Genomic DNA, 57,671 nt, shown 5'->3' with positions numbered 1-57,671 from the left:
CGCACGGCCACGTCGGACGCGCTCGGCTGCGGGGTCGTCACGACGACCAGTTCCGCGTTGGGCAGCGCCTGCGCGACCGAGATCGCCATGTCGCCGGTGCCGGGAGCCAGGTCGAGCAGCAGCACGTCGGGCTCACCCCACCACACGTCGGACAGGAACTGTTCGAGCGAACGCTGCAGTCGGGGTCCGCGCCACAGGATCGCGCGGTCGGCGCCGGCGAACATGCCGATCGAGATGAGCTTGACGCCCCACGCCGTGACGGGCATGAGCATGCCGTTCAGGTTCGTGGGCTGCGTGTGCACGCCGAACAGGCGCGGCAGGGAGAAGCCGTAGATGTCCGCGTCGATGGCGGCGGTGTCGTAGCCGAGCGCCGCGAACGTGGCGGCGAGGTTGGCGGTGACGGACGATTTGCCGACGCCGCCCTTGCCGGAGGCGATCGCGAAGATGCGCGTCCTGATGCCCGGCTTGTTGAACGGGTTCTGTTTGCGTTCGGCCTTGAGGTCGGCGACGAGGTCGTCGAGTTTGTCGCGGCTCATCGAACCGACCTCGATGTGCGGGGTGAGCGTCGCGTCCGGGTAGGAGGCGACCGCGCCATTGATCTGGTTGGTGATCGTCTCCGAAAGCGGGCAGCCGGGGACGGTGAGCTCGACGTGCACGGTCACGTCGTAGGCGTCGCGGTTCCCGTCCCCGCCGTCGGGCGCCGGGGTCGCGTCGATCGCCGCGATCATGCCCAGGTCGGTGACCGAGCGTCCGAGCTCCGGGTCGATGACGCGGCTCAGCCTCTCGTAGATGGCGGCTTCGATGTCACGGGTATCAGTCATGCGTCCTCCTCGTCTGTTGCCGTCGTATTGCCGCGTACCACAGTAGCGTGAGAACGTCCGCCATGCCAGAGTCAGGCCTCGCCGGTCTCGAGCAGCGTCGCGAACCGGGCCTCGTCGAGCATCGGGATGCCGAGCTCCTCGGCCTTCGAGGCCTTGGACCCGGCGTTCGCGCCGACGATCACGTAGTCGGTCTTCTTGCTCACCGATCCGGCCGCCTTGCCGCCGCGCGCGATGATCGCCTCCTTGGCGGAGTCGCGCGAATAGCCTTCGAGCGAACCGGTGACGACGACGGTCTTGCCGGCGAGGGTCTGCGGCAGACTGCTCGTCTCGGCCTCGCCCACGCCCACGCCGGCCTCACGCCAGGCGCGCAACGTCTCGCCGCGCCAGTCGCCCGGCTCGCGCGCGGCGGCGAACCAGTGCACCACCGATTCGGCGATCTCCGGTCCGACGCCGTCGATCTCGGTCAACTGCTCGACGCTCGCCGAGGCGATCGCGTCGAGCGAGCCCAGCGACGTGGCGATCAGGCGCGCGGTCGGCGGACCGAGCCGGCGGATCGACAGCGCGACCAGCACGCGCCACAGGTCGGCGTGACGCGCCTTGTCCATCTCGTCGAACATCTTGCGCGTGTTCTCGCCGGGGCGGACGTAGACGGGCACGTCGGTCTCGCCGTTGCGCGTGCGCTTGTGGTCGACGCGCACGATGACCGCGTCCGCCGGCACGTCGTAGTCCGGGTAGTTCGCCGGGTCGAGCGACGCGGTCAGTCCGGTCGATGTCGACGTCATGGATGCGCCGCCCGGCGCCGCGTCGGTCTCGCCGGACCGCACTCCCGCAACGTCCGCGCGCGCCGCCAGCTGACGGGCGGTGAGCTTTTTCGCCGCGGCGGGCGCCGTCCAGAACGCGGGCACCTGATGCCACAGGCCGGATCCGCCGACGCGCTTGCGCACCTTCTTCTTCCGGCCGTTCGCGCCGACGGTCTCATGCACCTCGATGATCGGCGCCTCGCGCCACACGCGCACGTCGCGTAGGTCGGCGGCGGTCAGGGCGAACAGTCCCGCCTCGCTGGACAGGACCGGCGTCTGCGGTTCGGGCAGCGTCAAACCCGTGACCGGCTCGTACGGTTCCGGCTCCTCGCCCGGCTTGACGAGAATCTCGGTGATGTCCGGCGCGTAGGTCGCGACCGACCCGGGACGGTTCTCTTCCGGGTTCGTCAGGGCGATCGCCGATTGGTCGCCCAGATGCTCGATGTCGAACGCCTTGCGCGAGGCGAGCGAGATGACGCGTTCGGTCAGCTGCGCCGGGCAGCTTTCGACGTTCGGGCAGCGGATGTCCTTGTCGCCCTCCTTGGCGGGGGCGAGCTTCGCGCCGCAGGAGGGGCAGTATTCGGGCATCACGAACTCGCGCAGTTCGCCTTCGCGTCCCTTGCGGCGCTCCAACACGGGCCCGACGAGCTCGGGGATCACGTCGCCCGCCTTGCGCACGACGACCGTGTCGCCGATGAGGATGCCCTTGCGCTTGACCTCCGAGGGATTGTGCAGCGTGGTGCGCGCGACCGTCGAACCGGCCACATAGACGGGCTTCAGCACCGCGACCGGCGTGACGCGACCGGTGCGGCCGACCTGCACGGTGATGTCAAGCAGTTCGGTGTTGACCTCCTCGGGCGGGTACTTGTACGCGATGGCCCACCGCGGCGCGCGCGAGGTCGCGCCGAGGGAGCGCTGCAGCGCCAGGTCGTCGACCTTGACGACGATGCCGTCGAGCGCGTGCTCGATGTCGCCGCGGTGCTCGCCGTAGTAGTCGATCATCGCGAGGATTTCGTCGAACGACGTGACGGTGCGGTTGTGCGGCGAGACCGGCACGCCCCATTTGGTGTACAGCGCGTACGCCTCGGACTGGTCATTGACGATATCATGCTTTCCGGTGCGGCCCGCGCCCCAGCGCAGCGTGCCGATGCCGTGCGCGTAGAAGCTCAGACGCCTCGTGGCGGTGATGCGCGGATCCTTCTGGCGCAGCGAACCGGCGGCGGCGTTGCGCGGGTTGGCGAACGGGGCACGGCCCGCGTTCTCCTGCTCGTCGTTGAGCTTGTGGAAGTCGTCCCAGCGCATGAACACCTCGCCGCGGATCTCGACGAACTCGGGGATGTCGTCCTTGTCGCCGCCGAGATTGGCCGGAATGGAGCCGATGGTGCGCACGTTCAGGGTGATGTCCTCGCCGGTGACGCCGTCGCCGCGCGTGAGCCCCTGCTCGAGCACACCATTCCTATAGATAAGATTCAGCGCGAGACCGTCGATCTTGACCTCACAGCTCATCGGCAAGGGCTTGCCCTCCGGCCAGTCGAGGTCGCGCAGGACCGAGTCGTACCAGTCCCTCAGTTCCTCGATGGAGAACACGTCGTCGAGGCTCATCATGCGCGAGGGGTGGCGTACGGACGCGAAGTCGTTGGAGAACGTGCCTCCGACGCGGTGCGTGGGGCTCTGCGGGTTGTCGAGCGCGGGGAACGCGGCTTCGAGACGCTGCAGGCACCTGAGGCGCGCGTCGTACGCGGCGTCGGAGGAGACAGGCGCGTCGTCGATGTAGTAGGCGATCTGGTCGGATTCGACCCACGCGGCGACGCGCGCCCACAGGCGGGCGGCGTTCTCCGCGTTGAGCGTGTTCACGTCGAGACGGTCGAGGCGCACGGCGTCCGCGTCGGTGGGCGTCAACGCCGCGATCCAGCGTTCGCCGCCGGGCGTAAGGCCGGCGATGCCGTCGTCGGCGACGGGCGTCGGCGCGGACGCGCCGCGGCCGGACCCGGCGCCGTCCGTCATCGCGTCGAAATCCCATGCAAGCTGTTCGTCCGTCATATCCCTGCCTTTCGTGCGTTCCGCGCGCGTACCGCAACGATTGTACCCGGCGGACCGAGCAGAGAACGGTTCCCTGTGTACGGTCCTACTTCCCGGCGCGCCAGATGTCGGGCTCGACGTAGATCTCCCACTCGTACCAGGGCAGGGCGGTGCGGATGCTCGTCTCGATCTTGTCGACGGTCTGCACGTCGTAGTCGCGGTCGAACTTGTCGGTCTCGACCTTGAGGCACAGCAGCACCGCGTCCTCGTCCATGTGGATGGCCTGCATGTTGATGAGCCGGTTCACGCCCTGCGTGCCTTCGACCGCGGCGACGAGCATCTCGCGCGTGCGCGGGTCGATGTCCTCGCCGATGAGCAGCGAACCGGACTTGAACGCGAGGGCCGCCGAACCGCACACCAGCACGAGGCCGACCAGAAGACCGCCGATCGCATCGTACAGCTCGTCGCCGGTGGCGATGGACAGGCCGATGCCGAGGCCTGCGAACGCGAGGCCGATGAGCGCGAGCGTGTCCTCCATCATCACGGAGGCGAGTTCGGCGGACTTCGTGCGCCGCCAGAACTTGACGAGCGAATCGCTTTCCACCTTGACGCGCTTCATGCGGTCGCGCGCCTCATGCACGGACGTGTGCAGGCCGTAGCCCTCCAGGCATGCGGAGACGGCGACGACGACGAGCGCGGCGACGAGCTCCAGCGAATCGGCGTCGCGCGGCACCGTGCCCTCGACCAGTCCCGTCAGTTTGCCGACGGCCTGCGAGACGGCGAACACACCGCCGACGAAGAACAGCAGCGTCGCCACGATGAAGCTCGCCAGATACTTGATGCGGTGCAGGCCGAACGGGTGGTCGCCGTCGGTCTTGTGGTCGGACGCCTTGTCTCCCACCATGAGCACGAGCTCGTTGGCGCAGTCGGCCACCGAATGCACGGATTCGGAGAACATGGACGACGATCCGGTGAACGCGGCGGCCGCGAATTTCGCGAGCGCGACGCCGATGTTGGCGGCCAGCGCGGCCTTGACCGCGGCGCCCGTCTTGGCGTCGGCCTTCCCGTTGGCGGCGTTGGTGATATTGGCGGCATTGGCGTTGGAGTTGGATGACGATGACGACATATTGATCCCTCTGTTTCCTCGTTCCCGGAACGTCATTGTATGACGGGAGGCCGCGCCGGAGCATGCCGATGGCCCATATACGGGAAGGCCCCGCCGGCGTGAACCGTGCGGGGCCTTCGACGTGCATCCGATGCGGATCGGCCCGAACGAGGCCGAAGCGAACGATCAGATGTGGTAGTACAGCTCGTACTCGAGCGGGGTCGGGGCCAGACGAGCCTGGTCGATCTCGTCGCGCTTGAGCTCGATCCAGGTCTCGATGAGATCCGGGGTGAACACGTCGCCGGCGGTGAGGAAGTCGTTGTCCTCCTCGAGGGCGTTGAGCGCCTCGCCGAGGGAGCTCGGCACCTGCTTGATGTTGGCGTGCTCTTCCGGCGGCAGCTCGTAGAGGTCCTTGTCCACCGGAGCCGGCGGCTCGATGTGGTTCAGGATGCCGTCGAGGCCGGCCATCATCTGGGCGGAGAAGGCCAGGAACGGGTTGCAGGACGGATCCGGGGCGCGGAACTCGATGCGCTTGGAGGCGGGGGAGGTGCCGGCCAGCGGGATGCGGATGGCGGCGGAGCGGTTGCGGGCCGAGTAGACCAGCGAGACCGGGGCCTCGAAGCCCGGGACCAGACGGTGGAAGGAGTTCAGGGACGGGTTGGTGAACGCCACGACCGCGGAGGAGTGCTTGATGAGGCCGCCGATGTACCAGCGGGCGATGTCGGACAGGCCGCCGTAGCCCTGCTCATCGTAGAACAGCGGCTTGCCGTCCTTCCACAGGGACTGGTGGCAGTGCATGCCGGTGCCGTTGTCGCCGGCGATCGGCTTCGGCATGAAGGTCACGGACTTGCCGGCGAGGGCGGCGGTCTCGTGGACGACGTACTTGTACTTCATCAGGTCATCGCCCGCGTGCTGCAGCGTGTTGAAGCGGTAGTTGATCTCCTGCTGGCCGGCGCCCGCCACCTCGTGGTGGGAACGCTCGAGCTGCAGACCGACCTTCTGCAGGTTGGCGACCATGTCGTCGCGCAGGTCCTGGTTGTGGTCGATTGGCGGCACCGGGAAGTAGCCGCGCTTGACGCGGTTCTTGAAACCGATGTTCGGGGTGCCGTCCTCTTCGGTGTCGACGCCGGAGTTCCACGGGGCCTCGATGGAGTCCACCTCGTAGAAGGAGCGCTGGGCGGAGTTCTCGTAGCGGACCTTGTCGAAGATGAAGAACTCGGCCTCCGGGGCGAAGGACGCGGTGTCGGCGACGCCGGTGGACTTCAGGTAGGCCTCGGCCTTGCCGGCGACCTGACGCGGGTCACGGGAGTACGGCTCGTCGGTCAGCGGGTCGACGATGGAGAAGGCCACGTCGAGGGTCTTGTGCTTGCGGAACGGATCGATGAAGGCGGTGGTCACGTCCGGGACCAGCTTCATATCGGACTCGTTGATGGCCTGGAAGCCCTGCACGGAGGAACCATCGAACGGCATGCCGTCGGTGAACGCGTTGTCCAGGAACTCGCTGACCGGAACGGTGAAGTGCTGCTGCACGCCGATCAGATCGGTGAAACGGACGGAGACGTACTCGACGCCTTCCTTGTTGATGAGGGCCTCGGCCTCTTCCGGCGTATGGGCGAAGATCTTGTTCTCAGCCACGATCGCTCCTTTTATCGAGATGACTTACAGGGTAAAAGCATAGGTGCGCGCGTTTCGCCCGCTCGAAACTTCGGTTACGAGAATGTTTCGTGGCCGGTAACGCAGGTTGTCAATCGTTGCGATGGCGCGTTTCGGCGGGGTGCGCCGGGCGATGGACGCCGCCGGCGTCCGTCCAGAAAGCGGACGCGTGTGGCCGGATACGCGAAGGACCCCGGCCATCCGCGGATGACCGGGGTCCTGTCTTCGCTTTGTGCGCCGGGAACGGCGTCAGCGTCCGCGCATGGCGCGGCGGCTGACCTTCTGCATGCGGTTCGGGTCGATGCCCTTGGGGATGCCGTAGCCGGACTTCTGCTGGAGGGTGCGCAGGCGGTCGTTGAGCACGCCGAGCTCCTCCTTGGTGAGCATGAAGCGGCGGCGCGGGTGCAGCTTCCTCATGAGCGCGTTGGAGTGGTTGGTGGGCACGTAGCTCTTCTGGCGGGTGATGGTCTTGCGCAGGTCCTTGAGACGGGTCTCGTTCTCGCCGGTGCCCACGATGATGCGGTACACGGGGATGGAGGAGCCGGCGGTCACGCCCTTGATGGCGTGCTCCTGACGCTCCATGTTGCGCTTGACGTTCGTGTAGTTGCCTTCGCCGAGCAGGTAGATGCCGTTGTAGCCGGTGCCGCGCCAGATGGCGTCCTTGGTGCGCGCGTCGATCCACACGGGCTGTTCGGGGAAGGTGAAGCCGGCCTTGTTCATGTTGCTGAGCACGCTGATGGCGGCGCCGGGACGGCCTTCGAGCTGACGGTAGCCGACCTTGTCCGCGCGGTTGGTGAGCGTCATCGTGCCGAACAGGAGGCCGAGCATGATGAAGGCGGCCATGATGAAGATCCAGTTGAGCCAGTTCCACTGGAAGATCAGGCCGAGCACCACGCCCACGACCACCGGGGCGAGGATCACGCCGGCGAGCAGCCACGGCAGCTGCTTGTCCTCCTTGTACGTGTACTTGAAGATCTGGATGATCTGCTTGATCGTCCCCGGCTTCTTGTCCTTCTTCTCGTCCTTGTCAGCCATTCTTCCTCGCTTGGATGTCGAATTTGCGCATACTGGCCACAGATTCTATCAGCATGCGTGCCCGCAGGCCGTTCAACGCGTGTGCAACGGGCGCCCGTCGGCCTTGAGCAGGGCTTCGCCGAGGGTCTCGCTGAACGTGGGATGCGGGTGGATGAGCCGTGCCGCCTCACTCAACGGCACGCGGTTGCCGACGAGCTGTTCGGCTTCGGCGATGAGGTCGGAGGCGACGGGGGCGACGATGTGCACGCCGAGCACCACGGGCGTGTCCGGGCGGTCGGCGCGTGCGCCGCTGACGATGGTCATGGATCCGCCGACGCCGCTCATGAGCATGCGCGCGTTGCCGAGCATCGGATACGAGGTCTCGGTGACGTCGTTGAGGTCCGGGTCCGCCGTGGCCTCCTGCCCGGTGAGGCCCACGCAGGCGGCCTCCGGATGGGAGAACACGACCTTGGGGACGGTGGTCTCGTCCACCGGCTTCGGGTCGAGTCCGGCGATGGCCTCGGCCACGGTGACGCCCTGTTCGAACGCGCGGTGTGCGAGCGCGTGTCCGGCGACGATGTCGCCCACGGCCCACACGTTCGGCACGTGCGTGCGTCCGAGTGGGTCGGTGACCACGTAGCCGTGTCCGTCGAGCGTGACGCCGGCGCGGACGAGCCAGTCGAACCCGGTGTTCGGGTCGCGGCCGATGGCGGCGAGCACGATCTCGCTGTACGCCTGGTGTTCCGCGGGATCGTCGCCGATGGTGTAGTGGACGGTGGCGCCGAGGTTTGCTCCGGTGTCCACGCGCGTGACGGCCGTGCCCTTCACGACATGGACGCCCTGGCGGACGAGTTCGCGCGTGAGGGTGACGGCGGTGCGCCGGTTCCAGCCGGACAGGACGCGGTCCTTGCGGATGAGGAGGGTGACGTCCACGCCGGCGGCGTTCCACATGGAGGCGAATTCGATGGCGACGGCGCCGGCGCCGACGATGACGGCGGAGGAGGGAAATTCGTCGAGTTCGAGTGCCTGCGTGGAGTCGATGAGCGCACCGTGGAACGGATCGCCGGGCAGCGGCCGCGGGTGCGCGCCGGTGGCGAGCACGACGTCGCCGGCGGTCACGGTGATGGTTTCGGTCAGCGGTTCGGCCTTGCCGGCCCTGCGGTAGCGTTCGACGGCCGTGCCGTCCGTGGCGCGGATGGTGACGGCGAGATTGGCGGCGGGACCGTCTTCGGATGCTCCGGCCGCTTCGGCCGCCGGCGTTCCGGCGATGACGGCGAGGTCGACGGCTTCGCCGCGCAGCACGGTGACGCCGCGGTGCGCGAGGAGCGCGGCCAGTCCGCCGGTCATCGTGTCGACCACGTGGAGACGGTAGTCGCGCAGGGTGCCGTAGTCGATGCCGTCCACGCGCGCCTGCACGCCGAGTTCGGCGGCCCGATGGACGGTGTCGATGGTGTGGGTGGCGGTGATGAGCGCCTTGGAGGGGATGCACCCGCGGTTGAGACAGGTGCCGCCGAGGGTGGCGTCGCGTTCGATGAGCGCCACCTTCCTGCCGAGTTCGGCGGCGCGCAGCGCGGCGGAGTAGCCCCCCGGGCCGGCGCCGATGATGACGATGTCGAATGCTTCGTTCGTGTGCTCTTCGGTCATATCGTCCATGGTAGCCGGCGCGGGCGGGTTCGCCGCCGGACGAACAAGGCTCCCGCAGCCGGCGGATGGCCGGCTGCGGGAGCCTTGCATGGGTGGGGTGCGTCCGATGGCGCCGGAATCACTCCGGCCAGTGGCCGCGCTTGTCGTAGCGGGGCTTCGGGAGCCTCCAGCGGCGGATCTGGATGGCGCGGCTCCACGCGTACGAGGCGGAGCGGGTGCCCTTGGCCACGGACTTCTCGCCGTACTTGGCGATGAGCTTCTTCTTGAGTCCGCGCCACATGATCCACACGTCGATGACGACGCCGAGCAGGTACGCGTACATGAGGATCATCATGACCATCGAGGCCATGGCGCTCTGGGCCACGGTGGTGATGACCATCGAGCCGATGAGGATGGCGAACGCCACCGGGATGAAGAACTCGCCGATGTTGAAGCGGGCGTCCACGTAGTCGCGGATGTAGATGCGCCAGGGGAGGCGCTCCGACTTGGGCATGTGGTTGAGGTCGCCCTTCTGCATCGCCTCGTATTCGACGTTCTCACGCTCGCGCAGACGGGCCTTCGCGGCCTTCGCGCTGGCCTTGCGGTCGGCCGGCACCAGCGGGCGGATGCCGGCGGCCTGCGCGTCCTTCATCTTCGGGGTGGGGGCGTTCTTCGTGCGGTCCTTCTTCACCGGCTTCGACGCCGCGGCGTCGACGGGCTCCTGGGCCGTCTCCTTCTTCTTGAACGGGTTCCATGTCATGCTTGCAGGTTACGGTGGCGTCTGGACGCGCCATGGCCGCGGAACGGCGTCATACGGGGGCTACGGAGCCCCGCGTGCGACGGCCGGGCGGCGTCGGCGCAGCACTGTCACCTATATAAAGGAGGGTCATCGATGGCACAACCGACCGTGGATGGGATCCGCGCGCGCGTGGAGGCGGACTGGAACCGCATCGTCGACGTGCTCAACCGCAAGATCGCGCTCGGCTCGGTGTCCGCCAAGGGCATCACCGGCGAGCATATGAGGAGGTCGGCCGAATTCGTCGCCGAACAGATGCGCGAGGTCGGCGTCGACGCGAAGGTCGTCCAGTCCACCAACCCGGACGGCACCCCGGGCGCGTGGGAGGTCATCGGCTCGCGCATCGTCGACCCGGACGCCCCCACCGTGCTCCTGTACGCGCACCACGACGTGCAGCCCGTGCCGGACTCGTCCGCGTGGGACACCGACCCGTTCGTCGGCACCGAGGTCGACGGCCGCCTCTACGGCCGCGGCTCCGCGGACGATGGCGGTGGCATCGCCATCCACTCCGGAGCCCTGAAGGCCTTGGGCGACGACCTCAAGGTCAACGTGAAGATCTTCATCGAAGGCGAGGAGGAGATGGGCTCGCCCAGCTTCATCCCGTTCATCGAGGCGCACAAGGACGAATTCGCCTCCGACGTCATCATCGTGGCCGACTCCGGCAACTGGTCCGCCGACATCCCGTCCCTCACCACCTCGCTCAGGGGCAACACGTGCGTCGACGTCACCGTGCGCGCCCTCAAGCACCCTGTCCACTCCGGCCAGTACGGCGGTCCGATCCTCGATTCCAACACGCTCGCCGCGATGCTCATCGCCTCCCTGTACGACGGCAACGGCGACCTCGCCGTGCCGGGCGTCGCCGCCGAGGAGCCGATCGGCGGCCTCCAGCGCGACCTCGACGAGGCGACCGTGCGCGAGGACGCCGGCATCGTCGACTCCTACACGCTCGCCGGCTCCGGCTCGCTCGCCTCCCGCCTGTGGACCAAGCCGAGCCTCACCGTCATCGGCTTCGACGCGCACCCGGTCGAGGGCTCGTTCAACGTGATCAGCCCCGAGACCCGCTTCCGTCTGTCCCTGAGGACCGCCCCGAACCAGCGGCCCGAAGAGGCGCAGGACGCGCTCGCCGACTTCCTCGTCTCCAACCCGCCGTTCGGCGCCGAGGTCGAGGTCACGAAGCTCGAGAACGGCATGGGCTGGGCGATGGATCCGGACGCCGTCGCCACCAAGGACGCGCTCGAGGCGATGGAGGAGGCGTTCGGTGTCGCCCCCATCAACAAGGGCGAGGGCGGCTCCATCCCGTTCATCCCCGAACTGCAGCGCCTCTTCCCCTCCGCGCAGGTGCTCGTCACCGGACCGGAGGATCCGAAGGCCAACGCGCACAGCCCCAACGAGTCCATCTCGCTGTCGGGACTCAAGAACAACGTCATCACCGAGGCGCTCCTGCTCGCCAAGCTCGGCGAGTGACGCGGCCCCGCGGACGATTCATGTGACGTAGCCGACGGAGTCTTGATTTCGTCGGCTACGTCATTTATGGTGAGGAGCTGACACGGGAGCTGCCACAAGGCGGCTGAGAGGAGACCTGAACGGGTTTCGACCGATGGGACGCCGCCGGGCAATGCCGGCCGCGGAATTGTCGCTCTTACCTTCACCCGTGCCTTGTTGAGAGAGGAAAGGCACAACCATGGCTGAAGTGGCCAAGGCCAACTACAAGTGGCGCGTCGTCGACATCGTCGTCACCGCCGTCATCGCCGTCGCATCCGGCGTCATCTTCTGGGGCTGGGACGTCGTCTGCGCCGTCCCGCTGGAGATCTTCGGCGCCGTCACCCCGGGCTTCGAAGGCCTGCTCAACGGCTTCTGGCTGTTTGCCGGCCCGCTCGCCGCGATCATCGTGCGCAAGCCGGGCGCCGCCCTGTTCGCCGAGACGCTCGCCGCGTTCCTCGAGCTCACGCTCGGCAACCAGTGGGGCGTCGGCGGCTCGCTCATCGTCGGCATCCTGCAGGGCCTCGGCGCCGAGATCGCCTTCGCGATCTTCATGTGGAAGAAGTGGAACATCGGCACCATCATGCTGTCCGGCGCGCTCGCCGCCGTGGGCTGCTGGGCCTACTACTGGGCCACCCACCCGGCCTGGAGCGCCGGCTACGTGGCCGTCTACCTCGTCACCTCCATCCTTTCCGGCATCATCATCGGCGTCGTCATGCTCGGCGTGCAGCGTGCGCTCGCCGCCACCGGCGCGCTCGATCGTTTCGCCTCCGGCCGTGCCGAGGCGCGCGTCTGATGCGCATCACCCCCGCCGGCGTCGAAGTGAAGGGATGGGGTTGGCGCCACACCACGCGCAAGGACTTCGCGCTGCGTGACATCAATCTGACCATCCAGCCCGGGGAGCACGTGCTGCTCCTCGGGGCCTCCGGTGCCGGCAAGAGCACGTTCATGGCCGGACTGGCCGGCGTGCTCGGCGGATCCGACGAAGGCGAACAGGAAGGCTCGCTCACCATCGACGGCGTCGAAGCCGGCGTCGCACGAGGCAAGGCGGGCCTCGTCCTGCAGGACCCGGATTCGCAGATCATCCTCGAACGCGTGGGCGACGACGCGGCCTTCGGCTGCGAGAACCTCGACGTCCCACGCGACGAGACCTGGCGGCGCGTGCGCGAATCGCTCGACCTGGTCGGCCTCAAGGACATCGACCTCGACCGGTCCACGCGCCACCTGTCCGGTGGACAGCGGCAGCGTCTCGCGCTCGCCGGCGTGCTCGCCATGCAGCCGGGCCTCCTGCTGCTCGACGAACCCACCGCGAACCTCGACCCGGAAGGCGTCGCCGAAGTGCATGACGCCGTCCGCCATGTGCTCGACGCGACCGGCCAGACCATGGTCGTCGTCGAACACCACATCGACGTATGGATGGACCTCATCGACCGTGTCGTCGTCATCGGACATCCCGACCCGGACTCCCACGTGGGCGGCGTCATCGCCGACGGCACCCCCGAACAGGTGTTCGGCGAATACGGCGACCTGCTCGCGCAAGGCGGGGCGTGGGTGCCCGGACGGCCCATCCCGGACCGCGGCCCCGGACGGCACGGCGACGTCCGGCTCGCTTCATTCGACGAGACGGGCGACGCACCCGTCCCCGGCGGAGGACGATCCGCAGCTGCGGACGCGGACGGCCCCAAGACGGACGACGCACCCGTGCTCGTCACCGAGGACCTGAGCTTCGGACGCGGCTCCGCGCTCGGCTCGCATATCAATCTCGAATTCTTCGCCGGCGAGGTCACGGCCCTCATGGGGCCGAACGGCGCCGGCAAATCCACGCTCGCCCTGACGCTTGCCGGCCTGCTCAAGCCGCTCACTGGCCATGTGCGCATCCGCGGCGACATCGCCGCAGGCGCCCGCGGCGACGAACCGTACGCATGGAGGAGCCGCGAACTGCTCGGCCGTATCGGCATGGTCTTCCAGGAGCCCGAACACCAGTTCGCCGCGCCGATCGTGCGCGACGAGGTCGCCATCGGACCGAAATCACGCGGTGCGAGCCAAGAGGAGGCGTACGCCATCGCCGACCGCATGCTCGAACGCATGAACCTGAGCCGGTTCGCGCCCGCCAACCCGTACACGCTGTCCGGCGGCGAGAAGCGCCGCCTGTCCGTCGCCTCGATGCTCGCCGGCGCGCCGAGGATCCTCGTCATGGACGAACCGACCTTCGGCCAGGACTACGCCACATGGCGTGAGATGGTCGACCTCATCGCCGCCGTGCGCGACCAGGGTTCCGCCGTCATCGTCGTCACGCACGACGAACCGCTCGTCAGGGCGCTGCACGCCCGGCGCATCATGTTCGATTTCGCGAAGGGGGAGACGTCGCGATGAGCGATTCCATCAGGCTTACGGTCCGTCCGGCCGATGCCGATACGTCTGTGTCCGTCGGAGTCGCCGGCCACCCTGGCGAGACGGACGGTTCCCCCACGGCGCTAAGCCGGGCGGTGCATCCGGACGGCACGGTGCTCGTCACTCCGCCGGAGGCGCGCCGCGAACCGGCCCGTCCCGCATCCCCCTCATGGTTCATCGCGAAGGTGAACCCGGTGGCGCGCATCATCGGCGCACTGCTCATGTGCATCCCCATGTTCGTCAGCCTCGACGTGGTTTCCGCCTCCGTGGCATTGGGGCTCGAGGTGCTGCTGCTGTGGATCGGCGGCGTGAACCCGCTGCGTGTATGCCGCAGCACCTGGCCCGTGTGGATCGCCGCCGTGGGCGGCTTCGTCTCCGTGTTCCTGTACGGCCGCACCTCCGGCGACATCTGGTTCTCCGCAGGATGGATCGTGGTGTCCGAAGGCTCCACGTATCTGGCGCTCGCCACGTTCCTGCGCGTGCTCGCCATCGCCGTGCCTGGCGTGGTGCTCGCGCTCGGCCTCGACCCCACCGATCTGGCCGATGGTCTCGTGCAGATTCTGCACTTCTCGCCCCGGTTCGTGTACGGCGGGCTCGCCGGCATGCGTATGTTCACGCTGCTGCAGGACGATTGGCGGGCGCTCGGATTGTCCCGCCGCTCACGCGGTCTCGGCGACGGCAACGCCGTGCGGCGCGGGCTTTCGCAGGCGTTCGGCCTGCTGGTCCTGTCCATCCGCCGCGCCACGAAGCTCGCCACCGCCATGGAGGCGCGCGGTTTCGGCGGCACGGGCCCGCGTTCGGCGGCGCGCGTGAGCCGGCTGCATCCGATCGACGCGGTGTTCTGCGCGATCTCGCTGGCGATTCCGCTCACCGCGCTCGGTGCGGCCGTGTACACCGGCTACTGGCATTTCTCCTTCCAAGGCGCGTGATCGCGGGCGTGAGTCGGACATAAGGGATTGAATCGGCGGACACTGTACTACTGCGTGCAGTTCTACCGTGCGTTCCCGGAGATTGTGAACGCACTGCGTGCACAATCCGGTCTGCTGACATGGACGCATTATCGCAGCCTGCTTCGCGTCACCGACGCCAAAGCCCGTAATTGGTACGAACATGAGGCGCTGGCGCAGAACTGGAGCTCACGCACGCTGAACCGGAACATCGACACGCAATACTATGAGCGGATGCTGATGTCCCAGCATCCCGATCGCGTGCGGCGCGAGATGGAATCCAAGACCGAGCCGTACCAGCAGGACAAACTGGAATTCATCAAGAATCCTGTGGTGGCCGAATACCTGGGTCTCGACCCCAAAACGGATTTCACTGAATCCAAGCTGGAATCCAGCATTCTCGCGAACCTGCAGAAGTTCCTGTTGGAACTGGGCAAGGGATATGCGTTCGTGGCACGGCAACAGCGCATCCACACGGACGAGAACGACTACTACATCGATCTGGTGTTCTACAACTACATACTGAAATGCTTCGTACTGATCGATCTGAAGACCACTCGAATCACCCATCAGGATGTAGGCCAGATGGACATGTACGTGCGCATGTACGACGAACGGATGCGCGGACTGGGGGACAATCCGACGCTCGGCATCGTATTGTGTTCCGAAACCAGCGAAGACATCGCCCGATATTCGGTCCTGCATGACAGCGACCAGCTCTTCGCGGCGAAATACAAGCTCTACCTGCCGACGGAAGAGCAGCTGCGCGCCGAAATCGAAACACAGAAGCACATCTTCGCCATGCAGCAGCGGGACGCCGAGAATCAGAAGAACCTGGATAAAGGAACAGGATTATGACGGCGGATTTCGGCTTTGGCGGCGAAGACTCGCGTTCGGTGGCGCACGAGCCATCCGGGCGTGTGTACCGGTCCGCAATGCGGTTCGTCGTATTACGACACGCCGGGGAAGCCGGAACCGGAAGATATGTTCCGGTCGCCGGGCCGATTCGTAGACTCGTTCGTAATCGATGGACGGCCGCCTTTCGATGGGCACGAAATGATTGGAGCGAACGATGACAAGCAGGGACATCGAACTCTACCGGTCCGATGATGGTTCGGTGCAGCTTGAGGTCAACGTGCAAGGTGATACCGTGTGGCTGACCCAGGCGCAGATGGCGGAATTATTCGGCACGAAAAGTCAGGCCATAGGAAAACATGTGTCCAATATTCTTTCCGATGGCGAGCTTGATGGGTCAACTTGTTCCAAAATGGAACAAGTTCGTGTCGAAGGCGCCCGTCGGGTCAGGCGCACAGTGAATGTGTACAACCTGGACATGGTTATTTCGGTGGGGTACAGGGTTAACTCAAGGCGTGCCACTAGCTTCCGCCGATGGGCCACCAGCGTGTTGCGGCAGTATCTCATGGCGGGTTACGCCGTCAACGAGCGCCGTCTGAACCAGCTGGAGAGGGTCGTCAAGGTGCTGGCCCGCAGCGATGACCGGCTCGCCTCCGGCATCGCCGATGTGGTGTCGAGCTACCTGCCCGGGTTGGATATGCTTCGTGACTATGATGCGCATGCTCTCGCGCCGAATCCTCGGATGAAACCGGTCTGGAAGTTCACGGCCGCGGAGGCGCGGGCATTGGTGGTCCGTCTGCGGGAGGAATATCCTGATGATTCCCTGCTTGGGCAGGAGCGTGGGGATGCGCTTGAGCGCATCATCGGTGCCGTGTATCAGAGCTTCGCCGGACAGGACTTGTATCCGACCGTAGAGGAGAAGGCTGCCCATCTGCTGTATTTCATGGTGAAGGACCATCCGTTCGCCGATGGCAATAAACGTATGGCGGCGGCGTCGTTCGTGGGGTTCCTTGATGGGAACGCCGACGCCTTCGACGATGGCGGCAAGCCGGTCGTCACCAACAACGACCTCGCCGCTATCACGTTGCTGATCGCGGTGAGCGACCCCGGCGAAAAGGATCTCATGATCGACTTGGTGGAACGTATGCTGACCGTAAAGGCGGATGACGAGTGAGGGAATAGTCCAGCCTGATGCGAGGCGAGAAGTGTATGCATCCGATGCCGCCCGATGATTGATGCGCATGGTGCTGTGAAAGTAGGGTCCGGCGTGATTGCGCTCCGTATGCGCGGAGGTCTAGCGTCTCATTCCACGACACGCCGGATTGGCTTCACCGAACGATTGGCGTTATATTTGGAGCGTTCCAATGGAGCGCTCCAAAAAGGAGGTGATTGCGATGACGCAACAACGGACGACAACAGAGGGAAGGCTCCCCGACATTCGGCGGGTCACCGTCGAACATCATGCCGGCGACGTGCTGGGCATCGGCACCGGCGCGCCGCGCATCAGCTGGACGTACGACGAGGACGTCCCGCTGCCGGACGGCGCCGAAGCCGTCATCCGCGCCACCCGCGCAATGCCGGGCGAGAAGCCGGTCGTCGAAGAGACCCGCGTGCCCGCCGGCGATAACATCCTGCACGCATGGCCGTTCACGGAAGCGAAGACGCACGAACAGGTGACGGTGACCGTGATTCCCATGTCGGACGACGCGGACGAAACGGGCCCCGGCACAGCCGCCGGCGATGCCGTCGGCACCGGCGCAAGCGTGCGCTTCGAACCGGGCATCCTGCACCACTGGCAGTGGCGAGGCGCCATGGTCGGACCGGCATGGCCCGAACCGTGGACCGACGGACGCCACGCCCCGCTGATCCGCGGCGACGCACGCATCGAACGCAAGCCGGTCGCGGCGCGCATGTACGTCAGCGCCTACGGCCTGTTCGAACCGTGGGTCAACGGCGAACGCGTCGGCGACGACGTGCTCGCCCCCGGCTGGGTCGACTACGACGACCGCCTGCCGTACCTCACCTACGACGTCACGCCATACCTGCGCCAAGGCGACAACACGTTCGGCTTCAAGCTCGCGGACGGATGGTACCGCGGCCGGTACGGCTACGCGGGCGGCGTCGTGGACTACTACGGCGACCGGCTCGGCGTCTACGCGCAGATCGACGTCATGTACGCCGACGGCTCCCTCCAGCAGATCGTCTCCAACGCCTACGACGGCACGTGGAAGGCGAGGAAAGGACCCATCGTCCGCAGCGGACTGTACGAAGGCGAACGATTCGACGCCCGCTTGGACGACCCGCACTGGTGCGACCCGTCGCACCCCGTGGACGATACCTGGAGCCGTGTCACCGAACTGCCATTGGACCAGCTCAAGCTCACCGCGCTGGAACAGAACCCGATCCGTCTCGTCGGACGCCACCGGCCGGTCGACATCCGCAAGCGGGACGACGGCACGTTCATCGTGGACTTCGGTGTCAACTGCAGCCAGCGCATCCGCCTGTCCATACCGCAGGCGGAACCCGGAACGGTCATCACCATCCGGCATGCGGAAGTGCTCGACGAACACGGCGGACTCGCCCTGCGCCCCCTGCGCCGCGAGGACATCCAGACCGACGAATACGTGTCCGCCGGACCCGCCGCCCAATGGGAGCCGACGTTCACCATGCACGGCTTCCGCTACGCCGCGATCAGCGGATGGCCCGCCGACGAACTCTCCCCGGACGACCTCACCGCATGCGCGTACACCACCGACATGGAACGCCGAGGCTGGTTCTCCTGCTCCGACGAGGACCTCGACCGCCTGCACGACAACATCGTGCGCTCGATGCGCTCCAACTTCCTCTCGTTCCCCATGGACTGCCCGCAGCGCGACGAACGGCTCGGCTGGACCGGCGACATCGCGATGTTCTCGCCCACGGCCCTGCGTCTCGCCGCCGCCGGAGACTTCCTCTCCGACTGGCTCGGCAACCTCGACGGCGAGATCGCACGATACGGCACCGTGCCGCCGTTCATCCCCTTCATCACCATACCCGACTGGCGCAAGGTCGACGCGATCGCCATCTGGGGTGACAGCGCCGTACTGGTCCCATGGGCGGTCTACCAGGAGGAGGGCGACGCCCTCCGATTGGCCCGGCACTATCCCGCGGCCCGGGCATGGATGGACGACGTGGCGAGCCGGCTCGACCCCGACGGCGTATGGCGCCGGGAACCCGACCAGGTCTGCGGACAATTCGGCGACTGGCTCGACCCCACCGCCCCGCCCGACCATCCCGAACAGGCGATGACCGAGAAACCCCTGGTCGCCACCGCGTTCGCCATGCACTCGGCCGAACTGGTCGCGCGCATGGCCGGCATCCTCGGCCATGACGACGACGCCGCGACATACGCGTCGCTCGCGGACCGGATTCGCGCAGGCTTCGCCGAGGCGTTCACCCGAGCCGACGGCGCCATGACCTCCGACACGGAATGTGCCTACACGCTGGCCATCGTCTTCGGACTGCGCCGCGACGACCCCGCATGGACATCCCAGGCGGGCGAACGCCTCGCACGGCTCGTGGAACAAGGCGGCCACCACGTCGGCACCGGATTCGCCGGCACCCCATACCTGCTGCGGGCGCTCGCCCAAAGCGGCCACCGGGACACCGCGTTCCGCGTGCTCACCTGCCGCACCTGCCCCTCCTGGCTCTACCAGGTGACGATGGGCGCCACCACCACATGGGAACGATGGGACTCCATCCGCCCCGACGGCAGCATCAACCCCGGCGGCATGACCTCGTTCAACCACTACTGGCTGGGCGTCGTCGCCGAATGGATGCACGACGAGCTCGGCGGCCTGAAACCGCTCGAACCCGGATGGGACGCGTTCGCCGTGGACCCGCATCCCGGTGGGGGAGTCACCGAGGCGCACGTCGCGCACGAAGGCCCCCGCGGGCGGATCGATCTCCGATGGCGACTACGGGAAGGGAGGCTGCACGTGTCCTTCAACGTCCCCACGGGCTCCAAGGCCCTGGTGAACGCGGGCGGACGCAACGACTGGGTCGGACCCGGACGATACGACATCACCGTCTGAGCCCCTCACATACGCCGGGCGAGGCCGCCCCATCGGGCGGGCCGGCACGGCGGACCACATACGGCGCATGCACGCGGCACACGGATGCCGATGCATACGACAATGAAAAAGAGATACCAGAGATACAAAGGAGTATTCCGATGAACATCACACGACGAGGAATCCGCCTCGTGGCCGCCGCCGCGGCCACGGTGATGGCGGTGGCGCCGATCGCCGCCTGCGGCGAGGCGCAGTCCGCCGCCGGATCCGACGACCAGGGCGAGATCCTGGTGTGGTCCTGGGAGTCCGCGGTCAAGAAGATGGCCGAAGGCTTCGAAAAGGAGAATCCGGGCGTCAAGGTCAAGGTCGTCAACGCCGGCTCGTCCGACGAGGAGTATTCGGCATTGAACAACGCGCTGTCCGCGGGATCGGGCGCACCGGACATCGTGCAGCTCAACTATGACGCCATCACCCAGTTCGTGCTCTCCGACGCCCTCGAGGACCTCGACCAGTACGGCGCCGGCTCGATCATGAACAAGTTCACGGACAGCGCCAAGGCCGGCGTGACGGTCAACGGCAAGGTCTACTCGATGCCCGGCGGCATGGGCCCGCTGGCCATGTTCTACAACAAGGAGATCTTCGACAAGGCCGGCGTGACCGAACCGCCGAAGACCTGGGACGAGTTCTACGAGGCCGCCAAGAAGATTCACGCCCTCGGCGACGACTACTACATCACCGCCGACAGCGGCTCCGAGGCCGGCAACGCGATGAGCATGATGTGGTCCGCCGGAGCCCAGCCCTTCGGCGTCGGCGAATCCGACGTGAAGATCGACCTGACCGGCGACAAGGGCACGCAACGCTACATCGACTTCTGGCAGAAGATGATCGACGAGCATCTCATCGACACCAAGACCTCCTGGTGGACCGACGACTGGTACCGTGCGCTCGCCGACGGCAAGAACGCCGTGGTGCTCGCCGGCGGCTGGATGCCGATCACACTCAAGAGCAGCGTGGGCTCCGCATCCGGCAAGTTCCGCGTCGCGCTCGCGCCCAAGGGCGACGGCTCCTCCACGAACTCCGAGTCCGGCGGCGGCGGATACTCGATCGTCAAGGGCTCGCGCAACGCGAAGCTGGCCTACAAGTTCCTCCAGTACATCGGCTACGGCGGCGGCCACAAGATCCAGGTCGACATGGGCGCCTTCCCCGCCGTGCTCGACACCCTCGACGACCCCGAATGGCTCGGCAAGACCGACGACTACTTCGGCGGCCAGAAGATCAACGAGGTGCTCGCCGAGGCCGAGAAGTCCGTGACCGCAGGATTCCCGTTCCTGCCGTACCAGGCGTACGCCAACAAGGTCTACTCCGACACCGTGGGCAAGGCCTACGCGGAAGGCAGCGGCACGACGCTCGAACAGGGCTTCGCCCAATGGCAGGAGAAGCTCGTCGCCTACGGCAAGGAGCAGGGCTTCACCGTGAAGTAGCCCGCTCCCGCCTGACGCGGCCGGACGATGATGCCCGGCCGGAACCGATAATCGTGCGCGGCGCGTCCACTCTCCTCCGGGCGCGCCGCGCGCCACCAACACGAGGGCCCTTTCCCTGCATGGAAAGAGCCCTCAATTATCGTTCTTGAGTATAGTGGTGTGGCGTCAGCGGACGAGGACGTCGATGTCGCGGCGTCGATGTCCGCGGCGAACAAGAGAGGCGGATGGCATGGGACGTGTGACCATCATGGACGTCGCCCACCGGGCGGGCGTGTCACGGGGCACGGTATCGAACTATCTCAACCACCCGGAAAAGCTGTCTGCGTCGAAACGCGAGGCCATCGCCGGCGCCATCGCGCAACTGGGCTTCGTCCCCAACCGCAACGCCAGCATCCTGGCCGGCGGCGCGAACCCCGCCATCGGACTCGTCGTGACCGGCTACAGCCATGCGAGCACCGCCGGCATCGCGACGGGCGCGCAGCGTGTGGCGCGCGCGAACGACCTCGACCTGTTCGTGGCCGGCACGGACAACGACGGCGTGCTCACCGACCGCTACCTCGACTACTTCCAAGGCAGCCAGATGGTCGGCATGCTCATCGTGCCGTATCCGAGCTCCACATGGACACCGCACTATCGGCTGTCCATCCCCACGGTCGTCGTCGACTATCTGGGCGACGGCTCGAAGCTGTGCAGCGTGGCGGCGGACAACCGGAAGACCGGACGGCTCGCGGCCCGGCATCTCATCGAACTGGGCCGCCGGCGCATCATGGTGGTCGCCCCCGCCGAGGACATCCAATCCGCGCACGAGCGGTGCCTCGGCATCGGGGAGGTCGTTGCGGAGCATCCGGGAATCGGCGTGGAGTGGACGACAGTCGAGGACTGCAACGGCGAGGCCGACGGCATGGCCGTGGGCGACGCGCTGGCCAAACGGAATCCGGCGGACCGTCCGGACGCGGTGATCGCGATCACCGACGCCACCGCCACAGGCGTCATCAAAGGGCTGATGGCCGCGGACGTGGACGTGCCGGGACAGGTGGCGGTCATGGGCTGCGAAGGCAACACGATGACCTGGGACGGTCCGATGCCGTTGACCACCATCGCCCCGCAGTGGGACGACATGGGAACGGCCGCGGCCGAACTGCTCGTCGGCGAGATCCGAGGGGACGGCGCCGCGCATCGGCACCGGGCGCGGGTCGTCGACTCGCGTCTGCTCGTGCGGGAAAGCACCGTGGGCCATGCCGCAGGGCTCGCGGCCATGGGGCTCGGCGCGGATGCGGGCGCGGCCTCGCCGCGGTAGGCGTGACGGTAGGGTGGAGGGCATGCCCATCAACCATGCAGTGATCGACAACCCGAAATCCGACCGCATCAAGCGCGTCGCCGGCCTCGCGCGCCCGGCCGGCCGCGAACGCTCCGGCCGCTTCCTCATCGAAGGGCCGCAGTCCGTGCGTGAGGCCGTCACGTGGCGTCCCGACGTGGTGAGCGACCTGTACGTCGCGGTCGACGTCACGCCCGAAGGCGAGCCGTACGTACCCGACACGCTCGCCGCGATCGTCGACAAGTCGCAGGAATCCCGCAAGTCGCCGATCTACGTGCATCACGTCACCCGCGAGGTGATGGCCAAAATCAGCAAGGACGCACAGGGCGTCGTCGCCGTGGGCGACATCGAAACGCTCCGCACGGAGATTACCGCCGTCCGTCTCGCCGAACGCCCGCTCCTCGCCGCGTTCTGGCAGGTGCGCGACCCCGGCAACGCCGGCACCGTGATCCGTGCGGCCGACGCCGCCGGATGCGACGCCGTCGTGTTCGTCGACGAATGCGTGGACCCGCTGAACCCGAAGGTCATCCGCTCCACCGCCGGTTCCCTGTTCCACATCCCCGTGCTGCGCATGGATACTGGCACCTACCTCAAGTGGATGGAACGCGCCGGCCTCCGCACCGTCGCCGCCGACGTGTACGGCACGCCCGAACGCAAGCTAGAATCGCTGCCCGACCTGCTCGCCGAACGCGCCGCGGACAAGACGGGCGGCCCGGACAAGACGGGCGGCAAGGCCGGCGCGAAGGACGTGCGCGGCGACGCCGTGCTGTTCGGCAACGAGGCGAGGGGACTGCCCTCCGCCATCCTGGAACGCATGGACCGCATCGTGTCCATCCCGATCTACGGCAAGGCCGAATCGCTCAACCTCGGCACCTCCGCCGCCGTCATGCTCATGAGCATCGCCATGAGCGGGCGGTGAGACCGCCGCGGACGGGTCGGTCGCATGCCGGTCACGTGCCGGCCATGCGCCGGACGCACCGCGACCACGTGATGGAACCGGGCGGCCATGTCGAGTCGTACCGTGACAATGTGAAGTTGGACAACGCTTGGGAAATGCGTGTTTTCGCGCATTGCCCCACGTGCTATGCACGTCAGTGAAGCAGATATAAAGGAAAGGGTGCTCGTGGCAGAAGCGCTATTCGATGCGCAAGCGGTGACCGATGCGGTTACCGAAGGCATCGCGAAAATCCAGAACGCCTCCACGCTGGAGGAATTGAAGGCCATCAAGACCGCATACGCCGGCGCCGATTCGGCGATGACGCAGGCCAGCAAGGCCATCGGGGCACTGCCCAAGGACCAGAAGAAGGAAGCCGGCAAGCTCATGGGCAAGCTGCGCGCCGACTTCGGCCGCGCCTACGGCCCCAAGGAGAAGGAGCTCAAGGAGGCCGCCGAGGCCGCCGCACTCGCCGCCGAGACCGTCGATATGACGCTGCCCGTCAACCGCAAGCCCCTGGGCGCGCGTCATCCGCTCGCCAAGCTCATGGAGGACGTCGAGGACTTCTTCATCTCCATGGGATGGCAGATCTCCGCCGGCCCCGAAGTGGAGGCCGAATGGTACAACTTCGACGCCCTCAACTTCGGCCCGGACCATCCGGCCCGCCAGATGCAGGACACCTTCTACGTCAAGGGCAACCAGGCCAAGGACGCGGCCGGCTTCGTCGGCTCCAACATGGTGGTGCGCACGCAGACCTCCTCCGACCAGGTCCGCGCCCTCCTCACCCGCGGCGTGCCGCTGTACATCGCCAGCCCGGGCCGCGTGTTCCGCACCGACGAGCTCGACGCAACCCACACCCCGGTGTTCCACCAGTGCGAGGCGCTCGCCGTCGACAAGCACCTGACCATGGCCGACCTCAAGGGCGTGCTCGACAAGCTCGCCGTCGCCATGTTCGGCCCGGAGGCCAAGACCCGCCTGCGCCCGAGCTACTTCCCGTTCACCGAGCCCTCCGCCGAACTCGACCTGTGGTTCCCGGACAAGAAGGGCGGACCGGGCTGGCTCGAATGGGGCGGCTGCGGAATGGTCAACCCGAACGTGCTCAAGTCCGCCGGGCTCGACCCGAACGAGTACACCGGCTTCGCGTTCGGCGTGGGCATGGAGCGCACGCTGCTGCTGCGGAGCGACATCAACGACATGCACGACCTCGTCGAGGGCGACGTGCGTTTCGCCGAACAGTTTGTGATGGGGGAGTGATTACCCATGCCTATGGTTGACATCGATTGGCTCAAGGAACACGTCGAGGTCCCCGCCGACCTCACCTACGAGCAGCTCGCCAAGGATCTGGTGAAGGTCGGTCTCGAGGAGGAGGAGATCCACTCCTCCCAGGTGACCGGCCCGATCGTCGTCGGCTACGTGGTGGACGCCACCCCGGAGCCGCAGAAGAACGGCAAGATCATCAACTGGTGCCACGTGGACGTCGGCCCCGAATACAACGAGACCGACGAGAACGGCAACAAGGTGCCGCGCGGCATCATCTGCGGCGCGCCCAACATGGCCGCCGGCGAGAAGGTCGTCGTCACGCTTCCGGGCGCCGTCCTGCCCGGCGACTTCCGCATCGAGCCACGCAAGACCTACGGCCACATCTCCAACGGCATGTGCGCCTCCGAGCGCGAGCTGGGTCTCGGCGACGACCACAACGGCATCATCCTGCTGCGCCACTACGGCTTCACCGAGGAGGAATACGAGGCCCTCAAGCCCGGCGACGACGCGATGCACCTGCTGCACCTCGACCAGCCGCTGCTCGAGATCAACATCACCCCGGACCGTGGCTACACGCTGTCCTACCGTGGTGTGGCCCGCGAATACCACCACTCCACCGGCGCCGCGTTCACCGATCCGGTGGTCGAGCTCAATGAGAAGACCCCCGAACCGGCCGGCGAGGCCTCCGGCACTGTCCCGGAGGTCCAGGTGGACATCGAGGACAACAATCCGATCCACGGCGTGCCCGGCTGCGACCGCTACTACGCGCGCGTCATCCGCGGGTTCGACCCGAACGCGCACACGCCGAACTGGATGCGCCGCCGCCTCATCCGCGCCGGCATGCGCTCCATCTCCCTGGCCGTGGACGTCACCAACTACGTGATGCTCGACCTGGGCCAGCCCATGCATGCCTACGACCTCAACAAGCTCGAACCGCCGATCGTGGTGCGCCGCGCGAACGCCGGCGAGAAGCTCACCACCCTGGACGGCAAGGAGCATGAGCTCAGCCCCGAGGACCTGCTCATCACCGATTCGCCGAACGGCCAGCGCGCCTCGCGCATCATCGGCCTCGCCGGCGTGATGGGCGGCCTGTACGGCGAAGTGACCGCGGACACGAAGAACATCCTCCTCGAGGCCGCGCACTTCGACCAGGTGTCCATCGCCCGCTCCGCCCGCCGCCACAAGATTCCGTCCGAGGCGTCCCGCCGCTTCGAACGCGGCGTCGACTTCCAGCTGCAGCCGGCCGCCGCGCAGATGGCCGCCGAACTGCTCGTCAAGTACGGTTCCGGTGAACCCAGCGAGCATCCGACGGATGTGAACAACACCGTGCGCCGCCGCGCCATCCACTTCAAGGCCTCCGAGGTCAAGCGCGTGGCCGGCCTCGACACCCCGATCAACGAGATCTCCGACATCCTCACCGACATCGGCTGCAAGGTGGCCGGCGGCGGCAACGGCGAATTCTCCGTCACCCCGCCCAGCTGGCGTCCCGACCTGAACGAGCCGTGCGACCTGGTGGAGGAGGTGGCCCGTCTCGTCGGCTACGACGAGATTCCGGTCACCGTGCCGCCCGCCCCGGTGGAGGGCCTCGTGGGTCTGACCCCGGACCAGCTGCGCCGCCGCCGCGTGGCCGACGAGCTCGCCGAATACGGCATGGTGGAGGCCCTGAGCTACCCGTTCGTGGGCGACGCCGACTACAAGGCGTTCGGCTACGACGCGGAGGCCACCAAGAAGGTCAGCGTCGAGATCGCCAACCCGCTGTACGGCGACCGTCCGTTCCTGCGCCGCCACATCCTGCCGACGCTCGCCACCACCGTGCAGCGCAACATCCGCCGCGGCCTCGAGAACATCTCGCTCTACGAGCTGGGCCACGTGTACCTGTGGAACCCGGACGCGCCCGCCATCCCCGCGCTGCCCGGCGGCGTCAAGCCGACCGAGGAGCAGCTCGCCGCGCTCGATGCCGGCCTGCCGGACCAGCCCGACCATGTGGCCGGCATCCTGACCGGCCTGGCCGAGGACTCCGGCTGGCTGGGCGGCAAGCGTCCGGTCGACTGGTCCGACGCCGTCGAGGCCGTGCGGCGCATCGCCGACCGTCTCGGCGCGGCCATCGAGCTCAAGCAGCCGGCCGCCGCCGACGTGCCCGCCCAGTGGCATCCGGGCCGCTTCGCGAACGTCATGGTCGGCGACGTGTCCGTCGGCCTCGTGGGTGAACTGCACCCGCACGTCAACGAGGCGCTCGGTTTCCCCGAACACTCCGCCGCGTTCGAACTCAACCTGACCGCGCTGTTCTCCACGCTGGACGGCAAGCCGGTCCAGGCCAAGCCGATCTCCACGTTCCCGCCCGTCAAGCAGGACCTCGCCTTCACCGTGGACGACACGGTGACCGCCGCCCAGCTCGAGGCCGTGGTGCGTGAGGCCGCCGGTGCGAACCTCGAATCGATCGAGCTGTTCGACGTGTTCACCGGCGACGCCCTCGGCGAAGGCAAGAAGTCCCTCGCGTTCGCCGTGGTCTTCCGTTCGCCTTCCAAGACCCTGTCCGCCGAGGACAGCGAGGCGATCCGCAAGGCCATCGTCGACAAGGCCGCCGAACTCGGCGCCCAGCTGCGCGCCTGACGCGCGGCACGTCGTCCACGACGCAAAGCCGTGAGGTTCCGCCGGCATGGGCCGAATAGGCCGCCGGCGAAACCGATGGGCTACGATGAAGGACGACACAGGAGGAACCCGATGAGCGCATCCGAACAGCAACCGACCGACCCCTCGCAGCAGGGAGGGAACGGCACCGCGCCGGATGGCCGCCCATCGGGTTCCGTCGTATCCGCAGGCGCGTCCGTGCCTCCGGCCCAGTCCGGTCCCGCCGCGCCGTCTCAACCGTCGGCGCCGTCCCTCTCGCCGTCGCAACCGCAATCGACGTCATCGGCGCCGCAGCGGCAGACGCAGCCCCGCTACGGGCAGTACGCCCATCTCGACTACGGCGCGATGCGCAGCCAGTTCGGCCCGAACTACAACCCGTACCTGTACGGCGCGCCCGATCCGGACGACAAGGGCGATGACGCCGCGTCGGCGCCGTCGCATGCCGGCGGCAACGCCGGCGTCGGCGCGAACACGCCGAACGCCTATCCCGCGCCGCAGGGACCGGCGTACCCGGCACCCGGCGCACCCGGTGCGTCGGGACGCGCCGGTGACGGACGGGGGAACCGTCGCTTCTACGGCATCGACGTCGACGACCCGAACCAGAACCCGCTGTACGGGCGCTGGGACTCCTACGCCATCCTCGCCTTCGTGTTCGCCGTGATCTTCAGCGTGCCGGTGATGCCGGCCATCATGGGCTGCATCTCCCTGTGGCGCACCAAGACCTTCCACATGAAGGGGCGGGGCCTCGCCATCGCGGCCATCGTCGTCAACGTGCTCACCACCATCCTGTGGGTGTGGATGACGGTCAACGGCATCGACGTGAGCGACCTCACCCGGCAGCTGCTCAACATGTACGGCCTGGATTCCGGCGGTTCCGCCGGTTCCGGTTCCGGAGACTCCTCCGGTTCGATGAGCGCCTGACGGGCGTTCCGGGCGCATCGGCCGCGCCTTGCCGCCCGTCCATGCGCAGGCATCCCGACATGTGATTGCATAATTATGCAAGAGTCTGCATAGGTGCGTATACTCGTGCTTGTTGTCTTGTGTGATAAGGACGTGATATGGCGAAGTATACGGTGGCCGTGGCGGGTGCCACGGGCTATGCAGGTGGTGAGGCGCTGCGCATTCTGGCCGCCCACCCGGATTTCGAGGTGACGTGCGTCGCCGGGCATTCCTCGGTGGGGGACAAGCTCGGCAGGCATATGCCGCACATCCCGCAGCTGGCCGACCTGACCGTGGAGGACACCACCCCCGAGGTGCTCAACGGCCATGACGTGATCATTCTGGCCCTGCCGCACGGTGCCTCCGGCAGGCTTGCCGCGCAGCTCGACCCGGATGCGGTCGTCGTTGACCTCGGCGCCGACCATCGGCTCGAGGAGAAGAGCGCGTGGGACGACTTCTACGGCGGCGACTTCTACGAGCATTGGACCTACGGCATGCCCGAGCTCATCACCGGCAAGACCGCCGAAGGCGCGTACACGCGCCAGCGCGAGGCCCTGCCCGGCACCAAGCGCATCGCCGGACCCGGCTGCAACGTCACCGCCACCACGCTGGCCATCCAGCCGGCCGTCGCCGAGGGGCTCGTCGAGCCCAAGGACCTGGTCGCCGACCTCGTCGTCGGCTACTCCGGCGCCGGCAAGAACCTGAAGCGCACCAACCTGCTCGCCGCCGAGGCGCTCGGCAGCGCCCTGCCGTACGGCGTGGGCGGCACGCACCGCCACATCCCCGAGATCCTGCAGAACCTCGCGCATGCGGCCGGCAAGTCCGCCGCCGCGGCAAGCGAATTCACCCTCGGCTTCACGCCCGTCCTCGCGCCGATGTCGCGCGGCATCCTCGCCACCGTCAGCGCGAAGATGACCGCGAAGGCCGCCGCGATGAGCGACGCGGAGATTCGCACCGTATGGGCCAAGGCGTATGAAGGCCAGGACTTCATGGTCCTGCTGCCCGAAGGGACCCTGCCCGCCACCGGCAACATCATCGGCTCGAACGCCGCCCACATCCAGGTCGTCACCGACCGCCGCGCGGGCCGCATCATCGCGTTCGCCGCCATCGACAACCTCAACCGCGGCACCGCCGGACAGGCTGTCCAATCATTGAACATCGCCCTGGGCCTGCCCGAGGACCAGGGACTTACCAAGATCGGAGTCGCACCGTGAGCGTCACATTCGCGAAAGGTTTCTCCGCCGCCGGCGTGGCGGCGGGCATTTCCGCAGTCGAAGGCAAGAAGGACCTCGCCCTCGTCGTCAACGAGGGCCCGCTCGACGCGGCCGCCGGCGTGTTCACCTCGAACCGCTTCTGCGCCGCGCCCGTCCAATGGTCCCGCAAGGTCGTCGCCGACGGCCACGTCAAGGCCGTGATCCTCAACTCCGGCGGCGCCAACGCGTGCACCGGCGAAGCGGGCTACACGCAGTCCAAGGCCACCGCCGAGAAGGTCGCCGCGCTCGTCGGCGCGCAGCCGGGCGACGTGGCCGTCTGCTCCACCGGACTCATCGGCGAGCTTCTGCCGCTCGACAACGTCCTTTCCGGCGCGGCCGCGGCCCACGAGGCCCTCGCCGCCACCCCGGAGGCCGGCGCCGACGCCTCGCACGCCATCATGACCACCGACACCAAGCCGAAGACCGTCACGCTGGAAAGCAAGGACGGCTGGCGCATCGGCGGCATGGTCAAAGGTTCCGGCATGATCGCCCCGCAGCTCGCCACCATGCTGTGCGTCATCACCACCGACGCGGTCGTCACCGCCGGCCAGATGCAGGCCGCCCTCACCAACGCCGCCGAACACTCGTTCAACCGCATCGACGTGGACGGCTGCATGTCCACCAACGACACCGTCCTCCTGCTCGCATCCGGCGCCAGCGGCGTCGAACCCGACAAGGACGAGTTCAACACGCTCGTCAAGGACGCCTGCGCCTCGCTCGCCCGCCAGATCATCGGCGACGGCGAAGGCGCGAGCCACGACATCCGCATCACCGTCACCGGCGCCACCACCGAGGACGCCGCTCTCGCGTGCGGCCGCGCCGTCGCCGCGTCCAACCTCCTGAAGTGCGCGATCAGCGGCAACGACCCCAACTGGGGCCGCATCGTCTCCTCGCTCGGCACCGTGCCGCCCGACGTCGCCCCGTACGACTCCGACAAGGTGACCGTCGACGTCAACGGCGTGCGCATCTGCGAGAACGGCGGCGCCGGACGCGACCGCAGCGAGGTCGACATGACCCCGCGCGAGGTCCACATCGACATCGACCTGAACGCCGGCGACGCCGAAGCGACCGTCTGGACCGACGACCTCACCCACGAATACGTCCACATCAACGCGGACTACGAAAGCTGAACCACGAAAGCCGAACCACGAAAGCTGAAAGAAGCGTATGGCTACTGAACTGAAGGGACCCGGATTCCATTTCGACGTGCACACCGATCTGCGCGCCGACCAGAAGGCGGAGGTGCTCATCGAGGCGCTGCCATGGCTCGAGGAGTTCGCCGGACAGCGCATCGTCGTCAAATACGGCGGCAACGCGATGATCGACGAGCATCTCAAGGCATGCTTCGCCGAAGACATGGTGTTCCTGCGCCAGGTGGGTCTGCACCCGATCGTCGTGCACGGCGGCGGCCCGCAGATCTCGCAGATGCTCAAGGCCCTCGGCATCAAATCCGAATTCAAGGGCGGCCTCAGGGTCACCACGCCCGAAGCCATGGACGTGGTGCGCATGGTCCTCACCGGCAAGGTCTCCCGCGAGCTCGTCGGCCTCATCAACGCGCACGGCCCGCTCGCCGTCGGCCTGTCCGGCGAGGACGGAGGCCTGTTCTCCGCCATGCAGCGCAAGCCCGTCATCGACGGCAAGCCCACCGACATCGGCCTCGTCGGCGACGTCGTCTCCGTCGACGCCTCCGCCGTCGAGGACCTCGTCAACGCCGGCCGCATCCCCGTCGTCTCGTCGGTCGCGCCGAACGAGGACGACGCCACCGAAGTGCTCAACGTGAACGCCGATTCCGCCGCCGCCGCGCTCGCCGCCGCAGTCGGCGCGCACAAGCTCGTGATCCTGACGGACGTCGACGGCCTGTACGCCGACTGGCCCGACCGCAACTCCCTGATCGGCCGCATCGGCGTGGAGAACCTGCGCGACATGCTGCCCGACCTGGAATCCGGCATGCGCCCCAAGATGGAGGCCTGCGTGCGCGCCATCGACGGCGGCGTGCCCCAGGCGCACATCATCGACGGCCGCAAGCCGCATTCCATCCTGAACGAGATATTCACGTCCGCCGGCATCGGCACCATGGTCGTGCCCGAGGACGGCATCGAGATGAGGAGCTCCTATGTCTACTGACGCCACCAAGGAAACACTGGGTCCCGAGGACTCGAAATGGCTGGGGGAGTACTCCCAGGTCCATATGAACGTGTTCGGCACGCCGCTGCGCGTGATGGACCACGGCCAAGGCGCGCACGTGTGGGACGTCGACGGCAACGAATACCTCGACTTCCTCGCCGGCATCGCCGTCAACTCGCTCGGCTACGCGCACCCCAAGTGGGTCAAGGCCGTGGCCGAACAGGCCGCGAAGGCCGCCCACGTGAGCAACTACTTCGCCACCGAGCCGCAGATCGAGCTCGCCGCGAAGCTCGTGAAGCTCGCCGGCGCGCCCGAAGGCTCCCACGTGTACTTCGGCAACTCCGGCGCCGAAGGCAACGAGGCGGCCCTGAAGCTCGCCAAGCTCTACGGCCGCACGCTGCCCGGCGCCGCGCCCTCCATGGGCGGCAAGCCGGCGCGCATCATCGCGCTCACCAACGGCTTCCACGGCCGCACGCTCGGCGCTCTCTCCGCCACATGGAAGCCCGCCATCCGCAAACCGTTCGAACCGCTCGTGCCGAACATCGAATTCGTGCGCGCCGGCGACCCGTTCGCCCTGTACGAGGCGTTCAGTGAGACCGGCATGGGCCACTACGGCAAGGGGCCGGTCGCCGCCGTCATCATGGAGCTCATCCAGGGCGAGGCGGGCGTCAAGCCGCTGGGTGCCGACTACGTCAAGAAGGTGCGTGAGATGTGCGACATCAACCACGCGCTGCTCATCATCGACGAGGTGCAGACCGGCATCGGCCGCACCGGCTCCTGGTTCGCGTTCCAGCGCGAGGACCTCTCCGGCGGCATCACCCCGGACATCGTCACCTTCGCCAAGGGCGTGGCCGGCGGCTTCCCGATGGGCGGCATGATCGCCTTCGGAGCCAAGCTCTCCGCCCTGTTCACCCCCGGCTCCCACGGCTCCACCTTCGCCGGCAACCCGCTCGGCGCGGCCGCCGCGCTCGCCACGCTCGACGTCATCGAGCAGGACGGGCTCGTCGCCAACGCCGAGGAACGCGGACGCCAACTGCGCGAAGGACTCATGGCCACCGGCAACCCGCTGTACGTCTCCGTGCGCGGCAGGGGCCTCCTCGACGCCGTGCAGCTGTCCCACCCGTGCGCCCACGCCGTGATGAACTGGTGCCTCGAACGAGGGCTCATCGTCAACGCGGTGCGCGCCGACGCGCTGCGCTTCGCCCCGCCGCTCATCGTCACCGAACAGGATGTGGACGCCGCGCTCGCCATCCTCAAGGACGTGCCCGCCGACCTGCCCAACGACTGAGCCGCCGACCCGATTATCACGGAAGAACGGAAGGAAACCATCATGACCCCCGAACTGCGTCACATGCTGCGTGACGACGACCTGAACCACGAGGAGCAGAAGCAGGTCCTCGAACTCGCCATCAAATTCCACAAGGACCGCTTCTACAAGCGTCCGTTCGAAGGCCCGCAGGCCATCGCCGTGCTGTTCGACAAGCCGTCGACCCGCACCCGCTCCAGCTTCTCCATCGGCGTGGCCGAACTCGGCGGCTACCCGCTGGTCATCGACAAGTCCGGCTCCCAGCTGGGCCGCGGCGAGCCGGTGGCGGACACCGCCCGCGTGCTCGACCGCATGGCCTACGGCGTGGTGTGGCGCACCTTCGGGCAGGACCGCGTCGAGGAGATGGCGAAATACTCCACGCATCCGGTGGTCAACGCCCTCACCGACGACTTCCACCCCTGCCAGATTCTCGCCGACTTCCAGACCATCGCCGAACACCGCGGCGGCGTCGACAACCTGAAGCACCAGACCATCGCCTACCTGGGCGACGCGGCTAACAACATGGCCAACTCCTATCTGCTCGGCGGCGCCGTCGCCGGCATGCACGTGCGCGTGGCCGGACCGCAGGGCTACCTGCCCCGCCCGGACATCGTGGCCGACGCCGAACGCATCGCCAAGGAGAACGGCGGCTCCATCCTCGTCACCACCGACGCGAAGGAGGCCGTCAAGGACGCCGACTGCGTGTTCACCGACACGTGGGTGTCCATGGGCGAGGAGGCCGAATACGCCATCCGCTCCAAGCCGTTCTGGCATTATCAGGTCAACGCGGAACTCATGGCCCTCGCCAAGCCGGACGCGCTGTTCCAGCATTGCCTGCCCGCCTACCGCGGCAAGGAGGTCACCGCCGAGGTGATCGACGGCCCGCAGTCCGTGGTGTGGGACGAGGCCGAGAACCGTCTGCACGCGCAGAAGGCGCTGCTCACCTGGCTGGCCGGCAAGGCCCGCGGCGACGAAAGCCTGCTTGCATGAGCGAGGCGAACGCGAACGCGTCCCTGCAGCGTCCGGCCACGCGCGCGGCGCGGCTGAGCGCAATCGAGGAGGTGCTGCTCACGCACGTCATCACGTCGCAGTCGCAGCTTTCGGCCATCCTCGCCGACGAGGGCATCGCCGTCACCCAGGCGACGCTCAGCCGCGACCTCGATGAGATGAACGCGTTCAAGAAGCGTCTGCCTGACGGCACCATGGCCTATGCGGTGGGGCATGACGCGGACGGCGAACAGCCGGATGCCGCCAAGGCTGAGGCGCAGATGTCCCGCGTGCTCAGTGGTCTCGTCACCTCGGTGGCGGCGGCGAGGAACCTCATCGTGGTGCATACGCCGTCCGGCGCCGCCCAGTACGTGGCGTCGGTGGTCGACAAGCAGCCGATCGCCGGCGTGCTCGGCACCATCGCCGGGGACGACACGGTCATGGTGATCTGTCAGGACGAGGACACCGCCGCAGCCCGCGCCGACTGGCTGCTCGCGTTGGCGTCGAAGTAGCGTCCGATTGGTGTTCGACTGGCGTCCGTCGGCGTCCATCGCGGCGTATCCGGTACGTATGCCGGACACGCCGTGCATAAATATGCAGACGTATGTATATACTTGCATCAGCTTGTTTCGCAGAAAGGGCATTCCATGGCTGATAACAACCGACTCGTACTGGCCTACTCCGGTGGCCTCGACACCTCCGTCGCCATTTCCTACTTGAAGGAGCGCACCGGCAAGGACGTCGTCGCCGTCTCCCTCGACGTCGGCCAGGGCGGCGAGAGCCTCGAGACCATCAAGCAGCGCGCCCTCGCCTGCGGCGCCGTCGAGGCGTACGTGGTGGACGCCCGCGACGAGTTCGCCAACGAATACTGCATGAAGGCCCTCAAGGCCAACGCCATGTACGAAGGCGTGTACCCGCTCGTCTCCGCCATCTCCCGTCCGCTCATCTCCAAGCATCTCGTGCGCGCCGCCCACCAGTTCGGCGCCGACACCATCTCCCACGGCTGCACCGGCAAGGGCAACGACCAGGTCCGCTTCGAGGTGTCCATCGCCTCCATCGACCCGACCCTCAAGGCCATCAGCCCGATCCGCGATCTGGCCCTGACCCGCGACGTGGAGATTGCGTTCGCCAAGGAGCACAAGCTGCCGATCACCCAGACCGAGAAGAGCCCGTACTCCATCGACCAGAACGTGTGGGGCCGCGCCATCGAGACCGGCTTCCTCGAGGACCCGTGGAACGGCCCGACCAAGGACTGCTACTCCTACACCGACGATCCGGCGTTCCCGCCGGTCGAGGACGAGGTCGTCATCGAATTCAAGCAGGGCGTGCCGGTCAAGATCGACGGCCGCGACGTCACCCCGCTGCAGGCCATCGAGGAGATGAACCGCCGCGCCGGCGCCCAGGGCATCGGCCGCATCGACCTCATCGAGGACCGTCTCGTCGGCATCAAGTCCCGCGAGCTGTACGAGGCCCCGGGCGCCGTGGCCCTCATCACCGCGCACCAGGAGCTCGAGAACTGCTGCCTCGAGCGCGAGCAGCACCGCATCAAGCGCGACATCGACAAGCGCTGGGGCGAGCTCGTCTACGATGCGCAGTGGTTCAGCCCGGCCACCCAGTCCCTCAACGCGTTCATCGAGGACACCCAGAAGTACGTGTCCGGTGAGATCCGCATGACGCTGCACGGCGGCCGCGCCGTCGTCACCGGCCGTCGCTCCGACACTTCCCTGTACGACTACAACCTCGCCACCTACGATTCCGGCGACAGCTTCGACTCGAAGTCCTCCAACGGCTTCATCGACATCTACGGCCTGCCGAGCCGTGTCGCCGCCGCCCGCGACGTCAAGTTCGGCAACGGCATCGAGGTGCCGAGCAACACCGTCGAGTGACGTCCGCCGCGACGCGCGCATGACCCCAACGGGGGCCGGCCTTCCGCCGGTCCCCGTTTCGCATACGCGGGCCGATTTGACGATACGACGCACTATCGTGAGAACCATTCCCGGTAGGGCATCGGCCCGCCGGATCAAGGTAGAAAGAATCTGGAACACCCCATGATCGAACTGAAGACCCCTCGTGAGATCGAGGAGATGAAGCCCGCCGGCCGCTTCGTCGGCTCCATCCTGCGCGAGCTGAAGGAATACACGAAGGTCGGCACCAACCTGCTCGACATCGACGAATTCGTCCACAAGAAGATCGTCGACCGCAAGGGCGCCGAATCCTGCTACGTGGACTACGCGCCCGACTTCGGCACCGGACCGTTCGCCCACTACATCTGCACCTCCGTCAACGACGCGGTGCTCCACGGCGTCCCCTACGACTACAACCTCAAGGACGGCGACCTCGTCTCCCTCGACCTCGCGATCAGCGTCGACGGCTGGGTGGGCGATTCGGCCATCAGCTTCGTGGTCGGCAAGGACAAGGATCCGGAGGACCTGCGCCTCATCAAGTGCACCGAGGAAGCGCTCGCCGCCGGCATCGAGGCCGCGCAACCCGGCAACCGTCTGGGCGACGTGTCCTCCACCATCGGCGACATCGCCCGCGAATACGGCTACCCGATCAACCTCGAGTTCGGCGGCCACGGCGTGGGCCACATCATGCACGGCGACCCGCACGTGCCGAACGACGGCAAGGCGCACCACGGCTACAAGCTGCGTCCGGGCCTCGTCATCGCCATCGAACCGTGGTTCCTCAAGACCACCGACGAGATCTACCAGGATCCGAAGGACGGCTGGACCCTGCGCGCCGAGGACGGCTCCCGCGGCGCCCACAGCGAGCACACGATCGCCATCACCGAGAACGGTCCCGTCATCCTCACCACGCGCGACGAGTGACGCGCGACGGGCGGCGTACTCGACGCCGCTCCGCGTTCCCGCCGTATGAGACGCCGAAGGCCGGCGTGCATCCCACGTTGTTACGATGGGGCGCACGCCGGCCTTCGCGTCTTCCGTGCGGTTCCGCACGCCAGCCTCCACGCGACGCCCCGTGCAGGTCCGCGTGCACCAGCGCACCCGCGTACCCGTGACCGCGTATCGACCATGAACCCGTGGCGGTAACACAGGCGGTCTAATGTGACCGGCAACACTTGACAGGAACGAGGTATCCATGGCCACAGCACAGCTGAATGTGGACGATAGCAAATACACGTTGCCGGTGGTGAAGGCCTCGGCCGGCCCCGACGGCATCGTGGTCTCCAAGCTGCGCAATGACGGTTGGGTCACGCTCGATCCGGGATTCCTCACCACCGCGCAATGCGAATCGAAGATCACATACATCGACGGCCAGCACTCCATCCTGCGCTACCGCGGCTATCCCATCGAGCAGCTGTGCGAGGAATCCGACTTCCTTGAGGTCTCCTGGCTGCTGCGCCACGGCGAACTGCCCAACAAGGAGCAGTATGAGAAATTCGTCTCCGACATCAACCACCGCACCATGGTGGGCGAGGACTTTCGCACGTTCATGGGCTCGTTCCCGCGCACCGCGCATCCGATGAGCGTGCTCGCCTCCGCCGTCAACGCGCTTGCCACCTTCTACCCGGACACCACGGACATCACCGACTTCGACCAGCTCGACGAATCCGCCATCATCATCATGGCGAAGGTACGCACCATCGTCTCCTACATCTTCCGTCGCCGGCGTGACGAGCCGATGCTCTACCCGGACTACGCGCGCGGCTACGTGGACGATTTTCTGAGGATGTGCTTCGCCGTGCCGTACGAGCCGTTCGAATCCGATCCGCTGTACGTGCACGCGCTGGGCCGTCTGCTCATCATCCACGCCGACCATGAGCAGAACTGCTCCACGTCCGTGGTGCGCATCGCCGGCTCCGCGCACGCCAACCTGTATTCGGCGGTCGCCGCCGGCGTGAACGCCCTGTCCGGCCCGTTGCACGGCGGCGCGAACGAGGCCGTGCTGCGTCAGTTGAAGGCGATCCGCGATTCCGGCAAGTCGGTGCGCGAGTTCGTCGAGGACGCGAAGCGCGAGGGCCACCGCATCTCCGGTCTGGGCCACCGCGTGTACAAGTCGTACGATCCGCGCGCCGCCATCGCCAAGAAGTATCTGCAGAAGATCATGGACCGCGAGGACACCATCAAGCTGCCGGCGGACGAGCGCGCCCTGTTCGACGTGGCCATCGAACTGGAGGACATCGCGCTGCACGACGACTATTTCGTGGAGCGTCACCTCTATCCGAACGTCGACTTCTACACCGGGCTCATCTATCGCGCCATCGGCTTCGACCCGGCCATGTTCACCACATTGTTCGCGTTGGGCCGCATCCCCGGCTGGATCGCCCAGTACCGCGAGATGCTGGCCGACCCGGCCACGAAGATCGGCCGTCCGCGTCAGGTGTACACCGGTGCCACGGAACGCGACTACGTGCCGATGGACGAGCGGTAGGGCAGGGCGGTCGCCGTCCGGTCCGGTTGCGTGGGATGGCGTACGTTCGCCGTCCGGTCCGGCATCGCGTCCGGACATGCGTGTGCCGGTATGCCGAAGGTTTCCCGGCATACCGGCACACGTGTATGTGGCCGTCGCCGCGTCCGGTAGGGCAGGGCAGCCGCCGTCCGTGCGGACGTTACTCCTTGAACGTGGTGACGGCGCGTGCGGGGAACGGATCGTTGACGAAGCGCGGCCACTCGTATTCGCCGTGCTCGAGCGTGTACAGCTGCAGCAGCACGGCGGCCACGCCGGCGGTGCCGTCGATCAGGCCGATGCGCGGCCCGATATCCTTCGGGCAGACGCGGCGCCACGCCACGGGCCAGTCTGAGGAGCCGTCCTGGCGACGATACTCCCACCCGAGCAGCACGGCCGCGGTGCGCTCGGCCAGCTTCTTCCAGCGTGCGCGGTGCCCGTTCACGTCCGCCGCGTACAGGCCGATGAAGAACTGCGCGAGGCCCGCCACGCCGCAGCACTGGTTCGGCGTATTCCACAGGCCCTTGGACATGTGTTCCGGCGCGCCCCAGGATTCCAGGCCGTCGACCATGTCCTCGATGACCTTGAGGTAGCGTTCGTCGCCGGTCTCCTCATACAGACGGTAGTAGAACTTCGACGTGCCGGCCGGGCCGTGGCAGTGGCCCAGATAGTAGAACGTGGGTTCGTCGCCGTTCAGCAGGTAGGGCAGCAGCGCGCCCTTCTCCTGCGGGATGAACTGCGTTGCGAGGTAGCGTTCGCACGCCTTGGCCGCCTCGAGGTAGCGCTCGTCGCCGAGCGCGTCGTACAGGAGCGTGAGCAGGTAGCCGGAGCCGGACGTGCCGTACGCGAAGTTCAGCGTTTCGTAGGTGCGGAACGTCTTGTAGCCGTTGAACTTAAGCCCGTCTTCGCCGGCCGGGTCGCCTTGGGCGAGGAACCATTCGGCGGCGTCGCGCAGCAGCGTGTCCAGCCATTCCTCGTGGACGCTGCGCGCCAGACGGATGAGGTAGAGGATGACGCCGCCGTCGAAGGTGAGCGGGGTGGTGCCGGTCCAGTACGCGCCGTGCTCGTCCCGCTGCGCGGTGTCCGCGTACCAATGGCCGATGGTCTTCGCCGTCTCGACGAGGTCCGGGACGTCATAGCGTTCGCCCAGGTCGAGCAGCACCTCGGCGGCGGCGCCCACCTCGGCCACCTCGTAGCTGGGCATGGTGCTGGTGTCGTGCGTGAACACATGGGTGTGCACGCCGACGATGTCCTTCCAGTGCGCGGCGACGTGCCTGGCGGCCCGGATGGCGATGTCCCGGTAGTCGTCGTTTCCGGTGATGCGGGCGAGCTGGCTGTAGAGGAACGCCAGTCCGGCCGAGCCGGCATACAGGGTGAGGCAGACGTTGTCGCCTTCCTCGTCGGGCGTCCAGTGGAGGCCGTCCGCGTCCTCGCGCTGCCGGGAGGCGATGTAGCGTTCGGCGCGCAGCGCCGACGCGAGATAGTCGTCCGGCGTCTTCGCCTCGAGCGTCGGGTATGCGCCGCCGGGTACGTACGCGTATTTCGGATCGTGGTATTCGTCGTAGCCGCTGGATGCCGTGTCGGTCATGGCGTGTGCCTTCTTTCAAGTGGGTTCGGGTGGTTCGGGTGGCTCGCGCGTGGACGATCGGTCGACGCCCCGCGGGCCGATGGCTTCGGCCCGCGCCCTTCCGCGCGTCGTGCTCCCGAATGTACAGCGGCATGGAGGCGCCGTGGCCGCGCGTCGCATACCTTCTGTTTATATGGCGTTCAAAACCGTTGATATGCTTGGGTTTCATGTCCGATTACCTGTTCAGAGCCGCGGGGGTGCGGGATCTGCCCGCCATCACCGACATCTACAACGCGTCCGTGGTGGAGGGCGGATCCACCGCCGATCTGACGCCGCGCACGCCGGAGCAGCGACGTGCGTGGGTGGCGTCGCACAAGCCCCCGTACGGCGTGTTCGTCGTCGAGGCGGTGTCCGGCGTCGATGCCGAGTCCGACGCGGGCATCCGCGAGGTGGTGGCGTTCGGCGCGCTGTCCGTGTTCTACGACCGCGCCGGATACGACGGTGTGACCGACCTCGCGTACTACATCGCGCCCGCCTGGCGTCGTAGGGGAGTGGGGACGTTCCTGCTGGGCCGGCTTCTCGACGAGGCGCGTGGACGCGGCATGCGCAAGGCCATCGGCGTGATCTTCGCCGACAACGACGGCTCCACGGCCCTGATGCGCCGGTTCGGCTTCAGCCGGTTCGGCCTCCTGCCCGCCGCCGCCACCGACGCGACCGGCATGATGCACGACATGTCCTACTGGTATCTGGACCTGTGACCAAGAAGTCCTGCATGGAATGCGATACGGGATTGGATGAGCGGGTTCCGGGGAGGAGTGCGATCAGGGAGGCTGGGGATGTGCTGTCCCGCTCTTCGGCGATAGTTGTATTACTGTAATACGACTTGGTTCCGGAGGTGATGCGCATGACCACGGCGATGGTGACGGCGCGTGTCGATGCCGACAGGAAGCGCGACGCCGAGAAGGTGCTAAAGCGTAACGGGCGCACGTATTCGGATTTGATACGGGACCTGACCGACTATATGGCCGATACGGGTGAGCTGCCCGAGTTCGAGAAGGCGACGCTTGCCCTGATGGAAGAGCGCGAGCGTCGGCGGAAACTGGAGATCATCGAATATTTCGCCAATCGGCATCTGCCGGCGGTGAAGGACGGGACCTCCGACGAGGAGCTGCTCGCGCGTGAACGTATGGCCAGGTTCGGGGAGGGGGCGGCATGAAGCTGCTGCTCGACACCAATGTGCTGCTGGACTTCTGCAACGACGCCCGAGTCCCGTTCCACGGCCAGTGCGTGGATCTGCTTCTGGATTGCGCTTCCCGGGCCGATGTGGAGCTTCTGATCGCGGTGTCGTCGCTCAACGACGTCTATTACGTGCTGCGGCGTCATTACGGTGACGAACGGGACGCCCGCAAGGACATCGGCACGCTGATGGAACTGTTCGACGTATGCCCGTTGCTGGCGCGTCACGCCCGTATGTCCTACGAATCCGATGAACCGGATTTCGAGGACGGGCTTGTTCGCGCCATCGCCGAGGACAATGCCGCCGACGTCATCGTCACCAGGGATGCGGCAGCGTTCCGTCATGCCAAAGTGCCGGCGATGGATGCGGTGCGATGCCGTTCGTTGCTTGCCGAAGGGCGGAAGACGTGAAGGTCCCAGACGGCGGAGGCGGCGGGGAACGGATGTTGACGGCGTCGGTGGGTACAATCTGTTCGGTCGAAAACGAGTAAGGCGCAGTAAGGAGCAACGCATATGGCATCGGATTTCTGGCTGATCGTGGGCCTCGGCAACCCCGGCAAGAAGTATGAGGACACCCGGCACAACATGGGCTTCATGACGGCGGACGTGCTCGCCGAACGCTGGTCGGTCCACTTCGCCGACCACAAGGGGCTCGCCATGCTCGGCAAGGGCGTGATGAACCTCAACAGCCGCAACGTGAAGTTCTTCCTCGCCAAGCCGCTCACCTACATGAACGAATCCGGCAACGCGGTCGCCTCCATCAGCGCCTACTACCAGATCCAGCCCGACCACATCGTGGTCATCCACGACGACATGGACCTCGACTTCGGCCGCATCAAGGTCAAGGCGGGCGGTTCCGCCGGCGGCCACAACGGCATCAAATCCATCGACCGCTCCCTGAACACGCCCAAGTACGCGCGCGTGCGCATGGGCGTGGGGCATGCGCGCCGCGGCGCCAACGCGCACGACAACACCATCAACTGGGTGCTCGGCGGCTTCGGCCCCGACCAGCGCAAGCAGCTGCCCGACTTCCTCGCCGACGGCGCCGACGCCGCCGAGGACATCATCTTCAACGGACTCGCTAAGACCCAGGAGAAGTTCAATGGCCGCTGAGACGACCGGCCCTGACCCGGTGAACGGCGCGCTCGCCGGCGTCCTCGACGCGCTCCTGCGCGACCCTGCCTTCCGTAGGGTCGCGACGGGCGACGTCGACGAGACCGACGACATCGACGGCTCCGTCGTCGTCGGCGCACCCGAAGGCGTCCGCCTCGCTTTGGCTGCGGCCATCGCCCAAGGCGTGGATGGACAGGCGGGACGGCCCGTCGTGCTCGTCGTCGCCTCCGGCCGCGAGGCCGAGGAGACCGTCGGCGCCCTGCGCTCCTGGTACGACGGCGATCCGGGCGACATCGCCCAGCTCGAGGCGTGGGAGACGCTGCCGCACGAACGGCTGAGCCCGCGCGCCGACACCGTCGCCAGCCGCATGGCCGTGTTCCGGAGACTGAAGCATCCAAGCGCCACGGACCCGATGTTCGGTCCCATCCGCATGCTCGTCATGCCGGTGCGCTCCCTCATCCAGCCGGTCGTCGCCGGCCTCGCGGACGTCGAACCGCTCGTCTTCACCCAAGGCGAGGACCTGCCGCTCGACGAGGCGTCGAAACGACTCGTCGAAAACGCGTACACGCGCGTCGACCTCGTCATGGACCGCGGCGAATTCGCGGTGCGCGGCGGCATCCTCGACGTGTTCCCGCCCACCGCGCCGCACCCGGTGCGCATCGAATTCTTCGGCGACGAGGTCGACCAGATCAGGGAGTTCCACGCCTCCGACCAGCGCACGTACGGCGACGGCATCCGGACCATATGGGCCACGCCCTGCCGCGAACTGCAGCTCACCGACAAGGTCCGCGCCCGCGCCAAGTCGCTCATCGGCTCCATCCCCAACGCCGAGGACATGCTCGCCTCCATCGCCGACGCCATCCCCGTCGAAGGCATGGAATCCCTCATGCCCGCGCTCATCGACGACATGGAACCCGTCTCGTCCATGCTGCCGAAGGATGCCGTCATCCTCCTGTCCGACCCGGAGAAGCTACGTCGCTCCGCCGAGGACCTCGCCAAGACGGCGAACGAGTTCCTCGCCGCCAGCTGGCACGTCGCCGCCTCCGGACACGGTGCCGGCGCCCCCATCACCTTCGACACGGCCAACTTCCTCGACTTCGAGGAGACCGTGCGCTCGCTGCACCTGACCGGCCACGACGTCATCGACCTGACCGGATTCTCCGTGGACGAAAGCCGTCCCGGCCACGTGCGCATCGACGCGCAGAACCCCGCCGAATACCGCGGCGACGAATCGAAGGCCGCCGCCGGCATCGAAGGCCTCATCGACGCCGGATACCACGTGACCGTCACCGCCGGGGCGAAAGGCACGCTCGCACGCCTCAAACGCGCCGTCAACGAAACCGGCATCACCCGGTTCGACGTCATCCGCTCCCAGGCCATCGACGGCTTCGTCGACAAGGCCGCGCACGTCGCCCTGCTCACCGAACGCGACCTCACCGGACGTACGTCCGCCGTCGGCGTCGTCAAGACGCCGAAACGCCGGCGCAAGGCCATCGACCTGATGGAACTCAAGGCGGGCGACTACGTCGTGCACGAACAGCACGGCATCGGCCGCTTCGTCGAAATGCGCCAACGCACCATCGGCACCGGCGCGAACCGGACCACACGCGAATACCTCGTCATCGAATACGCGCCGAGCAAACGCGGCGCGCCCGCGGACAAACTGTTCATCCCCACCGACCAGCTCGACCAGGTCAGCAAATACATCGGCGCCGAAGCGCCGAAACTCAACAAGCTCGGCGGCTCCGACTGGGCCGCCACCAAGGCGAAGGCGCGCAAACACGTCAAGGAGATCGCCGACGACCTGGTCAAACTGTACTCGGCCCGCCAGCGCACGCCCGGTTTCGCGTTCAGACCGGACACCCCGTGGCAGAAGGAGCTGGAGGACGCGTTCCCGTACCAGGAGACGCCCGACCAGCTCACCACCATCGACGAGGTCAAGCACGACATGGAGCAGCCGCGCCCCATGGACCGCCTCATCTGCGGCGACGTCGGCTTCGGCAAGACCGAGATCGCGGTGCGCGCCGCGTTCAAGGCCATCCAGGACGGCAAGCAGGTGGCCGTGCTCGTGCCCACCACGCTGCTCGTCCAGCAGCACTATGAAACGTTCACCGAACGCTACGAGGGCTTCCCCGTCACCGTCAAGGCGATGAGCCGCTTCCAGAAGCCCAAGGAAATCAAGGAGACCATCGAGGGGCTCGCTTCAGGCGGCGTCGACGTGGTCATCGGCACGCACAAGCTTCTCAACCCGAAGATCAAGTTCAAGGACCTCGGCCTCGTCATCATCGACGAGGAGCAGCGTTTCGGCGTCGAACACAAGGAGACGCTGAAGGCGCTGCGCACCAACGTGGACGTGCTCTCCCTCTCCGCCACGCCGATCCCGCGCACGCTCGAGATGGCCGTGACCGGCATCCGCGAGATGTCCACGCTCGCCACGCCGCCGGAGGACCGCCTGCCGGTGCTGACGTACGTGGGCGCGTACGAGGACGCGCAGGTGACCGCGGCCGTACGCCGCGAGCTGCTGCGCGGCGGCCAGGTGTTCTACGTGCACAACCGCGTCGAGGACATCGCGCGCGTCGCCGAGAAGATCCACACGCTCGTGCCGGAGGCGAAGGTCGGCATCGCGCACGGCAAGATGGGCGAGAAGCAGCTCGACCAGATCATCCGCGACTTCTGGCACCGCGACATCGATGTGCTCGTCTGCACCACGATCATCGAGACAGGCCTCGATATCTCCAACGCCAACACGCTCATCGTGGACCACGCCGACCGATTCGGCCTCTCGCAGCTCCACCAGCTGAGGGGACGCGTGGGCCGCGGCCGTGAACGCGCGTACGCGTACTTCCTGTACGACCCGAGCAAGACGATGACCCAGCAGTCGCACGACAGACTCGCCACCATCGCGCAGAACACGGCGTTGGGTAGCGGCTTCGACGTGGCGATGAAGGACCTGGAGCTCAGGGGCACCGGCAACCTGCTCGGCGACCAGCAGTCCGGACACATCGAAGGCGTCGGCTTCGACCTGTACGTACGCATGGTCTCCGAGGCCGTCGAGGCGTACAAGGAGCCGGACAAGGCGGCCGAGCCGGTGAACGTGTCCATCGACCTGCCGGTCGAGGCGTCCATCCCCGTCTCCTACATCGACTCCGACAAGCTGCGTCTCGAAGCGTACCGCAAGCTCGCCTCCGCGCGGAACGAGCAGGACCTCAAGGACCTCGCCGAGGAGCTCGTCGATCGTTACGGCCCGCTGCCCGAGGAGTTCGAGATGCTCTTCGGCGTGGCCCGCCTGAAGTTCAAGGCGAGGAAGCTCGGCATCTCCGAGATTCTCGCGCAGTCGAACCGTCTGCGCGTGGGACGCGTCGATCCGCCGGAATCCATGCTCATGCGCATGTCGCGCATCTACAAGGGATTCCAGTACCGTCCGGTCACCCACCAGATGATCATCCCCACGCCGTTCGCCGGGTCCCTCGGCGACAAGCCTATGCCCGGCGAACAGGTCATGGACTGGGTGAGCGACCTGTTGAACGACCTGGCGTGGACCCCGAAGGCGAAAGGCAGGTGAACGCCATGAACGACATGCACATCCGCCGCGCCGAGAAGCGCGACGTCCCCGAACTTCACCGGCTGCTGCGTCAGGTCGCCGACGTCCATCACAACGGACGGCCCGACCTGTTCAAACCCAACGCCACGAAATACACCGACGACGAGCTCGCGTCGATTGTCGCCGACGACGAAAGCCCGGTCTTCGGCGCGTTCGCCGACGCCGATGACGCGACCCTGTACGGCTACGCGTTCTGTGTGTTCCAACGCCACCCCGGCAACCATGTGTTGACGGACATCACGACCCTGTACATCGACGACATCTGCGTCGACGAGGCGGCTCGCGGCAAGCATGTGGGCACCGCCGTCTACCATCACGTCATCGACTTCGCCAAGGCGAGCGGCTGCTACAACGTCACCCTCAACGTGTGGTCGTGCAATCCCGGCGCCCAGGCGTTCTACGAGGCCATGGGGTTGAAGCCATACAAGGTGGGTATGGAGACGATCCTGTAGGGGATGCCGTTGCCGCAGGTGGGCCGCAGCGCAGTGCGGCCCGCGGGAAACGGCTGTCGGACGGGACGGACTGGGAGGTCGGACGGGGCGGACGCGTCAGACGCCTTCCGGGATGCGCATGCCGGGACGGTAGAAGTCGCGGTCCTTCTCGCCGATCTCCCTCACCACGCGGCACGGCGTGCCGAACGCCACCACGTTCGCCGGCAGGTCGTGCGTCACCAGACTGCACGCACCCACCACCGTGTTCTCGCCGATCGTCACGCCCGGCATCACCGTCACGTTCGCGCCCAGCCATGCGTTGCGTCCGATATGCACGGGCGCGGAGAACTGGGCCGCCCGCTCGCGCAGGTCCGGGCGGATCGGATGCCCGGTGGTGGCGATCGTCACGTTCGGACCGATCATCACGTGCTCGCCGATGAAGATCTCGCCGTCGTCCACCAGCGTGAGGTTGAAGTTCGCATAGCTGTGCGCGCCCCAATGCGTGTTGCAACCCCAGTTCGCATGAATCGGCAGTTCGATCCACGCGCCCTCGCCCACCTCGCCGAAGAACTCGTGCAGCAGCCGGTCCCGCTCCGCACTGTACGGTTCGCTCGCGTTGAGTCGGTGCAGCAGACGCATCTGCTCATGCTGCGCCTCGTCCATCTCCGGATCGTTGCAGAAATACAGGTCGGGGGAGTGCATGATGTCAAGCACACGCTGCGGAACGGTCATCGGTCACCTCGTCGTTCGATGGAATCGTCGGAAAGAAACGTACCCACCCATCCTAGCGTTTGTGTTGATTTGTGGTGTCTGCGGGTGGCGTGGACGCGGGGTCGGTGCAGCTGCATGCCCCGTCCTCAGTGGCCTCCCATGATGAACGTGCAAGTGCCGCTTTTCGACATGGGCGACAGGGCGACGCTGATACGCGTGCAGTGTTCGGGCGGCGTGCTCGGGATACAGGGTTTGTCGAGGTCCGTAATGCAAACGGTCATTTCGTTACGGTGTTCGCCGGGGCGACACTTCCTGAACGGTTCCCTACGTCGGTCGTCGAACGCATCCAGCACCAGCTGTTCCGCCGGCATGATCTCGATGCCGTCGTATTCGGTGTGGCCGTCCGAGTACGCGCGCAGTTTCGGGCGGTCGTATTGGTCGATGAACGTGACCCACGCGCCCGGCGGCAACAGGCCGGCGATCCGTATCGCCGTCGCTGCGCGCGATGCCTTGACGAGATGGAAGAGGCGGTCCACCGCTGTGGCATCCCAACGGTGGGTGCCCAATTCCGGAATCAGTGAATCGGGCATCAACGCTTTGGAAGCGAACATGTTGCATGCCGCCTCCTCGGCGCGTTTCTGATCCGCCTTGTCGTCAAGGGCGCGTAGGGCGCAGAAGAGATCGATGTCCGAGTTCTGCAGGTGGTGTCCGAGCTCGTGGAGAATGGTGAAACAGTCTCTGGGATAGAAAACGGTATGCACCTCGATGAAGGCCTTGCCGTCCGCTGTCTTGTGCTGTGGCAGGCAAAATCCAGAGACGCATTCGCCGGTGGTGCTGTTCCGTTCCTCAGACGACGCCTTGGAGGTTGTGATGGTGATTTCATCGCTCCAATGCAGGGGTATGTCCTTCATCGGATCATGAAGACAATCCTTGAGGAAGGTGTCCGGATGCCTTTCGTGCGCAACGGCAAGCATCCGGTCCGCCTGCCGGACGACCCACTTCCGTGACAGCTTGGCCATGTCGCTCGTTCCCCTCCTTTCCGGCTGTTGTCAGTCCAGATCGTCGTCTTCGGCAAGACGATTGCGGTAGGCATCCTGCAATGCTCCGCGCCAGGCTGCACGACCGTAACCATTCGGACGTGCCGCAAGCGTGAACGCGTCCTGTGCCAGATTGACGCGGGCGTCCCCGTCCATGCGATGCGCGTACTCGTCCGCATCCCGGCGCCAGGCCGGCTGTTCCACTTCGACCAGAAGATCGGCGGGCAGATGGAACGTGCGTTTCGGTGCGTCCGGCACCTGCACGCCGGCGTCGGCAAGACTGGCACGTTGCTCATCCGTCAACGGGACCACGCCGTCCAGCACGTCGTCCACCTGATCGAACGGCAGCTGGAGCACGGTGATCAGCGCCTTGGCATACGTGCCACGTTCCGGGGTCATGGAAGCCTCCGCATCCTCATCCTCCTCGTACAGCTTCGGCAAGTCGAAGCACATGGCATGCCACTTGAGCAGGATCGCGGTGATGTCCTCCCGGTTCTCCACGAACGGGGAGTCGCGCTCCTCGTTGTCGTGGCCGCGGCGGATCGCGTCGGTCTTCTTCGCGAACCGCAGGTCGTCGTGCTCGATGGCCTTGACGGCGCTCTCGGGAAACTCCTTCAACGGCTTGTAGAGCAGCCGGACCGGGATGATGGCCTGCAGACCGGGCCAAGCGACCATCTCGATGTCCAACGGCGTGTTGCCGACGACGAGCGAATCGTCGGTCTCGCTATGCAGATCGTTCGACAGGGGGATGACGGTCGCCATGCGCGGATCGTCGTTCACCTCCGTGACGAGCACGTACAGGGAATCGTCGCCTTGGTCGGCGATCCACAGTTGGCCGCGCTTCACTCCTTCGGCCAGTTGGCGTTCGATGCGTTCGGGGGAGTCGACATCATCGCCGCTGGGCATGATGAGCTCCGTGTCGGTGTCTTTCAGCTGGTCGTACATGCCGAGCAGCTCGGTAAAGGACTGTGCATTGTTCATGGTAATCAGGCCTTCCGTTCGTCCGGGTCGATGCCGAGGTCGAGAAGCATTCTGCGTACTTCCAGGTGTTTGCTGATGTATCGGCGTACCCATTGCCGATCATGTTCGTGTTCTTCGAGGAGTGAGAGGATGTACCTGATCTGCCGTTCACGTGCGTCGTCGGTCATTGCTTCGATGACGATATCCTCCGCGGAAGTGGCGTCGTCGGCGATGTCCATCGGATTGCCGTCCTCATCCGTGATATCGACCAGTGTGGTTTCCGCCAGCATCGGCAGACGGTATTGGACGAGATGGAACAGCATATCGAGCGGCAGCGTGCCGTCGGCGGTTTCGAGCACGCCCGCCAGCAGATTCTCCATCTGACCGGTTGCGCCATAATTGACGTTGCGTTTGCGGTTGGGGTCCATCAGTCTTTCGAGATCGATGTCGATGGGATATTGCGAGACGACCTTGTGCAGGTCCATCTCGCGTGCTGCGGACGGGGTGTCCGGTCCTTCGACCAGGCCCCAGTAGTGTTGGGGATTGTCGTTGGTGAACCGGTCCTTGGCTTTGCTGAGACGGCCGCGGACCACCTCGCGCATTCTGCCGGAAACGGTTTCCGCGTACAGGTTGAGGAACCATCCGTTGATGGTCTTGGTCACGCAAGATTCGAACGATTGATCGCTCCTCATCCCGCTGGTGTGCATCTTCTTGTGCAGATAAGCGGCTTTCTTCTCCCAGAACGCGTTCATGCAGTCGTCGGGTGACGTCGGAGCGCCTTCCGGCAGCGTGGGACCGTACTTGTTATACCCTGCCTGAATCCGCGCGGCGATGAAGCCGATCGCTTTCGGCCCGAACTGGCGTTTCGGCTTATGCCGGGTCTCTCCGAAATATTCGTCGATATAGTAACGGGTCTTCGATTTATCCCAGTCGTCCGTGCCCTTCTTCCGCCTGGACATGCCGCCTCCTTGCACAGGTGTGACTGCCGCCCAGTCTACCGCCCGCATGAGTGGCTTGCCGTCGGGAAGGAACCGTGTCGCCTCCGGTCGTTCCGCCCGTCGTGTCTGAGGAGCCTCCCTCATCGCGTCACCTTCCATCGTCGTGCTCGTCGTGACGAATCCCGCCGTCCGCCGTCTCCCGCCGGACACACAGTTCAACCGGACAACGTGCGCTCTTTTCGAGAAACAGCGAAAAACGAGGCGTGTCGCATGTTTTCGTCTCTTGTCCGGTTGAGATGTGCAGAACGCACGAATGGTCCGGAAGAGCCGGATCGCCGGCAGGTAGGAAAGGAACGGTCGCCATGCTGTTGGACATGTCGAAGAACAAGCACTTCCACCCGATTCCCACAGGGACGAACCGCAGGCTGGCGCGCATCAAACTCTGCTATCCGGGCAACGCGCTCCAGGTGCAGCGACTGCTCAGGGTACGCGTCCGCGAGACGCCGCTCAGGTTCGACGTGGCCTACTTCCGGTTCCCTCAGGACGGGAACGGCGAGTGGTGCGGCAAGTGGATCGAACCGTTCACCATCACCGACACGCTCGGATGCGTGGTCACGGACGACCGTACGCCGGCGCGGGGCCAGTTCAACATGCGCTACCTCGCGTATCGCCTATGCAACGGCGTCACGTCGCCGTTGGCGAAGATCGGCTTCCGCGAGGCGATGCCGGGCATGCTGGATTCGCCCATCACCACGCACGCGGACAAGCTGTGGGACGTGCTTGACCTGGATGTCGCGTGCCGTGACGGCCTGCTCACCGACGATCCGGACGAATCGCTGCGCGGAAGCTTCGCGGTCATCGAGCACACGACCGGCATCGTGCTGCCCGCATTCGTCGGCACCGTCATCGAACTCATCGTGGGAGAGGAGGATGCGATGACGATCCGCATCCGTCCGATCGACGCGGACACCGGCGTGGAGCATGACCCCGCAAACGACTATCGCAGCCTCAACGGGCATGAACGCTACGAATCCGAGACCGGCTACACCGACACGCAACTGCGTGCGGACATCGACACGTGGAGCGGGGAACTGCGACGGCTCGTCGCCCTGCGTGACACGCCTGCGTTCGCCAAGGAACGTGCCGCCGTCGCAACCCTGCGCGAGGTGACGCGTGACGACGACCGGCGGAACGCGTGAACCGTACCGCGAAGACGCGCGAAACGTAAGCGACGAGGACACGGAAAGGGAATGATGATGACCACGATGAGCACGGCGATGAGCGCCTTGACGGCGATGAACCTGCCGATGGCGGCGAAGCCCGGACTGCTGCTGCCGGGCGTGCTGTACCTGGATGATCTACTCGACGAGTTCAAGCACGACGACATCGGTCTGCCACCCATCGACGACGAGGACGACGGCGATGACGGCCGCCCCCACTGCGTCTACGAGTACGGCGGCTACACCGACGAGGACGACGACTTCGCCGACCTGTACGACATGGAACGCAACAGTGACTACGGCTGCCGTGAGACGCCGGAATACTATATCAAAGCGCTTTTGAAGGACCCTGGCGCCACGAGCGTGGAGACCTTCTACTACTGTCCGCGCCACTTCGCGATCAATATCGGCTATCTCGCCGACGTCATGGCCCGCTGCCCGCAGGAGTGGGAGATCGACCGTTACGTGAACAACGGCGAGATTCCACCCCGCTTCGCCCTGCAGGATTGGGGACGCATCGGCGAATGACTCGGTGGAGAAGCATCCGGAACATTGCTCCCATCACGTGCGACACGCCGTATGCCGTCCGATGGAAACCCGATGACGCGAAAAACCGGTACATATCTACCGGCCGATGATTGTCCGGTTACGGTGGATGAAGCAACGGAATGGGTGGTCGCTCGGCGCATCGGCGTGACGAGTGGTCTCCCAGTGGAATGAAAGGAGCCGATATGAGAGTGCTGCACACCTCCGACTGGCATATCGGGCGCAGATTCAAAGGCGTCAGTCTGCTCGACTACCAGCGCAGGGCGTTGGAATGGCTGATCGGCGTGATTGAACGCGAGCATGTGGACGTGCTGTGCGTGTCCGGCGACGTGTACGACCTGTCCACGCCGTCCGGCGAGTCGGTCCGTCTGTTCGGTGCGGTGCTCGACCGGCTCGCCTTGCTTGAAGTCGACGGGCGGCCGTTGGAGATCGTCGTCACGCCCGGCAACCACGATTCCGCGGACCGTCTCGGCGTCGGCTCCGGTGCGATGCGTCCGAACGTGCACCTGCGTTGTGAGGTCGATTCCATCGCGGAACCGGTGATGGTCACGTGCGACGGCGAGGAGCTCGCCGTATACGCGCTCCCGTACCTCGATCCGGACGCGTCGCGCCCCGCGCTCCAGCTGCTGCTGAAGCAGGCGGGCGTCGACTATCGCATCCCGCGTTCGCATGAGGGCATGATGCGCGCCGCCCTGGAACTCGTCACCCGCGATCTCGCCGAACGGCGTGCGGTCGCCCCGGGCCTCGCCGCCGTGCTCATGGCGCACACGTTCGTCTCCGGAGCAGCGTCCAGCGATTCCGAACGCGGCATCGCTGTGGGCGGCGTCGACAGCGTGCCGGCCGGCATCTTCTCTCACAGCGGGCTCGATTATCTGGCGCTTGGCCACCTGCATCGCCCACAGCGGGTGAATGTGCCCGACCCACCTGCCGAAGAGTCCATGTTCCACTTCGACCGCACGCCGCAGGCCCGCTACAGCGGATCGCTGCTCGCCTATTCGTTCTCCGAAAGCCGCACGCCGCCGGTGGAGGGCAATGGCAAAAGCGTGGTGCTGTTCGACGTCTCCGATCATGGCGTGGAGAACATCCGCACGGTGGACGTGGAATCCGGTGAACCCGCGTTCGTGCGGCTGGACGGCACGGTGGACGAGATCCTGGGCGATCTCGCCGACCGGCATCACGACGACTGGGTGTCAGCCACCGTGCATGTCTCCGAATTCCCCAAAGGGATCTACCAGAAGATCGACGACCGGTACGCGCATGCCCTGGAGAAGACCATCAAGTATGAGCGCCGTGACGAGGCGATCAGGCGGCGTGCCGTCGACCTGCGCAAGGCGACCTCGGAAATGGACGTGCTCGACCAGTTCGTGCGGCATCAACTCGGCCGGGAGCCTAGTGAAGAGGAACGGAAGGTGTTGGAATCGGCGGTGAGCGCCGTGCGGGCGAAGCACGCCGAATACGCCGGCGGCAACGGTGCGGGCGATGCTGATGGCGTCGCCGCCGAAGGCATGGAGAAGGAGGACTGAGACATGAAGCTCATCGCCATGAAATTCCAAGGATTCGGACCCTACAAAGGCGAATACGCCATCGATTTCACTGCGCTGACCCGTTCCGGCATGTTCCTCATTGACGGGGAGACCGGTGCCGGCAAGACCACGATCCTCGACTGTCTGACGTTCGCCCTGTACGGCAACATCTCCGGCAACGAGAAGGACACGCTCGACGCGGGCGGAGATGGTCAGCGCGTCCGCTCCCGGTTCCTCGCAGGCAGTCGTAACGAAACCTACGTCGACTTGATCTTCCAATCCGGCGACGACTACTACGAGGTGCGCCGCACGCCGAAATACGACCAGCCGAAAGCCCGTGGGGAAGGCGTCACGCCGCGCAACGCCACCGGCAAGCTCATGAGGATCGACCGCGGCATCGCCGCGTTGATCGACGAGCCGGCCAACGATCCGGAACGTTATTTCACCTATGCGGAAGGCGCCGGGCACGCCGAGGCGATCACCGCACGCGCCGGAGACGTACGCCCGGAGATCACGCGGATCATCGGATTGAACCGTGAACAGTTCTCGCGCACCATCATGCTCGCGCAAGGCCAGTTCGCCATGTTCCTGTCGCTGACCCCCGAGAAACGCACCGAACTCGTCGAGAACCTGTTCGGCGCGACCGTCTACGAGGACATCCAGAACGAACTCGCCGAACGCCGCAAAGCCATGAAAACCAGAATGGATCAGGACGGCATCCGCGTCGTCGGCGGCATCGCCGACGCCAGAACCACCGCCGCGCGCATCCTCGAGGAACGTGGCCTGCATGCAGACGGAAACGATCTGGAGATTCTGTCCAACGCACGATGGGGACTGGACCGTGAGGACGCCCGCAAACTCGCCTATCCCGCACGCGAACCGGATGAGATACGCGAGGCGCTGTGCGACGTCGTCGCCGGCATCGACGTCGAATGCGACACCCTGATCCATGACGGCGAAGCGGCGAACACGCAGGCCGGGAGGACACTCGCCCGGGCGCGGACACGTCATATGGACGCCGCGGCATTGCGCGGCGGGGCGGAGCGCGAGCGGCGCGACACCCAAGCCCTCCTCAACATCAAGGCGAATGAGGAGAGCATCGGGCAAGACCGCCGCAACCTGTCCCGCGCCGTCGAAGCGCAGCCGATCATCGACCTCGACCGCGAATACGCGTCGGCGCAGGCCAGAGCGCGGAACCTCGCCGAACAATCCGAGGAACTGCAGCGGCAGCTGGAACGGATGACCAGCCGGGACGAACTCGAACGCCGTCGCGAACACGCGCTGAAGGAAGCATCCGGGGATGCGGCGGCCCGCGCCACTATGGAACGCGCCGACGCGCACGAACAACTCATCGACGCCGCCGAACAGGCACAGGCACGGCATGCGCAGGCGAAGCAGACACTCGCCGAAGCCCGCGCCACGGCGGAACAGGCACGGCAGACGATGGAGGCACTGCCGGATTCGGAATCCGTCGAACAGGAACTGCAGCGGCTCGCCGAACAGCTGGGCGGCGAACAAGGGCTCACGGCCCAGCTCGACCATGCCAAGCGGGTGCTCGACCACGTGCAGCAGGCCGAACGGCTCACGGCGGGCATGTCCGCGCTCGAAACCTCGCGCGACGAAGCGGAAGCCGCGCATCAGGCCGCGCAGCGCACCCTGGACAACGCCGAAGCCGCCATCAGACAATCGGGAGCCGCCCAATACGCGGCCTCGCTCGAAGACGGCGAACCCTGTCCGGTGTGCGGCAGCATCGACCATCCCCATCCCGCGACCGTACCCGACAACGTGGCAGACGCCAAGGAACTCGACGAGCTGAAGCAACGCGTCACCGTCAAGCAAGCCAAGGCGGAGCAGGCGCGAACCGCATTGCGCGACGCCGAACGGGACCTCGAATCGCAGCGGGAACGCGGCGAAGGCCTCGACATCGAACAGGCGCGCAGCCGCATCACAGAACTCGAAACCGCCATCAAAGCACTTGACGAGGCGCGCGAACGACGTGAGGAACTCCGCGGCATCCAACAACGCATCGCCACCGCCACGGAGGCTGCGCGTCAGACCCAGGCCGCGCTCGCCGTCGCCGAGACGAAAGCCGAGGAAGCCGGCAGGAGCGCGAAGGAAGCGACCGCACAAGCCGAAGGCCACACCACGGCGACGGTGGCGGCGGAGCGCGCCGCCGCCCAAGCACAGCTGGACGCGGCCACGCAGGCGAAGCAGGAGGCGCAACGCCTCAAGCAAACCATCGACGAACGAGCCGAAACGGAACGTCGTCACACGCAAGCCCAAGCCCAAGCGGACGCTGCGGCGCGCACCACCGCCGAATTCAAGGCGAAACTCAAGCAGGCCCTCGACGAGAGCGAGCATTTCACCGCCATCGACGAAGCCGTCGCAGCCGGACTGGACGAACGGGAGCGCGCCACGCTCCAACAGCGCATCCGCCGCCACGAGGATGCGCTGCACGCAGCCGAGGCCAACCTCGCCAGATCGCGCGACGAACTGCGGGACACCATCGCCGGCGCAGACAAGGAGAATCTGTTCGCATTCGGCCTCGCCGGATACGCCGATGACATGGCAGGAGCACGCTCCGTGGCGCAGGCCACGGCCATGCCAAGCCGGTCGGCGGAAGGACCGGAAGCAGTGAAAGAACCGGAGACGGCTCCCACAGCCGTTCCGCGAGGCATGCCGGTGGCATACACCGACGCCGGCGAACCGACATCACTGGGGAAGGCGATCGCCGCCATCGACATGACCGCATTGGAGGCCTCCGTACAGGAAGCCCAGCGGCACGCCGACGAAACCGGCCGCCGCGTCGGAACGCTCTCCGAACTCGCGCAAAGGTGGAGGAAACAAGCCGAGACGATGGAACACCTCGCAGGCCAATGGGAGGAACAGACCACACGGTTCGCGCCCCTCGAACGCATGGCCGCCCTCGCCAACGGCGACAAAACCGCGTCGGGTGCAGCCAACCGGCTCACGCTCATCACCTACGCCGTCACCGAACGGTTCCGTGACGTGCTCGACCGCGCCAACGAACTCCTGAGCGACATCCAAGGCGGCGTCTACGAACTGCGGCTCAAGGACACCCCCGCCACCACCGGCATCAAGAAGACCGGACTCGACATCACCGTGTTCGACCGGCGCAACGAACAGGAACGCAACCCCGGAACCCTCTCCGGAGGCGAGACATTCTTCGTCTCCCTCGCGCTCGCGCTCGCGCTCGCCGACATCATCCAAGCAGAAAACGGCGGCATCAGCATGGACACGCTGTTCGTCGACGAAGGCTTCGGCACCCTCTCGCAGGACTACCTCACCGACGTGATGGACATGCTGCGCCACATCAGCCGCACCCGCGACGTGGGCATCATCTCCCACGTCGACTGGCTCAAGGACCAGATCGCCGAACGCATCAGCGTCAGCCGCATCACCCCGGACGGGGAGAGCCGATTGGAGGTGATAGCCTGAAACCGACGCCGGCAACGGGAACCGACGGCGGAAAGGGACACGCCATGACACGCAAACTCATCCTCGACCTCGACACCGGCATCGACGACACGCTCGCCATCGCCTACGCGCTCGGCAGCCCCGACGCCGAACTCATCGGCATCACCGGCACCTACGGCAACGTGACCGTCGCACAGGGCGTGCGCAACGCGCTCGCCGTCACCGAACTGTTCGGACATCCGGAAATCAAGGTGTACCGGGGCGTCGACCACCCCATCGCCGCCGACAAGGCGAACGGCGGCGACGGCACATTCACCGTGAGCCGCGGCTCCGCGTTCATCCACGGCGCCAACGGCATCGGCGAAGTCGGCATCCCGGACCCCACGCGCGAAGGCGAAACCGAATCGTCCATCGACTACATCATCGACGCGGCCGAAACATACGGCAAGGACCTCACGCTCGTGCCCACCGGCGCGATGACCACCATCGCCGCCGTGCTCGAACGTGAACCGCGCGTCAAGGACATGGTCGGCGGCATCGTCATGATGGGCGGCGCACTCACCGTGCCCGGCAACGTGAACGCGTGGACGGAGGCGAACATCGCGCAGGACCCGGAAGCCGCCGACCGGATCTTCCGCTCCGGCGCGCATGTGACCATGATCGGACTCGACGTGACCATGCAGACCCTGCTCACCAAACGGGAGACCGCACGCTGGCGGGAGACCGGCACGCCGGCGGGCCGGTTCCTCGCCGACATGACCGACTACTACATCGGCGCATACGCGGTCACCGCGCCCGGCATGGGCGGCTGCGGACTGCACGACCCGCTCGCCGTGGCCGTCGCGCTCGACCCCACGCTCGTCACCACACTGCCCATCAACCTCAAAGTCGACCTGGACGGGCCCACGCGCGGGCGCACCATCGGCGACTACGACCGGCTCAACACCGCCGAAAAGACCGTCGACGCGGCCGTCGGCGTGGACGTGCCGCGGTTCCTCGACGAATTCACGACGCGCGTCGGAGCCGTCGCGGCAGGGGGGTGTTCCTATGTTTTTGTCAATTCCGTAGGGGGTTGATGTGTCGGGTTTTGTTTGGTTGTCGTGGGCGTGCTTCGCCTTGCCGGTGGCGGCTGGTGTGTTCGTTCTTCGTGGTGTTCAGGCG

The 57,671-nt window shown here is 66.4% G+C and carries 45 protein-coding genes (1 of these 45 running past the window's edge); 33 read left to right on the top strand and 12 right to left on the bottom strand.

What is annotated here, in order from left to right; all coding sequences use genetic code 11:
* The 7 genes from JS531_RS08905 to JS531_RS08875 form a co-directional block, all read right to left on the bottom strand.
* Positions 1-821: the 5' portion of a P-loop NTPase gene (locus JS531_RS08905; protein WP_214315213.1), read on the bottom strand. It extends 307 nt beyond the left edge of the window; 821 of the gene's 1,128 nt are visible here — the first part of the coding sequence; its start codon is at positions 819-821; the stop codon falls past the left edge of the window.
* 71 nt (positions 822-892) lie between these two features.
* Entirely contained in the window at positions 893-3,625 is a 2,733-nt protein-coding gene (gene ligA / locus JS531_RS08900) for an NAD-dependent DNA ligase LigA (RefSeq protein WP_240542141.1), read from the bottom strand.
* Positions 3,626-3,746: 121 nt separating this feature from the next.
* Positions 3,747-4,766 (bottom strand): cation transporter, encoded by a 1,020-nt coding sequence (locus JS531_RS08895; protein WP_214315210.1) that lies wholly within the window; start codon positions 4,764-4,766, stop codon positions 3,747-3,749.
* Positions 4,767-4,931: 165 nt separating this feature from the next.
* Entirely contained in the window at positions 4,932-6,380 is a 1,449-nt protein-coding gene (glnA, locus tag JS531_RS08890) for a type I glutamate--ammonia ligase (RefSeq protein WP_214315209.1), read from the bottom strand.
* 267 nt (positions 6,381-6,647) lie between these two features.
* On the bottom strand, positions 6,648-7,433 hold the full coding sequence (locus JS531_RS08885) for a DUF4191 domain-containing protein (RefSeq protein WP_214315208.1): 786 nt from the start codon (positions 7,431-7,433) through the stop codon (positions 6,648-6,650).
* Positions 7,434-7,505: 72 nt separating this feature from the next.
* Complete coding sequence (locus JS531_RS08880; RefSeq protein ID WP_214315207.1) at positions 7,506-9,056, bottom strand: FAD-dependent oxidoreductase; 1,551 nt, start codon at positions 9,054-9,056, stop codon at positions 7,506-7,508.
* A 118-nt stretch (positions 9,057-9,174) separates the two neighbouring features.
* Positions 9,175-9,795: a DUF3043 domain-containing protein gene (locus JS531_RS08875; protein ID WP_214315206.1), complete on the bottom strand. Its 621-nt coding sequence runs from the start codon at positions 9,793-9,795 to the stop codon at positions 9,175-9,177.
* Between the two features lie 132 nt (positions 9,796-9,927).
* Here JS531_RS08875 and JS531_RS08870 point away from each other — a divergent pair, with 132 nt between their 5' ends.
* From JS531_RS08870 to JS531_RS08765, 22 genes are all read left to right on the top strand, one after another.
* Positions 9,928-11,295 (top strand): dipeptidase, encoded by a 1,368-nt coding sequence (locus tag JS531_RS08870; protein WP_214315205.1) that lies wholly within the window; start codon positions 9,928-9,930, stop codon positions 11,293-11,295.
* A gap of 217 nt (positions 11,296-11,512) precedes the next feature.
* Positions 11,513-12,106 (top strand): ECF transporter S component, encoded by a 594-nt coding sequence (locus tag JS531_RS08865; RefSeq protein ID WP_214315204.1) that lies wholly within the window; start codon positions 11,513-11,515, stop codon positions 12,104-12,106.
* Positions 12,106-13,683, top strand: a complete 1,578-nt coding sequence (locus tag JS531_RS08860; protein ID WP_214315203.1) for an ABC transporter ATP-binding protein — start codon at positions 12,106-12,108, stop codon at positions 13,681-13,683. Before JS531_RS08865 ends, JS531_RS08860 begins: the two co-directional genes overlap by 1 nt.
* Positions 13,680-14,630 carry an energy-coupling factor transporter transmembrane component T gene (locus tag JS531_RS08855; protein WP_214315201.1) on the top strand — a complete coding sequence of 317 codons (951 nt, stop codon included), beginning with the start codon at positions 13,680-13,682 and terminating at the stop codon, positions 14,628-14,630. Before JS531_RS08860 ends, JS531_RS08855 begins: the two co-directional genes overlap by 4 nt.
* Positions 14,631-14,657: 27 nt before the next feature.
* Positions 14,658-15,506, top strand: coding sequence for a PDDEXK nuclease domain-containing protein (locus tag JS531_RS08850; protein WP_214315200.1), 849 nt, complete (start codon positions 14,658-14,660; stop codon positions 15,504-15,506).
* Between the two features lie 214 nt (positions 15,507-15,720).
* The gene (locus JS531_RS08845) at positions 15,721-16,677 is read left to right on the top strand and encodes a virulence protein RhuM/Fic/DOC family protein (protein WP_214315199.1); all 957 of its coding nucleotides are present in this window, start codon (positions 15,721-15,723) and stop codon (positions 16,675-16,677) included.
* Between the two features lie 220 nt (positions 16,678-16,897).
* On the top strand, positions 16,898-19,576 hold the full coding sequence (locus JS531_RS08840; RefSeq protein WP_214315198.1) for an alpha-L-rhamnosidase: 2,679 nt from the start codon (positions 16,898-16,900) through the stop codon (positions 19,574-19,576).
* A gap of 140 nt (positions 19,577-19,716) precedes the next feature.
* On the top strand, positions 19,717-21,036 hold the full coding sequence (locus tag JS531_RS08835; RefSeq protein ID WP_214315196.1) for a sugar ABC transporter substrate-binding protein: 1,320 nt from the start codon (positions 19,717-19,719) through the stop codon (positions 21,034-21,036).
* Between the two features lie 229 nt (positions 21,037-21,265).
* Positions 21,266-22,333, top strand: a complete 1,068-nt coding sequence (locus JS531_RS08830) for a LacI family DNA-binding transcriptional regulator (protein WP_214315194.1) — start codon at positions 21,266-21,268, stop codon at positions 22,331-22,333.
* A 22-nt stretch (positions 22,334-22,355) separates the two neighbouring features.
* Complete coding sequence (locus JS531_RS08825) at positions 22,356-23,270, top strand: RNA methyltransferase (protein WP_214315192.1); 915 nt, start codon at positions 22,356-22,358, stop codon at positions 23,268-23,270.
* Positions 23,271-23,435: 165 nt separating this feature from the next.
* Positions 23,436-24,539 (top strand): phenylalanine--tRNA ligase subunit alpha, encoded by a 1,104-nt coding sequence (gene pheS / locus JS531_RS08820; protein ID WP_214315190.1) that lies wholly within the window; start codon positions 23,436-23,438, stop codon positions 24,537-24,539.
* A gap of 6 nt (positions 24,540-24,545) precedes the next feature.
* Positions 24,546-27,155, top strand: a complete 2,610-nt coding sequence (gene pheT, locus JS531_RS08815; protein WP_214315188.1) for a phenylalanine--tRNA ligase subunit beta — start codon at positions 24,546-24,548, stop codon at positions 27,153-27,155.
* Positions 27,156-27,266: 111 nt separating this feature from the next.
* The gene (locus JS531_RS08810) at positions 27,267-28,094 is read left to right on the top strand and encodes a DUF4190 domain-containing protein (protein ID WP_214315186.1); all 828 of its coding nucleotides are present in this window, start codon (positions 27,267-27,269) and stop codon (positions 28,092-28,094) included.
* Positions 28,095-28,231: 137 nt separating this feature from the next.
* Positions 28,232-29,326, top strand: a complete 1,095-nt coding sequence (gene argC / locus JS531_RS08805; RefSeq protein ID WP_214315184.1) for an N-acetyl-gamma-glutamyl-phosphate reductase — start codon at positions 28,232-28,234, stop codon at positions 29,324-29,326.
* Entirely contained in the window at positions 29,323-30,495 is a 1,173-nt protein-coding gene (gene argJ, locus JS531_RS08800; protein WP_214315181.1) for a bifunctional glutamate N-acetyltransferase/amino-acid acetyltransferase ArgJ, read from the top strand. The genes argC and argJ overlap by 4 nt, the downstream gene beginning before the upstream one ends.
* A 37-nt stretch (positions 30,496-30,532) precedes the next feature.
* Entirely contained in the window at positions 30,533-31,489 is a 957-nt protein-coding gene (argB, locus tag JS531_RS08795; RefSeq protein ID WP_214315180.1) for an acetylglutamate kinase, read from the top strand.
* Positions 31,479-32,777 carry an acetylornithine transaminase gene (locus JS531_RS08790; RefSeq protein WP_214315178.1) on the top strand — a complete coding sequence of 433 codons (1,299 nt, stop codon included), beginning with the start codon at positions 31,479-31,481 and terminating at the stop codon, positions 32,775-32,777. Before argB ends, JS531_RS08790 begins: the two co-directional genes overlap by 11 nt.
* Positions 32,778-32,819: 42 nt before the next feature.
* Positions 32,820-33,785 (top strand): ornithine carbamoyltransferase, encoded by a 966-nt coding sequence (gene argF / locus JS531_RS08785; protein ID WP_214315176.1) that lies wholly within the window; start codon positions 32,820-32,822, stop codon positions 33,783-33,785.
* Positions 33,782-34,294, top strand: a complete 513-nt coding sequence (argR, locus tag JS531_RS08780; protein ID WP_214315174.1) for an arginine repressor — start codon at positions 33,782-33,784, stop codon at positions 34,292-34,294. The genes argF and argR overlap by 4 nt, the downstream gene beginning before the upstream one ends.
* 135 nt (positions 34,295-34,429) lie before the next feature.
* Positions 34,430-35,668, top strand: a complete 1,239-nt coding sequence (locus tag JS531_RS08775; RefSeq protein ID WP_214315172.1) for an argininosuccinate synthase — start codon at positions 34,430-34,432, stop codon at positions 35,666-35,668.
* A 162-nt stretch (positions 35,669-35,830) separates the two neighbouring features.
* Positions 35,831-36,610, top strand: a complete 780-nt coding sequence (gene map, locus JS531_RS08770; RefSeq protein WP_214315170.1) for a type I methionyl aminopeptidase — start codon at positions 35,831-35,833, stop codon at positions 36,608-36,610.
* Positions 36,611-36,881: 271 nt separating this feature from the next.
* Positions 36,882-38,174 carry a citrate synthase gene (locus JS531_RS08765; RefSeq protein WP_214315169.1) on the top strand — a complete coding sequence of 431 codons (1,293 nt, stop codon included), beginning with the start codon at positions 36,882-36,884 and terminating at the stop codon, positions 38,172-38,174.
* Positions 38,175-38,352: 178 nt separating this feature from the next.
* Here the strand turns inward: JS531_RS08765 and JS531_RS08760 are convergent, their stop codons facing one another.
* Positions 38,353-39,777, bottom strand: a complete 1,425-nt coding sequence (locus tag JS531_RS08760) for a lanthionine synthetase LanC family protein (RefSeq protein ID WP_214315167.1) — start codon at positions 39,775-39,777, stop codon at positions 38,353-38,355.
* A gap of 206 nt (positions 39,778-39,983) precedes the next feature.
* On the opposite strand from JS531_RS08760, the gene JS531_RS08755 reads away from it, so the two are divergent.
* The 6 genes from JS531_RS08755 to JS531_RS08730 all read left to right on the top strand — a co-directional run bounded on the left by JS531_RS08755 (position 39,984) and on the right by JS531_RS08730 (position 46,158).
* The gene (locus tag JS531_RS08755; protein WP_214315165.1) at positions 39,984-40,514 is read left to right on the top strand and encodes a GNAT family N-acetyltransferase; all 531 of its coding nucleotides are present in this window, start codon (positions 39,984-39,986) and stop codon (positions 40,512-40,514) included.
* 146 nt (positions 40,515-40,660) lie between these two features.
* Positions 40,661-40,972 (top strand): type II toxin-antitoxin system RelB/DinJ family antitoxin, encoded by a 312-nt coding sequence (locus tag JS531_RS08750; RefSeq protein WP_214315163.1) that lies wholly within the window; start codon positions 40,661-40,663, stop codon positions 40,970-40,972.
* The gene (locus JS531_RS08745) at positions 40,969-41,403 is read left to right on the top strand and encodes a PIN domain-containing protein (RefSeq protein ID WP_214315162.1); all 435 of its coding nucleotides are present in this window, start codon (positions 40,969-40,971) and stop codon (positions 41,401-41,403) included. The genes JS531_RS08750 and JS531_RS08745 overlap by 4 nt, the downstream gene beginning before the upstream one ends.
* 102 nt (positions 41,404-41,505) lie before the next feature.
* On the top strand, positions 41,506-42,105 hold the full coding sequence (gene pth / locus JS531_RS08740) for an aminoacyl-tRNA hydrolase (RefSeq protein WP_214315161.1): 600 nt from the start codon (positions 41,506-41,508) through the stop codon (positions 42,103-42,105).
* Positions 42,095-45,667, top strand: a complete 3,573-nt coding sequence (mfd, locus tag JS531_RS08735; RefSeq protein WP_214315158.1) for a transcription-repair coupling factor — start codon at positions 42,095-42,097, stop codon at positions 45,665-45,667. The genes pth and mfd overlap by 11 nt, the downstream gene beginning before the upstream one ends.
* Positions 45,668-45,672: 5 nt before the next feature.
* Positions 45,673-46,158, top strand: coding sequence for a GNAT family N-acetyltransferase (locus JS531_RS08730; protein WP_214315156.1), 486 nt, complete (start codon positions 45,673-45,675; stop codon positions 46,156-46,158).
* A gap of 96 nt (positions 46,159-46,254) precedes the next feature.
* Here JS531_RS08730 and JS531_RS08725 read toward each other — a convergent pair whose 3' ends face one another.
* The 4 genes from JS531_RS08725 to JS531_RS08710 form a co-directional block, all read right to left on the bottom strand.
* Positions 46,255-46,869 (bottom strand): sugar O-acetyltransferase, encoded by a 615-nt coding sequence (locus JS531_RS08725; protein ID WP_214315154.1) that lies wholly within the window; start codon positions 46,867-46,869, stop codon positions 46,255-46,257.
* Positions 46,870-46,994: 125 nt separating this feature from the next.
* Positions 46,995-47,867: an ImmA/IrrE family metallo-endopeptidase gene (locus tag JS531_RS08720; RefSeq protein ID WP_214315153.1), complete on the bottom strand. Its 873-nt coding sequence runs from the start codon at positions 47,865-47,867 to the stop codon at positions 46,995-46,997.
* 30 nt (positions 47,868-47,897) lie between these two features.
* Complete coding sequence (locus tag JS531_RS08715; RefSeq protein WP_214315151.1) at positions 47,898-48,866, bottom strand: hypothetical protein; 969 nt, start codon at positions 48,864-48,866, stop codon at positions 47,898-47,900.
* A gap of 5 nt (positions 48,867-48,871) precedes the next feature.
* Entirely contained in the window at positions 48,872-49,804 is a 933-nt protein-coding gene (locus JS531_RS08710; protein ID WP_214315149.1) for a hypothetical protein, read from the bottom strand.
* Between the two features lie 341 nt (positions 49,805-50,145).
* Here JS531_RS08710 and JS531_RS08705 point away from each other — a divergent pair, with 341 nt between their 5' ends.
* The 5 genes from JS531_RS08705 to JS531_RS08685 all read left to right on the top strand — a co-directional run bounded on the left by JS531_RS08705 (position 50,146) and on the right by JS531_RS08685 (position 57,586).
* Positions 50,146-50,982 (top strand): hypothetical protein, encoded by an 837-nt coding sequence (locus JS531_RS08705; protein ID WP_214315147.1) that lies wholly within the window; start codon positions 50,146-50,148, stop codon positions 50,980-50,982.
* A gap of 51 nt (positions 50,983-51,033) precedes the next feature.
* Positions 51,034-51,531 (top strand): hypothetical protein, encoded by a 498-nt coding sequence (locus JS531_RS08700; RefSeq protein ID WP_214315145.1) that lies wholly within the window; start codon positions 51,034-51,036, stop codon positions 51,529-51,531.
* Between the two features lie 203 nt (positions 51,532-51,734).
* Positions 51,735-53,072 carry an exonuclease subunit SbcD gene (gene sbcD, locus JS531_RS08695; protein ID WP_214315143.1) on the top strand — a complete coding sequence of 446 codons (1,338 nt, stop codon included), beginning with the start codon at positions 51,735-51,737 and terminating at the stop codon, positions 53,070-53,072.
* Positions 53,073-53,075: 3 nt separating this feature from the next.
* Positions 53,076-56,531 (top strand): SMC family ATPase, encoded by a 3,456-nt coding sequence (locus JS531_RS08690; protein ID WP_214315142.1) that lies wholly within the window; start codon positions 53,076-53,078, stop codon positions 56,529-56,531.
* Between the two features lie 44 nt (positions 56,532-56,575).
* Complete coding sequence (locus tag JS531_RS08685) at positions 56,576-57,586, top strand: nucleoside hydrolase (RefSeq protein WP_214315140.1); 1,011 nt, start codon at positions 56,576-56,578, stop codon at positions 57,584-57,586.
* Positions 57,587-57,671 lie beyond the last annotated feature (85 nt).

This window comes from Bifidobacterium sp. CP2 (genome assembly GCF_018555635.1).
Classification (GTDB): domain Bacteria; phylum Actinomycetota; class Actinomycetes; order Actinomycetales; family Bifidobacteriaceae; genus Bifidobacterium; species Bifidobacterium saguinibicoloris.
The sequence above is the reverse complement of the archived record's forward strand: the minus strand, read 5'-3'. Positions and strand labels throughout refer to the sequence as shown.

Coding starts and splice junctions, on each gene's coding strand:
- ligA (WP_240542141.1), bottom strand. CDS start 3,625: ATGACGGACGGCGCCGGGTCCGGCCGCGGCGCGTCCGCGCCGACGCCC.
- JS531_RS08895 (WP_214315210.1), bottom strand. CDS start 4,766: ATGTCGTCATCGTCATCCAACTCCAACGCCAATGCCGCCAATATCACC.
- JS531_RS08885 (WP_214315208.1), bottom strand. CDS start 7,433: ATGGCTGACAAGGACGAGAAGAAGGACAAGAAGCCGGGGACGATCAAG.
- JS531_RS08880 (WP_214315207.1), bottom strand. CDS start 9,056: ATGACCGAAGAGCACACGAACGAAGCATTCGACATCGTCATCATCGGC.
- JS531_RS08875 (WP_214315206.1), bottom strand. CDS start 9,795: ATGACATGGAACCCGTTCAAGAAGAAGGAGACGGCCCAGGAGCCCGTC.
- JS531_RS08870 (WP_214315205.1), top strand. CDS start 9,928: ATGGCACAACCGACCGTGGATGGGATCCGCGCGCGCGTGGAGGCGGAC.
- JS531_RS08865 (WP_214315204.1), top strand. CDS start 11,513: ATGGCTGAAGTGGCCAAGGCCAACTACAAGTGGCGCGTCGTCGACATC.
- JS531_RS08860 (WP_214315203.1), top strand. CDS start 12,106: ATGCGCATCACCCCCGCCGGCGTCGAAGTGAAGGGATGGGGTTGGCGC.
- JS531_RS08855 (WP_214315201.1), top strand. CDS start 13,680: ATGAGCGATTCCATCAGGCTTACGGTCCGTCCGGCCGATGCCGATACG.
- JS531_RS08845 (WP_214315199.1), top strand. CDS start 15,721: ATGACAAGCAGGGACATCGAACTCTACCGGTCCGATGATGGTTCGGTG.
- JS531_RS08840 (WP_214315198.1), top strand. CDS start 16,898: ATGACGCAACAACGGACGACAACAGAGGGAAGGCTCCCCGACATTCGG.
- JS531_RS08835 (WP_214315196.1), top strand. CDS start 19,717: ATGAACATCACACGACGAGGAATCCGCCTCGTGGCCGCCGCCGCGGCC.
- JS531_RS08830 (WP_214315194.1), top strand. CDS start 21,266: ATGGGACGTGTGACCATCATGGACGTCGCCCACCGGGCGGGCGTGTCA.
- JS531_RS08825 (WP_214315192.1), top strand. CDS start 22,356: ATGCCCATCAACCATGCAGTGATCGACAACCCGAAATCCGACCGCATC.
- pheS (WP_214315190.1), top strand. CDS start 23,436: ATGCACGTCAGTGAAGCAGATATAAAGGAAAGGGTGCTCGTGGCAGAA.
- pheT (WP_214315188.1), top strand. CDS start 24,546: ATGCCTATGGTTGACATCGATTGGCTCAAGGAACACGTCGAGGTCCCC.
- JS531_RS08810 (WP_214315186.1), top strand. CDS start 27,267: ATGAGCGCATCCGAACAGCAACCGACCGACCCCTCGCAGCAGGGAGGG.
- argC (WP_214315184.1), top strand. CDS start 28,232: ATGGCGAAGTATACGGTGGCCGTGGCGGGTGCCACGGGCTATGCAGGT.
- argB (WP_214315180.1), top strand. CDS start 30,533: ATGGCTACTGAACTGAAGGGACCCGGATTCCATTTCGACGTGCACACC.
- JS531_RS08790 (WP_214315178.1), top strand. CDS start 31,479: ATGTCTACTGACGCCACCAAGGAAACACTGGGTCCCGAGGACTCGAAA.
- argF (WP_214315176.1), top strand. CDS start 32,820: ATGACCCCCGAACTGCGTCACATGCTGCGTGACGACGACCTGAACCAC.
- argR (WP_214315174.1), top strand. CDS start 33,782: ATGAGCGAGGCGAACGCGAACGCGTCCCTGCAGCGTCCGGCCACGCGC.
- JS531_RS08775 (WP_214315172.1), top strand. CDS start 34,430: ATGGCTGATAACAACCGACTCGTACTGGCCTACTCCGGTGGCCTCGAC.
- map (WP_214315170.1), top strand. CDS start 35,831: ATGATCGAACTGAAGACCCCTCGTGAGATCGAGGAGATGAAGCCCGCC.
- JS531_RS08765 (WP_214315169.1), top strand. CDS start 36,882: ATGGCCACAGCACAGCTGAATGTGGACGATAGCAAATACACGTTGCCG.
- JS531_RS08760 (WP_214315167.1), bottom strand. CDS start 39,777: ATGACCGACACGGCATCCAGCGGCTACGACGAATACCACGATCCGAAA.
- JS531_RS08755 (WP_214315165.1), top strand. CDS start 39,984: ATGTCCGATTACCTGTTCAGAGCCGCGGGGGTGCGGGATCTGCCCGCC.
- JS531_RS08750 (WP_214315163.1), top strand. CDS start 40,661: ATGACCACGGCGATGGTGACGGCGCGTGTCGATGCCGACAGGAAGCGC.
- JS531_RS08745 (WP_214315162.1), top strand. CDS start 40,969: ATGAAGCTGCTGCTCGACACCAATGTGCTGCTGGACTTCTGCAACGAC.
- pth (WP_214315161.1), top strand. CDS start 41,506: ATGGCATCGGATTTCTGGCTGATCGTGGGCCTCGGCAACCCCGGCAAG.
- mfd (WP_214315158.1), top strand. CDS start 42,095: ATGGCCGCTGAGACGACCGGCCCTGACCCGGTGAACGGCGCGCTCGCC.
- JS531_RS08730 (WP_214315156.1), top strand. CDS start 45,673: ATGAACGACATGCACATCCGCCGCGCCGAGAAGCGCGACGTCCCCGAA.
- JS531_RS08725 (WP_214315154.1), bottom strand. CDS start 46,869: ATGACCGTTCCGCAGCGTGTGCTTGACATCATGCACTCCCCCGACCTG.
- JS531_RS08720 (WP_214315153.1), bottom strand. CDS start 47,867: ATGGCCAAGCTGTCACGGAAGTGGGTCGTCCGGCAGGCGGACCGGATG.
- JS531_RS08715 (WP_214315151.1), bottom strand. CDS start 48,866: ATGAACAATGCACAGTCCTTTACCGAGCTGCTCGGCATGTACGACCAG.
- JS531_RS08710 (WP_214315149.1), bottom strand. CDS start 49,804: ATGTCCAGGCGGAAGAAGGGCACGGACGACTGGGATAAATCGAAGACC.
- JS531_RS08705 (WP_214315147.1), top strand. CDS start 50,146: ATGCTGTTGGACATGTCGAAGAACAAGCACTTCCACCCGATTCCCACA.
- JS531_RS08700 (WP_214315145.1), top strand. CDS start 51,034: ATGATGATGACCACGATGAGCACGGCGATGAGCGCCTTGACGGCGATG.
- sbcD (WP_214315143.1), top strand. CDS start 51,735: ATGAGAGTGCTGCACACCTCCGACTGGCATATCGGGCGCAGATTCAAA.
- JS531_RS08690 (WP_214315142.1), top strand. CDS start 53,076: ATGAAGCTCATCGCCATGAAATTCCAAGGATTCGGACCCTACAAAGGC.
- JS531_RS08685 (WP_214315140.1), top strand. CDS start 56,576: ATGACACGCAAACTCATCCTCGACCTCGACACCGGCATCGACGACACG.